The sequence below is a fragment of the Halorubrum sp. Hd13 genome, assembly GCF_002252755.1.
Lineage (GTDB): Archaea > Halobacteriota > Halobacteria > Halobacteriales > Haloferacaceae > Halorubrum.
Genome location: NZ_NHOY01000067.1, coordinates 1 through 57671, shown reverse-complemented (window position 1 = coordinate 57671; position 57671 = coordinate 1). Strand labels below are relative to the sequence as shown.

Here is a 57671-nt window from a genome sequence, read left to right as displayed (position 1 = left end):
CTGGGTGAGGAACGCGGCGTCCGGCTCGATGAGGGTGAACCTGACGCGGCCGCCGCCGGTCTCCGAGAGCACTTCGACGGAGTCTATCGTCCGGGTGAACGCGGCCTGCTGGGGCGCGCTGTTCTCCTGGTAGTACTCGACGCTGAACTTGACGTCGCTCGGGCCGAACGATTCGCCGTCGTGCCACTCGACGCCCTCTCTGAGGTCCATCTCGATCGTCGTGTCGTCGACGACGTCGGCGTTCGTCGCCAGCGCGGGGACGATCTCGAGCTGCGGGGAGGCGTCGAAGAGCCCGTCGTAGACGTTCAGGAGTCGTTTCTCCTCCTGGCCACCGCTGGAGAACGGGAGGTTCGTCCCCTGCATGCCGGATGTGACGCCCTTCACCCAGGTCGTCGAGTCGCCCTGCGGCTGGAGGTTGACCTGCGTCCAGATGAACGAGTCCCGCGTGGTTCCGTTGCCGGGCGTCGGGACGTACCCCTCCCAGTCGGCGGTGTCGGCCACCGTGATGACCTCCGGGAAGTTCGCCGCGATGACGTAGGCGTCCTCGCTGAGCAGGCGCTGGACCTCGTGGCAGATCTCGGCGCGGGCCTGCATGTCGCCGATCGTCGACGCCTGTTCGTCGAGGAGCTCCGTGACCTCGTCGTTCTTGTAGTTGTAGTAGTTCCCGCCCGTCTCAGGGTGCGCCCGCATCAGGAACGGGTTCGGGTCGAGCCCGCGCTGCGGGTCCGGTCCGTGGAGGTTCATCGTTATCGGCACCGGATGGCCCACGTCGGCCCGCCAGAACTCGCCGTAGCGGGTGCTCGGCTGGACGTTGATCAGGTTGACGCCGACGCCGATGTCGTTCAACGACTGCTGGACGAGGAGCGCGAACTCCCGCATCCACGGGGTCTCGGCCTGCGCGAAGTGCGTGTCCACCGCCGGGACGGCCTGCCCCTCGACGGCGGTGTACTCGAACTGGATCGCCTCGTCGTTGACGTCGGACCCCTTCGTGTCGACCGGCCACTCCTCCCAGAACCGCGTCTCGATCGACTGGGCCTCGCCGCCGTCCGTGCCGTCGCCGCCGTCGCCGTCCATGTCGTCGCCGTCGGTTCCGTTCCCGCCGTCGCCGCCGTCGTCTCCGCCGAGACCGCCGCAACCGGCCACCCCCGCCATCCCCGTCGCGCCCGCGATCTGGATGAACCGTCGCCGTGATTTCGTGCCCGTCTCGATCTCGAATGTGGTATCTTGTGACATCCCGGTCACACGTATCGCCGTCGATTGGTTGTACCTACTCCCGATACCGGCCAATAATCATCATTCTTTATGAGGGTTATCGGCGGCGAGACCGAGCGGGGCGCTCCAGTCGGCCGTTCCGACCGGGAGCGCTCAGCTCTCGACGCGGGACCCCTCGCGAGTGCTCCACCGAGACCGGCGCGTGGGCCCTCGGCGGGCCGCGGGCGGCGATCCGCTCTGCTTCGGGGTGGAGAGCGAGAAGGGAAAGGGACCGCGCGTTCATTCGCCGGGGGCGCCGTCGGAGGAGGAGTCGCCGGCGGCCGAGAAGACGAGGTCGAAGAGCCGCTTCTCGGCGAGTCGCAGTCGTTCGCTGAGCGTCGACTGAGCGATGTCGAGCTCGGAGGCGATGTCGTCCGCCGACACACGTCGCGGAACGTCGAAGTACCCCATCCGATGGGCGGTCCGCAGCACGGTCACCTGCTCGGGCGAGAGTTCGTTACGCAGCGCTCGTCCGAGCTGTCCGCTTCCGAGCGGTTCACCCGTCGTCTCGACCTGGTTCACGCTCAAGAGCTCGAACCGACCGAACCGGTCCTGAATCCTGTCCGCGAGCGCTCGGAACGACTCCCACTCGTTGACGGTGACCACCCCTCGGAAGTAGCCGTTTCGGAGCTCCAGCCGGTTCGGAATCGCACTCTCACGCAGTATGACGCCGAGCAGGAACGGATACGGTTCGTGAGCGACGACCGTCAACCGATATGTCGGCTCGTTCGAGTCGCCCACCACCTGCTCGTGGTGGAACAGTTCGACGCGAGAGAGGTCCGTCAACACCGATTCGGGGTCGAACGGCGACTCGGACGTGACGAGTAGCGACTCGATCCAGTCGCCGTCGTCCGCGTAGAACGCGTTCTCGAACGTGATCGAACGCGCCGCTGGAACCCGGTCGGTTATCTCGCCGACGACCCCCGACAGCGACGTCTGGAACTCGATACGAAGGATGCTGATCACCTCACCGCCTACCGGTTAATAGCTACGTAACATATTTAATCTTTTACTTGTCATGCACTGCGGACGCGCCACCGGAAACGTCTCTGCGGTTTCGACGGCCCCCTCTCCGCGGTTTCGACGGCCTCCTCTCTGCGGTTTCGACGGCCTCGTCTCCAAAGCGGTCTGCGTTCGGTATGGCCGGGGGGCTCACGAGTCGACGGCGGAGCGCTCACGACCGGACCGCCCCGGCCTCGTGTTCAGATAAACTGATTCCATGCGAAGCTGAACGATCTGAGCCACTTGTTAGCAGTTTCTGCTTTGGTGTTGCTGAAACAGTTTGAGAGACTGGTAGTTCTGCGTTTTACCTCACGAAAGACACGTTCGACGCTGTTCCGGTTTCCACGTCGTTCGTCTCTGAAATCGAGGCCATGTTTTTCACATGCTCGGTGAAGTGGAACCGCACCATCAACGAGAAATATCGCGTCATCCACGTCGTGTTTTTCGCGAAGCTCCGCGAAAAACTGATCTGCGATCACGTTTGTTCTTGTCGGCTCAAGCCTTGTGTGGAGTAAATCGTTTGAGTCGGGATCGACGGCGGCGTACAGCCAATACTGTTTATCCTCAAGCTGAATCACGGTTTCATCGACCGCAACGTGATTCGGGCTTCGACCAGCCTCCGGCTGTAGATCGGCCTTGTGAACCCAGTTATGAACGGTGGATCGAACCCGATCAACACCGAATACCTCAAGAAACGAAACAGTATTCGAAAGCGATAATCAAGCAAGGTGGCGCTGAATACTAAGCTTCATCAACAACTTCGGTGTTGCCTCTCGCTCCACAAACTCTAAGTTGATCTCGTCTAAACAGCCGCTGAGACGGTCGTTTTCGGGCATAGATCACTTTGAAAACGCCCCGTCTCACCTTTCAATCCGTCTCTGAACACCGTCCGCCCCGGAAGCAACACGATTTATATCAAACGGGCGTAATTGCGAACACGACCGACGCCCCGAAACGCTTCGACTCCGGAACGCGACGTTTCCCGGGCGCACGGACACTGACGTACCAGCATGTCGATCATAGTCACGCTCCACGTGGAGCACGAACGTCTCGCGCTGGTGCCCACGTTACGGCGGCTCGACGGGGCCGACATCGAGGTCGTAACGCAGGGTACCACGGACCCCGGGTCCTCTGAGTTCCCGTTTCTCGTCGAGTACGGGGACCGCGACGGGCTCGAACGAGCACTGGAGTCGGACCCGACCGTCGGGGAGTACGAGCTCATCGAGTGGTCCGACGGGACCGGGGTGTACTACATCGAACACACGTCGGAGACGGAGCTGATCAGCACGGCCGTCTCGGACGCCAACGGGTTCCTCATCCACACCGAGTCCGAGCGGAACGGGTGGCTGGTGCGATTGCTCCTCCCCGACAGAGCCGCGCTGAGCGACGTCTGGGACCACGCCACGGAGAACGGCATGCAACTGGACATCGTCGAGATTCACGACAACGAAACAACTGATTCCGGGCCCTCCTACGGGCTGACCGACGAACAGCGGCAGACGCTGTTGATCGCCTACGAGAACGGGTACTTCGTCGAACCGCGCGAGATGTCGCTCGACGAACTCGCCGACGAACTAGGGCTGTCGTCGACAGCCGTGAGCGGTCGGCTGCGGCGCGGTATGCGGAACCTCGTCGCGGCGACGATCGCCACCGAGGGCCCCGAACAGTGACCGGCAACTCGGCCCTCGGGTGCTGAGCCCCCGAGATCCTCGAGCGGACCGGTCGACGCGATACTACCACGTACTCGAGGCCTCCGAGGGCCGCCGAGACGGGTGCTGTAATAAAAGGGGGGAGTTTTTCATGCTCGGCTTTATTGTTCATTACATTTTCTATCTATAAGAATGTCCCACGAGCAGGACCATCCAAACTATCCGAGTGTTGACCAGTCAGACCGAACGCTACCTCGCAACCTCCGGCAGACCGGAGATCCGGGGATCGAGATGCTCGTCTCGACGCGCGTTCGAAAGTCACCGTTCTTCGATAAATCGTTCAACGAGAACGGCGCTTGGCGGTGTACCGTCTACAACCGTCTCTACCACCCGCGCGGGCTGGTCGAGCCCGAAGACGGGGGCGCTATGGCCGAGTACGAAGCGCTGACCAACAGCGTAACCATCTGGGACGTCGCCGTCGAGCGTCAGATCCGCGTGAAGGGTCCGGACGCCGAGGCGCTCACCAACCACGTTGTCACCCGCGACGTGAGCTCCATGGACGCGATGGACGGCAAGTACGTCATCCTCTGTAACGAGGACGGCGGCGTCCTGAACGACCCGGTGCTGCTCCGGCCGGCCGAGGACGAGTTCTGGTTCTCCATCTCGGACAACACGCTGATGCAGTGGCTGCAAGGCGTAAACGTCGGCATGGACTTCGACGTCGAGATCGACGAGATCGACGTCGCCCCGATGCAGATCCAGGGGCCGCTCTCTGAGGACGTGATGGTTGACGTCGTCGGCGACGAGGTCAGCGAGATCCCCTACTACGGGCTGATGGAGTCGCAGGTCGACGGCGTCGACGTGCTTATCAGTCAGACCGGGTTCTCCGGCGAGAAGGGCTTCGAGATCTACGTCAAGGAGGCCTCGAAGTACGGCGAGCGGGTCTGGGATCAGGTCCACGAGAGCGTCCTCGACCACGGCGGGATGCAGATCGCTCCCGGCCACCACCGACGGATCGCCGCGGGCATCATGTCGTGGGGCCAGGACCTCGACCACGAGACGTCGCCGTTCCAGGTCAACCTCGGCTACCACGTCCCCGACGACAAGGACGTCGACTACATCGGTAAGGAGGCGCTCGAGGAGCAGAAAGAACAGATCGAGAACGGCAACTACCCGTTCAACCACAAGATGATCGGGATGAAGATGGCCGGCGAGCCGATCCACGACTACGCGCCGGACTTCTGGCTCGTCTCCGATCCCGACAGCGGCGACGAGGTCGGCTACCTGACGTCCCCGTGGTACAACCCCGATCTCGAGACCAACATCGGGATGGGCTTCGTGCCAGCCGAGATGATCGAGGCCGAGACCGACGTCCCGCTGAACGACTCGGTGTACGACGAGGACCTCGACCTCGAGTTCGAGGTACATCTGCCCGACGAGTACGCCGAGGAGCCCGGCGAGCCGGTGTTCGCCACCGCGGCGAAGATTCCGTTCAAGGAGTCCGTCAACCCGAGCGCCCGCGAACAGGCCAAGCTCAGCGCGAAGCAGGAGGCCAGCTCGAACGACTGAGCGACACCGTTCGGTTCAGACCCGAGTAGTCGCGGCTCGCCTTGGCCCCTGACCCGCGTTCGGGGAGGGTCCCGAGGCGGGGGTCCCTTCCTCGCCGATCGCGTCGACGTTCGAGAGACCTCAGTCTCACGTTTTCTTTTCTGTCGGCTTCCGAGCGCAGTCGCGGCGTGACGAGTCGCGCTCGACGGGACGCGCCGGCGACGCCGCGAGGGCACCCTCCGCGGCGACCCTGGACGGAAAGTACCGTCGGATACCCGTACGCGGGGACTCGCGGAGACTCGCGGGGACTCGCGGGTCCTTCGAAGGGCGGGGACTCGCGGGTCCCTCGGACAGCGCGGGCCGGTGGGGTCGTGAGCTACCGGTAGAGCGGGAACTCGTCGGTGAGGGCGTCGACGCGGTCCGACACCCGCTCCACCGTCGCCCCGTCCTCCGGGTCGTCGACGATGTCGGCGATCAGGTCGGCGACCTCCCGGCAGGCGGCCTCGTCGAAGCCACGGGTCGTCAGCGCGGCCGTGCCGGCCCGGATCCCCGAGGGGTTGAACGCCGAGCGCGTCTCCCCCGGAACCGTGTTGGCGTTGAGAACGATCCCTGCGGATTCGAGGGCGCCCTCGACCGCCTTGCCGGCGGTATCCGGATGGGATGGGCGGAGGTCGGCCAACACGAGGTGGGTGTCGGTGCCGCCCGACACGAGTTCGAGACCGCGTTCCTGGAGCTGCTCGCCGAGCGCGGCGGCGTTGTCGACGACCTGGCGTGCGTACGCCTCGAACTCGGGTTCGAGCGCCTCCTTGAACCCCACCGCCTTGCCGGCGACGTTGTGCATCAGCGGGCCGCCCTGCGCGCCGGGAAACACCGACGCGTCGATGTCGTCGGCGTGCTCCGCGTCGCACATCACGATCCCGCCGCGGCCGGCCCGGATCGTCTTGTGGGTCGAGCCGGTGACGAAGTCCGCGACGCCGACCGGCGAGGGGTGGACGCCGGCGGCGACGAGCCCGGTGATGTGCGCGATGTCCGCGAGGTGGTAGGCGTCGACCGCGTCGGCCGCCGTTTGGATGCGCTCGAAATCGACCTCGCGGGGGTACGCGGAGTAGCCGGAGACCACGATGTCCGGATCGAACTCCGCCGCGGTCTCCCGGAGCCCCTCGTAGTCGATGTACCCGGTCTCGGGATCGACCTCGTACTGTTCGACCTCGTAGAGCTTCCCGGCGAAGTTGGCGGGATGCCCGTGCGAGAGGTGGCCGCCGTGTTCGAGCTCAAGCGAGAGGATCCTGTCTCCGGGGTCTAGCATCGCGAGGTAGACGCCCATGTTCGCCTGCGTCCCGGCGTGCGGCTGCACGTTGACGTGCTCGGCGCCCCAGAGCTGCTTGGCGCGTTCGATCGCGAGCTCCTCGATCTCGTCGGCGCGCTCGCAGCCGGCGTAGTAGCGCTCACCGGGGTACCCCTCGGCGTACTTGTTTGTCAGCTCGGAGCTCTGGGCCTGCATGACGGCCTCAGACGCGTGGTTCTCCGAGGCGATCATCGCCAAGGTGCCCTCCTGTCGCTCTCGCTCGCCGTCGAGCGCGTCCGCCGCCGCCGGATCGACTACCGCGACCGTATCGTACGTCATGTATCACATAGGGGGCGCTGAGCACGAATGAATCTGTCTTCGGCAGAACGTGACTGTCAGTTGACGACCTGTGTCGTCACGGCGCGCCGTGGGAGTCCTTCGGTCTCAGGTCGGTTTCAGCCGATCGCTCGTCTCCCGCCGGTGAGCGGTGTCAGAACGGCCGCGGTGCTTATCCGACTTGATGTCATAAAATGCATGATGTTGGATCGGCTGAAGGCGGCAGCGATGTTCATCCTCGACCCGCCGTGGACTCGTGACGGTCCCGAGACGTTCACTATGGCGGTTCCCGAGGCGCACACGACGTTCAAGCGGGGCAGCGTCGGCTGGGCGAAGCGCCCGCCCGCGGTCGTTCGATGTTCCTCCTGTCGACACTCGTTCACTCACGAGTTTGCCAACGACTTCCTCGACTGTCCGAACTGTACCATGGAGCGCTCCCCCGAGGAGTTCGACGAGTTCGAACTGATCGCGCTCGTCTGTCCACACTGCCAGCGGCGGTTGGACCACGGCATCCGCCATCCCGAGATGATGGACGTGCCCGAGTTCGCGTCCTGCACCGAGTGTCAGTACCACTGGGAGTACCAACACGACTACGAGCTGTAGCGGGACGTATCCGAGTCGCTTTTTGCCCTGCTCAGCCTAACGAAATCGTGACTTACTCGAACAAACCACCGGGCCCAATCGCGGACCGGACCTTCGACGTCGGTCTCTGGGTCGGCGCCGCCGGGGGAGTCGCCTGCGTCGCGCTCCTCTACTGGGCCAACGTGCTCTCCGTGACGGACCCGCTTCACACGACGGTGACCCTCGTGCTCTTTCCGGTGTACGTCCTCTCGGTCGCGGTGTTTCTTGGTTTATGGTTGGGCTACGATACCGACGAGACCAACCTCACGCGGGTGATGGTCGAAGACGAGTCCGACGAGTCCGATAGGTCCTAACGGAACGCTCGAGTGCGTGACGCGCCGCTGCGGCGCCGTGACGGTCAAAAAGAAGCGAAACGAGGCTGCTTCCGACGCGCTACGAGGTGAACCGCGGACGATCAGTCGCCCGGTTCACCCTCCCCGCTCGTGATGTCGGTAACGACCTCGCCGCCCTCTCTCTCGATGACGACTTCGCCCTCCTCGGCCATCTCCTGGACGCGCTCCTGGAACTCCTTCGATTCGAGGATCTGGTACTCGGTGTCCAGTCCCTTCTTGATCGCGTACATCATGAACACGAGGATGAACGCGAACGGTAAGCCGGTCGAGATGGCCGCGGCTTGGAGCGCGGCTAGCCCCTGCGAGCCGCCGGCGATGAGCAGCGTCGAGGCGACGACGCCCTCGGTGACGGCCCAGAAGACGCGCATCGCGACGGGCGCGTCGTGCTTGCCGCCCGAGGTCAGGTGATCGATGACCAGCGACCCCGAGTCCGACGACGTGATGAAGAACGTCGCCACGAGGAGCACCGAGAGCGAGGACAGGATTATCGTCCCGGGCAGTTGCTGGAGCATCGAGAACAGGGCGACTGCTCTCGGCACCTGCACTCCTTCCGCGAACATCGCGGCGCTCACGGCACCGCTGGACAGCTCGATGCTGAGTGCGCTCCCGCCGAGGGCCGCGAACCAGAGCACCGAGAACAGCACCGGCAGGATGAGCACCCCGCTGATGAACTCACGGACGGTGCGCCCCTTCGAGATCCGGGCGATGAACATCCCCACGAACGGCGACCAGGCGATCCACCACGCCCAGTAGAACACGGTCCAGTCGACGAGGAACAGTCCCGCGCCGTCTCCGCCGGGACCGTAGTAGGCCGACCCCTGGAAGTACGGCTCGGTGACCGCACCCGCGTAGAACGCGAGGTCGAAGAAGTTTCCGAAGTACTGTCCGAGCCCCTGCGGGATCATCTCGAAGATGAACAGGGTGGGACCGAGGACGATGACCGCCGTCAGCAACGTGAACATCAAGAAGAGGTTCAGATTGCTGAGCCGCCGGACGCCGCCGTCGAGTCCCGCCGCGACCGATAACACGGCGACCGCGGTCACGCCGGCGATGATCGCGACCTGGACGGGCGTTCCGAACGGGACCGCGGGCGCCGCACCGACGTTTCCGCCGAGGAAATTGAGTCCGGCGTTTATCTGTTGGGCCCCCAACCCGAGAGAGGTCGTCAGCCCGAACAACGTCGCGAACACGGTCAGGATGTCGATGATGTGGCCGGGCCACCCGTAGATGCGTTCACCCAGAACCGGCCAGAAGATCGACCGGAAGGTCAACGGCAGACCGCGGTTGAACGAGAAGAACGCCAGCGACAGTCCCACGAGCGCGTATATCGCCCACGGGTGGAAACCCCAGTGGTATAACGAGACTGCCATAGCCACCTGCGCCGAAGCCTGCGACGCGCTCTCTGCACCCAAGTGCGGGTCGAAGAAGTGCCAGACCGGCTCCGCGACGCCGAAGAACATGAGGCCGATCCCCATCCCGGCGCTGAACAGCATCGCGACCCATGAGATGTCGCTGAACTCCTTGTCAGCGTTGACTCCCCCGAGCCTGATCTTTCCGTACTTGCTCAGGGCGAGGTACACCATGAACACGATGAACACGTTCGCGACCAGGATGAAGAACCAACCGAAGACCTCCGAGATACCGGTCCGTACGTCGTTGTAGAGCGTACTCGCTTGGTCCGGGAACGCCAGTGATAATCCAATGAACGCGACGATCACCAACGCCGAGATGCTGAACACCTGCGGGTGGACGTCGAGGACCTTCGTGTCCCCGATGCTGAACTGCTTGTTCGTGTCGCCCGGCTCACGGTCGGTATCCGCGTTGAACAGCTCTACCTGGAGGCCTTCACCACCGAATCCTCCGTCATCTTCGCTATCACTCATACGATACCTCCCTCGTAATCGTGGTACGTCGCCGTTTGTTCGTCATGATTTGGATCGTTATCTTCGGTCTGGTTGTGCTGTACACGCATCATACGCGTTATCCATACGCATGAGTGGTGTTGACACGTAAGGTGGCTTGGCCGTACCCGTAAGTATGCTTCGGATAATATAAATAAAAAGGAACTTGTTGTTTCGAACAACAGTATCCGCTCCGAGCAACACATACTGTCGGTTTACGTGCATTTCGTGGTTCGGACTCAGTCCGCACGGATCGGGATCACCCGAGGAGACGCCGCCGCGTGAGCCCTCTCGGACTCGATTTCGACGCGCTCACCGCGGTCATCGGTAGGTATCGAGCAGGCCGTGATGCGTCGCTCCGCGGAGTGGTCCCGCCGTCTCGCCGCGAACGCGCTCCGGCGGAACGGTAACCCGATCGCGTCAGTAGTAGTCCCACTCGTCGTCCGGGTTGCCCTCGGTGACCTCGTCGGAATCGGTCGCTTTCTCCGGAGCGACTTCCTGGGGATCACGCATGCCGTCGCCCTTGACAGATCGGTAGATGAAGACGCCGAAGGAGACGAGCCCGCCGAGAAGCAGGAGTCCCCCCGCGATAACCGCGAGAGTGAACGCCCCGCTGAGGAGGTCGGACGATATCTGTACGACGATCATGTCCATACGACGCCCTAGGGGTTGCAGCCTGAAGAGTATTACAAACGATCGGAGCGGGATCCATGTCCGAATAAAACGGAAGCGTCGCTCTCGGGAGCGTCAGGGCCGGCCCGTGCGATGGCGTGGTCGTCCCGTTCGGATCCCGTCGCGTCGATGACTCACTTGGCACCCTTCCCGACGATCGTCACCGGGACGTCCGACATCCGTGCGACCTTCTCGGCGGTACTCCCGATGTACTTGCTTATCGCGCCCCGTCCCTGCTTGCCCGTTACGATGAGATCGATGTCGTTGTTCTCGGCGTACTCCACGATCTCGGCGGCGACATTACCGGTTCGGACCACGCCGGTCCCGTCGAGGCCGCGATCCGCCGCCCGATCGACGACGCCAGTGACCGTCTCCTCGCCGTACTGCTTGTACTCCTCCATCTCGTCGTCGCCCAGCCCGACGGTCAGAATGTAGGTCGCCTCCGTTTCGACCACGTACACCGAGTGCACGTGTGAGCCGAGCGACTCCGCCAAGTCGAGCCCCTTGCTAACGGATGCCTCCGACTGTTCGCTTCCGTCGGTAGCGATGAGAATGTTCTCGAACATAGGTGCGAACTGATATCACTCAGTACAAATGAAATAGGTTCGGGTATAACACATCCCAGACATGTTGTGCAATACGCGACTCGACTGGGGCCGCTCGGCGTCCGATCGGGGCCGCAGGGCGGGTCGATACGGGGCATCCCCCGATCAGCCCGTTCGGACCCGTCCTGCGCCCCCGAAGTGTTCTTTCACTTATTGGTCTCCCTGATATAGATCGAGAACGCGGTGAACACGAAGAGGGTGCCGGCGACGACCGGGCGCTGCGCGAACAACGTGACGAAGGCACCCACTGCGAGCAGGACCGCGAGAACGGTGGCTCCCTTCGGGACGAGGTCGTCCATCGTCTGCAGTACGTCGTGCGGGTCGTTTATACGTTCCGCAGCCCGGAACGGCCTCCGGCTCCCGGTGAAGAGGCGGGGAAACGCGGTGGCCGCAGGGCGACCCCGGTTCGGACCCCGTCGACGGATCTCGCGACGGTCGCGCCGCCGTCGAGCCCAGCGGCCCGCTCCCGGGAGACGGATCGGGGGACGAGCTACGTCTCGTCCGACGATTCGCGGTGGTCCCACCACAGCCCGAATCCGCCGAGGACCGCGGCGAACACACCGAATACCACCTCGAACAGCGATCCCGTGACCGCGCCCGAGACCGCGAAGACGACCCCACCGACGCACATGAACCCGCGGATCAGCGTTCGGAACTCTACTGACATTCCCTCTGGCCGCCTTGGCGTACCACGACCACGCTCCTAAGCGCTTCGGCCGTGTCGACCTACTCCGCCGAGCGGTCGATTCGGTCGGTCCCCGCGTTCTGCGTCGCCAGTCGGACCGCGTCGTCCGCCGACGCCTCGATGTCGGTCGCGCGGCGCTCCGTCTCCGCGCGGAACGACTCGTCGTCGGCCGACGCGGCGTTGATCCGCGCGGTAAAGAGCGCGCTCCGGAGCGCGGCGTCGACGAAGGACGCGCCGATCCCGGCGTCGACGACGACGGGACGGTCCGCCGCCCCGGTCACGACCGTCGCCGTCTCGAGCACGGCCAGACAGGTCTCGGCGAGCGCGAGCGGCACCTCCGTCGCTCGTTCGTCCATCGTCGGATCCTCGTCGACCCCGTTCGTGCCGAACACCGCCTCGACGACCGCCGCGTCCGCCTCCGCGAGCGTCAACAGGCGCTCTCGATCCGACTCGAGCGTCCGCCGGAGCTCGGCGAGGTCGGCGTCGGTGTTCACCTCCGCCTCCCGCAGGTGGATACAGACCATCTCACAGAGCGCCGTCCCCATCGCCCCGACGACGCCGCCGACGGTGCCGCTGGCCGGCGACACCGACGCCGACGCGACGTCGGAGAGGAGGTCGGCGACCGACTGGGTCTCGTCGTTCATACCCGATCGAGGAGACAGAGACTAATCAAAACCCCCACTCGGCGACGCGGCGTCACGCGTCCGACCGGTGGTTAACCACGTCGACCTCGTACCCCTCCGCGGCGATGCCGTCGACGATGTCGGCCGCGTGCTCCGCGCCGCTCGTCTCGACGTCGAAGACGAGGTACGCCTCCCCGACGTCGAGGTCGTCGACCGATCGGTCGTGTCTAACGTCGTGGATGTTGGCGTCCCAGTCGGCGATGACGCCGGATATCTCCTCCAGCCGTCCGGGTCGGTCGTCGATCCGGACGCGGATACGGAGGATCTGCTTCCGGGCCGCCAGCGCGTAGATGAGCACCGTCCGGAGCTGCGTCATGTCCAGGTTCCCGCCACAGAGCAGCGGCATCACCGTCTCGCCGCTGACGTCGAGGTCGTCGCTCAGGATGGCCGCCACCGAGGCGGCCCCGGACCCCTCGACGACCTGTTTGGCCCGCTCCATCAACAGCAGTATCGCCCGGGCGATCTCGGTGTCGGTGACGGTGACGACCTCGTCGACGTTCTGCTGGATCATCCGGAGCGTCGTCTCGGAGATGCCGCCGGTCGCGATCCCGTCGGCGATGGTGTCGACCTCCTCCAGCGTCACCGGGAACCCCTTGTCCAGGCTCTCGTGGACCGTCTCGGCGCCGGTGGCCTGCACGCCGACGACCCTCGTCTCCGGCGACAGGTGTTTGATCGCCGTCGAGACGCCGCTTATCAACCCGCCGCCGCCGATGGGGACGACGACGGTGTCGACCTCCGGCAGGTCGTCGTACATCTCGATCCCGAGGGTCCCTTGTCCCGCGATGATGTCGACGTCGTCGTACGCGTGGACGAACCCCGCGTCGGTGCCCTCGACGGCCGACTGGGCGTGTGCCATCGTCTCCTGGAAGTCCCGGCCGACGAGTTCGACGGTCGCGCCGTAGCCCCGGGTCGCTTCGACCTTCGCCTGCGGGGCGTTCTCCGGCATGAAGACCGTCGACTCCGCGCCGCACTTCGTGGCCGCGAGCGCGACGCCCTGCGCGTGGTTGCCGGCGCTCGCGGCGACGAACGAGTCGACGCCCGCCTCGACCTCGTTGCGGATCTTGTTGTACGCGCCCCTCGTCTTGAACGAGCCGGTCCACTGGAGGTGTTCCATCTTGAGGTACACCTCCCCACCGACGAACTCGTCGAGCGACGAACTCCGCTCGATCGGCGTCTGCTTGACGACGGTGTCGTCGTCGAGCCGGTCGCGGGCCCGCTCGATGTCCGCGTACGTGACGGGGAGGTCGTCTGAGTTCGTGCTGGTCATCGGGCGAACTGGACGGTCGGGTCCGTGATACTGGCGCTCATCGGAGGATCTTGTCTCGTTCGGCGTCGAAGAGCGGTTCGCCGCGCACCGTCGCGTCGTACGTCTCGCCCTCACAGCGTATCTGCACGGACGTGCCGGCCTCGGCGTACTCGTCGGGGAGGTACGTGTAGGCGACGGACTCGCCGATCGAGTAGCCGTAATCGCCCGCCTGAACGTACCCCTGGGCCTCACCGTCGATCATGACGGGCCGTCCGCTCAGCATGACGTCCGTCGAGTCGTCGAGCGTGAGGGGGACGATCCGGTCGTCGATGCCGTCCTCACGGGCCGCCTGCAGCGCCTCCCTGCCGACGAAGTCGGTGTCCATGTCCACGGCGAACGGGAGCCCGGCCTCGTAGGGGTTCGAGTCGGTGTCGATGTCGGTTCCCCACAGTCGGAAGCCCTTCTCGAGGCGCATCGACTCCAAGGCGCCCCCGCCCATCGGCCGCACGTCGAGGTCCCGGCCGGCCTCGGACAGCGTCTCCCAGAGCCGCTGCCCGTACTCGCTCGGCGCCCACAGCTCCCAGCCGAGCTCACCGACGTAGGAGACCCGCAGCGCGACGACCGGCACCTCGCCGACGTAGATCTGCTTGGCCGTGAAGTAGCCGAAGTCCTCGTCGCTGACGTCGGCGTTCGTACACCGCTGAAGCAGGAGCCTGGACTTCGGGCCCCACAGGCCGATCGTCGACCGGGCGCTCTCCTCGATAGTAACCGACACCGTCTCCGGGGCGTGGTCCTCCAGCCAGCCGCCGTGGATGCCCGGCGAGTTGCCGCCGCCGGTCGTGACCATGTACTCCTCGCTGTCGAGTCGGACGACCGTCACGTCCGCGAGGATGTTGCCGCCCTCGTTCAGCAGCAGCGAGTACCGGACCTGTCCGTCCTCGATGTCGACGTCGTTGCTGCACATCCGCTGGAGGAACTCACCGGCGCCGTCGCCCTCCACCATGATGGAGCTGAACGTCGTCATATCGAACATCGATACCTTCTCGCGGGTGTGAAGGTGTTCCGCGCCCTCTATCGCCGACCGGTTGATCCCCTGCCAGCCGTCCTGCTCGGGGATCCGGTCGGCGTAGCGGTCGACGAGGTCGGCGTTGGACTCGTACCACTGCGGCGTCTCCCAGCCCCCGGACTGGTAGAACTCCGCCCCGAGAGCCTGCTGTTGGGCGTAGAAGGGGCTCGTCCGCAGCCCGCGGTGGTCGTCGGGTTGCCACCGCGGTTCGACGTTCATGTACACCTGCTCGTAGCGGGTGTCTCCCCGGTCGACGAAGTAGTCCGTCTCGCCGGCGTGGGGTTCGAACCGTCGCACGTGGATGCCGCCGGTGTCGACGGGACCCGACGGGAGCCGCGGGACGCCGTTCTCCATCCACTCGGCGATGATGCGGCCGTAGCCGCCCGAGTGGGTCCACCAGATGGCCAGCCCGGACCAGAGGCCGTCGACCTCGGTCGGGCCGACCGCGGGCATCCCGTCCGGCGTGAACACGAAGATGCCGTTCTCCGTGGCGGCGTACTCGGCGTCGGCGGTCGCCGGCAGGAGTTCGTCGAACGCCTGCTTCGCCGACTTGTCGCGGTACCGATGAGTCGGCTTCGTCCAGTGTTCCTCGGTGAAGCCGCGGACCGACGCCTGACTGTCCTCGGTGTTCGTTCCCATCGCCTCCGGGTCGACGGACAGGGTCTCGTGGTTGTACGACCCGAGGCCGATGGCGTCGCCGTGGGTCCGGAAGTACAGCGAGTGGTCTTGATCGCGGCCGACCGGTCGGTGCGGCCCCTCGCTCATCTGCTCCTGGATGTCGCGGTTGCCGGGCACGTCGAGCCCCGACGTGTTCTCGCCGACGTTGCTGTCCGCGTCGGCCAGCTCCTCCATCGGTTCCGTGACCACGTACTGGTGTTCGACGGGCGCGATCGGGAGGTCCAGCCCCGCGAGCTGACCCGTCTGGTACCCCCAGTTGTTCGTCGCGATGACGCACCGATCGCACTCGATGCGGCCGTCGTCGGTGACGACCGCGCCGATCTCGCCGCCGGTGACCTCCATGTCCGTCACCTCGACGTTCCCGTAGAAGTCCGCGGAACTGTGTTCAACGTACCACTGGAGCGCGCTGATGCCGTCGACGCGGCCGTCGGTCGGCGAGTAGTAGCCGCCCAAGATCTCCTCTTCGTTCACCAGCGGGAGGTGTTCGGTCACCTCCTCGGGCGACAGTAGCTCGGGCTCCGGCAGGCCGTAGGCGGTCGCCCACTCGACGCGCCGGCGCAGGAAGTCCATCCGCTCCTCGCTCCGGGCCAGCTCGATGCCCCCGACCTCGTCGTACACGCCCGCGTCGGACAGCAGCCGGCTCGTGTAGTGGGCCGTCTTCGTCTGTATCTTCGACGGCGACGTCTGGAACATGATCCCGGGCGCGTGGACCGACGATCCGCCCGTGACGGGGAGCGGCCCCTGGTCGACGACGACCACGTCCTCGGCCCCGAGTTCGCTCAGGTGGTAGGCGACGCTGCAGCCGACGGCACCCGCGCCGATGACGACGGTCTTGGCCTTCGTGGGAGGCTTCGTGCTAGACATTAGTTCTCTCAAAGAATGGCCGTGTCCGTCTCATAAATACATCGGTAAATACGGGCGAAGAACGGTGAAACCGGTAGCGTGCGGCGGTATCGGGGTGTCCGGCGACGACCGGACCGTCTCACGTCCCCGGTGGCAAACCACAACGTGACAGCGATGGGAAACGATCTGTGACCCGACGGGGCACGACCCGGGAGCCAGCGGTGCTCCGATCCCTCAGTCGACCAGCGGCTCCTCGCGGACGGTCGCGGCGTAGCGGTCGCCCTCGAAGAGCACGTCGACCTCGGTGCCCGGCTCGGCGTACTCCGGCGGCAGGTACGTGTACGCGACGCAGGCGCCGGCCGTGTAGCCGTACTCGGCGCTGTGGACGTAGCCGATCGCCTCGTCGCCATCAAGCACCGGTCGGTCGTCGAGGATCGTCGCGGTCTCGTCGTCGAGCGTCAGGCAGGCGACCTCGTGGCTGATGTTATCCCCGTCCGCGGCGGCGGCGACGGCCGCCTTGCCGATGAAGTCGGTGTCGAGGTCGACGGCCCACCCGAGGCCCGCCTCGTAGGGATTGTGCTCGGTGTGGAGGTCCTCGCCCCAGAGCCGGAACCCTTTCTCGATGCGGAGCGCGTTCAGCGCGCCGTTGCCGTACGGGCGAATGTCGTACTCTTTGCCGGCCTCGAGGACGTGCTCCCAGAGCTGCTCGCCGTACTCGGAGGGGGTGTAGAGCTCCCAGCCGAGCTCGCCCGCGTACGAGAGCCGCATCGCCCGCACCGGAACGTTGTTCACGAACGTCTCCTGGCTCGTGTAGAACGGGAAGGCCTCGTCGGAGAGGTCGGTGTCAATCACCTTCGAGAGGACCTTTCGAGCGTCGGGACCGGTACAGACCATCGCCGCGAGGTCGGACGTGACCTCGTTGACGACCACGTCGTCGGGGGAGTGGTTGCGGACCCATGCGACGTGGTTGTTCCCGACCTCCCTGCCGGTCGTCAACAGGAGATAGCGGTCGTCGTCGGTCCGGGTGACGGTGATGTCGGCCCGGACGCCCCCGCCCTCGTTACACAGCAGCGTGTACGTGATGTCGCCGACGTCGAGGTCGATCGCGTTCGTACAGAGGCGCCCGAGGAACGCCTCGGCGTCGCTGCCGATGACCTCGATCTTGTTGAACGAGGTCATGTCGTGGAGCCCGACGGCGTCGCGGACGTGCAGGGCCTCCGCGCCCTCGATCGGCGACCAGTACTTCCCCTCCCAGCCGTCGCGGTCGGGGATCCGGTCGGCGTACCGGTCGACGAGGTCGGCGTTGGACTCGAACCACTGCGGTTCCTCCCAGCCCGCCTCGGCCCACAGCTCCGCGCCCATCTCCTTGTGGGTGTGGTACATCGGCGTCCGCCGGATGTCCCGCTGTTTGTCCGTCCAGACCCACTTGGGGTGCATGACGTTGTAGACGATGCGGTACTCCTCGGCGCCGATGTCGCGGGCGAAGTCCCACGACCCCTCGTGGGCGTCGAACCGGTTCACGTCGCTGTCCGCGAGGTCGATCGGGCCGTCGTCGAGCCGCGGGACCCCGTTCACCATCCACTCCGCCAGCGCCTTTCCGGCGCCCCCGGCGTGGGTCACCCAGATCGCTGCCGCGGTCCAGAGCCCGTCGCACTCTTGGACCGGACCCATGACCGGCAGGCCGTTCGGCGATTCGGCGAACATCCCGTTGTACTTGAACTCGAGCTCCTTCCCCTCTGTCGCCGGCAGCAGCTCGTCGCTGGCCTGCCGGGGGGACTTGTGCGGTCGGTCCGGGTGGGTCGCGTTGTTCATGTGCTGGTCGGTGAACTCGTGGACCGATCCCTGCTCGCCGTCCGGATCGTTGCCGCCGAGCTCCATCGGATCCGGCACGATCGGTTCGTGGTTGTACGAGCCGATGCCGTAGGAATCGCCGTGGGTCCGGAAGTACATCGCGTTGTCCTGATCGCGCAGGATCGGACGGTCCGGCCCGACGAGCAACCGTTTCGCCTTCTCGCCGGAGACGTTGCGGTAGTTCTCGAACAGCGGGTGGTTCGCGACGTCGACGGCGGCGTCGCCCAGTTCGTCGAGCGACTCCGTCATCGTGTACTGGTGTTCGACCGGCGTCACGGGCAGGTGGACGCCGAGCTTCTCGCCGAGCTGCCGCGCCCAGATGTTCGTCGCGACGACGACGTCGTCGCACTCGATGGTGCCGTTCTCGGTGACGACCGATTGAACCCCGCCGTCGGCCGTTTCGACGTCCTCCGTGCGCGTGTGCGGAACGAACGTCGCCCCCCGGTCTATCGCGGCCCGCGCCAGCGCGTCGCAGGCGATGACGCCGGAGACCTGCCCGTCGGTCGGCGAGTAGTAGCCGCCGAGGATGCGCTCCTCGTCGACCAGCGGGAGGTGCTCGGTCACTTCTTCGGGGGAGAGCAGCTGCGGATCCGGGATCCCCCACGCCTTCGCCGCCTCCACCCGCCGCTGGAGGAACGCCATTCGCTCCTCGCTGCGGGCGACCTCGATGCCGCCCGTCTCGTTGTACGCCTGCTTGCCGTCGGCGCCCTCGAGCTCCGAGTAGAGCTCTCGGCTGTAGTCGGCGAACTGGCTGAGCGTCTTCGGCTCCGCGGTCTGGAACATGATCCCCGGCGCGTGCGTCGAAGACCCGCCGGTGGTCGGCATCGGGCCCTGATCGACGACCACGACGTCCTCCCGACCGAGTTTCGTGAGCTGGTACGCGACGTTGCAGCCGACGATTCCGGCACCGATGACGACGGTGTCGGCCTGCGTCGGCAGGCTTTCTGTGGGCTGCATAAATACGACTGTATCTCGCTATGGCGGCGGAATATAATTGTCGCATAGGCCGTCTTTGGGGCCCGTTTCCCCTCAACCCGTCCGGCTCCTGTCAGAATGTGGTTTCGCGGCCGTCGCCCGCCTCGCTCGAGTCGTCTGGTGTCCCATCTCGGCGTCCGTCGCGTCGGCGTTCGATGTCCGTCGCGTCCCTCCCGGTTCTCGTGGCGATCGGTCGCGACGGTCCGCGAGGGGATCACGGCCCCTCGACGAACGAGGGTGAGCCCGGGGCTTTTGCCCCTGTACCGCCGGGTCAGACCATGGAGTACGAGCCGGTAACTCATACGACGACCGACCGCCGCCTCAGCCGACATCCCTCCGGCGCGACCGTCGACGCAACGGTCCACCGGTACGCGGGGGGCAGCGGGCCGACCGTCTACCTGCAGGCGGCACAACATGGTATCGAACTCAACGGGCCGGTCACGTTGCGGCACCTCCACGAGCGGCTCATCGAGGCTGACCTCGCGGGCACCGTCGTCGCCGTGCCGGTGGCGAACCCGCTGGCCTTCGATCACCGGTCGTACGTCACGCCGACGGCGTACGACGCGCGGAACGCGAACCTGAACCGGGTCTGGCCGGGCGACGAAACCGGCAGCTTCCAGGAACGGGTGGCCGCCCGGCTCTGGGAGCTGGTGACCGACGCCGACGCGGTCGTCGACCTCCACACCGGGACGCCGGACATGCTGGCACACGTCAGGTTCGGAGAGGGCTCCGACGCGCGCGGGCTCGCGAGGGCCTTCGGGACGGAGTACCTGCTCGCCGACCCGGACGAGGGGCCCACCGGGATGCTCCGGGACGCCGCGGAGCGCGTCGGGATCCCGGCGATCACCGCGGAGCTATCGAACAGTCGAACGGTCGATCGGTCGGCCGTCGAAACCGGCGTTAGCGGCGTCATGAACGTACTCCGGGAGATGCGGGTCCTCGAGGGAGAACCGTCCGCACCGGCGGTTCAGACCGTGCTCCGGAACAGTCTCGAACACACCATCGCCGAGGAGTCGGGGTTGTTTGAGCCCCGACGGTCGGTCGGGGTCGGCGACCGTCTCGAGGCGGGCGACACGCTGGGTGCGGTGTACCGTCCGACCTCGTTCGAACGCCTCGGGACCGTCACCGTCTCCGAGGCCGGCGTCGTCTACTCGTTGGCTCGCGGGGTCGTCGTCGAGGGGGAGCGTCTCGCGGCGGTCGCGACCCGCGGGTGAGACTCGGCGAACAGGCGTCGACACCCCGTGCCGCCGGTTTAAAGAGCTTCACGTATTCGATTATTATATTAAACGGGTTCAGTATTCCCCACGCACGCTTATTGTACGTTATGTCATAGAATAGCATTGTCATGGGGCTCCAGACCACCTTCGACGTCCTCTCGACGCTCGTCGGGAACCAGCAGTCGCGCGGCAGGTCGGTCCGGAACGTCGAGGCGACGACGGACGGCTCCACGCTCCGCGTCGATATGGAGGTGCTGGTGCCTCTCCGCTCGACGCCGACTGACGAGACGGACCGGGAGCCGACCGTGGAGGCCACGTCGCTCACCGACGACGGCGGGCTCGCGGTCGAGTTGACGGTGCCGGAGCTGGTTCCGCTCCCGACATCGACGGCGGCGACCGTCGAGGTGAGCGGACGAACGGTCGAGGTCACGCACGGGGCGCTCGAAGTGGCCCTCGACCTGACCATCGATCCTCCAGCCGCCGGGCCTGCGGAATCGGAGGGCCGCGTGACGGGCGACGCCGTCACGGACGGCAACGGCGGATCGATGGTCGAACGCGCCCGCCGTGAGGCCGTCACCGACACCGTCGGCGATGTCGAACCGGCAGAGAGTAACCCGCCCGAGACTGATCCGGTCGGGAGTGATCCGGTCGGGAGTGATCCGGCCGGTGGTGACCCGTCCGAGAGTGACCCGTCCGAGAGTGGCCCGAGTGACGGCGTGGAGGCGGTCCGCGACGAGTCGATGCCGCCGTACGAGGACGTCGAGTACCTCCGGGCGCTCTACGCGGAGTGCGATACGTTCTCCGAGATGCGGGACGCGATCGCGATGGACGTCTCCGCCGAGACGGTCCGGCGGTACATGATCGACGCCGGGGTCCACGAGCCGACCGCCTACGAGACGGCGACCACAGACGGGCGGACCGATCAGGGGACGGCGGACGGACCGTCGGAACGGGATGAGGCGTCCGAACGGGACGGGTCCCCCGTGGAGTCTTCCTCCGTGGAACCGTCCACGGAGGAGGACTCGCGGCGGTCGTTCCCCGACGCCAAACTCGTCGCCGACGGTATCGGCCTGCCGGACGACGTCGAGATCGGAGATGTCATCGAGTCGGTCGTGCGGTCGTCGACCGTCTACGAGGTCAGACGGGACCTCGACCTTGACGACGGCTACGCCCGGGAACTGCTGGACCAACTCGACCTCCTAGACCTCGTGATGTGCCGCCTCTCTAAAGCCCCCGACAGGGAGGTTACATACGAGGAGGCCGCCGCACGCGTTCGGCAGTGTACGACCGCGAGCGGATGACGCTGCGACCCGATTCGAGCCGCGATCGGACGGCGCTACGCGGCGATCCGGGCGTCGAACGAGTAATGGTAACGACTACCATTTAAACTGGTTGACTGGGGAACCCACAGATGGAAATAGGTCTACCACTTACGTATGAACAGTAATGTCGGCTGGAACGCAAGCGATCAAGCGGAGTGACGGCGTCGGAGCGCTTCTCACTGACGCACGATTCGAACTGATGCCGTTCGAGAGCTTCGAGGACGAGATCCGGCACCTGCCGGACGACGCGACGATCGCCGTCACCACGTCTCCGCAGCTCGGGATCGACACCACGGTCGAGCGCACCGAGCAGGCGGCCGCACTCGGATACGACGTCTCGCCGCACATCGCCGCGCGCTACGTCGAGGATCGCGACCACCTCGATGAGATCGCCGAGCGCCTCACCGACGCCGGCGTGACGGACATCTTCGTGCCGGGCGGCGACCGCGAGGAGCCCGCCGGCGAGTTCGAGTCCGCACACGACCTGTTGGTCGCTCTCGACGAGTTGGGCCACTCCTTCGACGAGGTCGGCATCACCGGATATCCCGAGGGACACGACTTCCTCGACGCGGAGGCCCTGTCCGACGCGATGGCGAAGAAAAGCCCGTACGCGACCTACCTCGTCACACAGCTCTGTTACGACCCCGACGCCGTGCTCGAGTGGATCGACGACATCCGCGACGACGGCGTCGACCTCCCCGTCGAGGTCGGCATCCCGGGCGTGATGAACTACCAGCGCCTGATGCAGATCTCACAGAAGGTCGGCGTCGGCGACTCGATCAAGTTCCTTCGGAAGACGACCGGCATACTCGGCTTTGTAAGGCAGCTCGTCGGATCGCGGGGGGTGTACAAGCCCGACGACCTCATCGACGGGCTCGCGCCGTACGCGGACGACGATCACTACAAGATCAGGGGGATCCACATCTACACGTTCAACCAAACGCCGGACACCGAATCGTGGCGCACTGAACGGCTCGGCCGATAGCGGTTCTCGTCCGTGGCCGTCGTTCGTTTGATCCCCGCTACGTCGTTCGTTTGACTCCCGCTAGCGTAATTGCTGTCCGCGTCGAGTGACCTCACCGGACGGACGCGTGACGAGTAGCGTTTCGAACGAGGAGTTCCCGGAGAGCGGTCGACGGGCCGGGGAACGCGAGGACGTGACCGCTCGTCGGCGCTCAAAACCAGAGGAACAGGGATCCGAACCGGTAGGGGGTCGACACGAACGAGATGACGAACACGAGTAGGGCGAGGAGGAATGCGACTCCAGCGAGCCTGACGAACAACAGTGACAGGAACGGGAGCAGTAGCACGGCCGTCATCAGGATGATAACGGCCATCAACAGCGCGAGGGCGACCCGAAGCCCCTTGGACTTCGGGTTGAAATAGCAGCTCGGACAGGTATCGTGCCCGCTCTCTACCTCGTGTCCGCATCGTTTGCAGTTCTGCGCTCCGCCGATGAGTGATGACATGATCTTCCGCTCCGGTTCCCGCCGGATATGAAAATGTGGAGGCAACCGCGCATAAACCTTTGTGCGGACGGGACCGGCGATTCTGTTCTGCGGGCGAGGCGACGGCGGTTCTACTCGTCCCGGTCGCGGAACACGGCGCGAAGCGGGCCACGACGGCGGAACAGACGGGTCACGAACCGTTCGATCCGACCCGGCTCGCTCGACAGCTTCGGCATGCCCGGCATGTAGTTCACGAACTCGTCTTCGGCACCGTTCTTTTGACGTTTGCTTGTTGGCTCCGTCATACTACTATATATGAACCGAGGGGTCTTGAGGATTTTGAAAATATCTTTTCGAAACACGGTAGTATTGTTCTGTTTGTTAATATCAGACACGGGTATGTCACACGTTTACGATGGGTCGTCCGAACGGCACGTCCCACTCGTTGCATGGACAACCTTTTCGCCGCTCTGGGTCTGACCACGACGTAATGGTCGACGTTCCGGGGTCGTCCGACGGATCGGACGCGATGCACGACGACGCACCCGACTCGAACCCACTCGTCTCCTGTGGGTTCCAAGACGGGACGCTACACGTCTACGACGAGCGGATCCACATCGAGCGCCCGGGCCGCTCGAAGTTCGCCGACAAGCAGATCCGGATCGGTGACGTTCGCGACATCACCTACGAGGGGCGACTCGTCATCAGCTACCTCCAGATCGAACAGGCCGGCGTCGAGAACGACGAGGGTGGGTTCCTCTCGACGCCGGTCGACGAGAACACCGTGCACTTCGGGCGCGGCAAGCGGGACTGTGCGAAGCGGGCGCGGGACGCGATCCGTGACGCCGCCGAACTCTGGTGAGCGCCGATTTTCCGGGCAAATCTCATCCCGTCAACGAGGCGTCACTCATTGCGGGACACACCGCGGGGCGTCGCAAACACATCCTATCCGAGTGTTAGCAGATATGCTAACCTTCATACGGCGATGCTGGGATGTACGAAAACGTGACAGATACTAACGAACCGATACCGACGGATTACGACATCGCACAGTCGACCGAGATGGAGCCGATCTGGGAGCTGGTCGAACCGTGGGGCCTCGGCCTCGACGACCTCCAGTACTTCGGCGAGTACACGGCGAAAGTCAAACACCACGCCCTCGATCGGCTTCGGGACGAGGCCGCGGACCGGGAGAACAACCTCGTACTCGTGACCGGGATGACGCCGACCCCCAAGGGAGAGGGGAAGACGGTCACGACCGTCGGACTGGGACAGACGCTGAACCACCTCGGCGAGGAGGCGATGATCGCGATCCGCGAACCGTCGCTCGGGCCAGTGTTCGGTGTCAAGGGCGGCGCCGCCGGCGGGGGCCGCTCGCAGGTGCTTCCGATGGAGGACATCAACCTGCACTTCACCGGCGACCTGCACGCGCTCACCTCGGCGCACAACCTCATCTCGGCGATGTTGGACGCCAAACTGACGGGGGACGAGGACTTCGACGTCGACGTCACCGACGTCCGGTGGCCCCGGGCCATCGACATGAACGATCGGGCGCTCCGGAGCATGGTGATCGGCCTCGGCGGCAAGACCGGCGGAACGCCTCGCGAGGACAGCTTCCTCCTGACCGCCGCCTCGGAGCTCATGGCCGCCCTCTGTATGGCGGACGGGATGGGCGACCTCAAGGAGCGGGTCGGTCGCATCATCCTCGCCTACGACGAGGACGGCGACCCGGTCACGGTCGAGGACATCGAGGCGACCGGTCCGGCCGCGATGCTGCTCCGGGACGCGATCAAACCGAACGTCGTCCAGACCATCGAGGGGACGCCCGCGTTCATCCACGGCGGCCCGTTCGCCAACATCGCGCACGGAACGAACTCGCTCATCGCGGACAAAGCCGCGTACGGGATGGGCGACTACCTCGTCACTGAGGCCGGCTTCGGCTCCGACCTGGGCGCCGAGAAGTTCATGAACATCGTCTGCCGGCTCGGCGACATGACGCCCAACGCGGTCGTCATCGTGTCGTCGGTCCGGGCGCTGAAGTACCACGGCGAGAACATGTGGCCGGCCGACTTCGACGCCATCGACGACGCCGGCACCGAGGCCATCGAGCGCGGGTTCGAAAACCTGGACAAGCACGTCTCGAACCTCCAGCAGTTCGGCGTTCCCGTCGTCGTCGCGGTCAACCGGTTCCCGGACGACACCGACGAGGAGGTCCAGACGGTGGTGGACCACTGCGAGGAGGACCTCGGCGTCCGGGTCGCCGAGTCCGAGGTGTTCGAGAAGGGCAGTGAGGGCGGCGAGGACCTCGGCGAGCACGTCATCGAGGCCGTCGACGAGAGCGACGAGGACGAGTTCGAGTTCCTCTACGACGAGGAAGCGCCGATCAAGGAGAAAATCGACACCGTCGCCACGGAGATCTACGGCGCCGACGGCGTCAAGTTCACCGGCGACGCGCTCGAGGACATCGAGCGCATGGAAGACCTCGGCTTCGGCGACGTGCCGGTCTGTATGTCGAAGACCTTCCACTCGCTCAGCGACGACGCGAGCAGGAAGGGCGCCCCGAGCGGCTGGGAACTCGAGATCAGCGAAGTCTACCCGTCCGCGGGTGCCGGCTTCATCGTCGCGCTCACCGCCGACGCGCTCACGATGCCCGGCCTGCCGGAGCGGCCGGCCGCCGCCGACATGGACATCGACGACGACGGCAACATATCCGGGCTGTTCTAGCACTCTCGGCCGCCCTCCCGCTTCCCGCGTGACCGACCCGGCACACGACCCAGCGGCGACCCTCCGCGAGCGAGCGCGCGGCGACGTCCTCGAGCCGGGTGACGCCGGCTACGAGGACGCCCGCGAGTACGACCTGCAGTTGGGCGTCCGGAGCGGCGGCCACCACGTCTCCGGCTGTGCATTGCCCGACGGGGGGGTACTGCTGGACTGCCGGCCGATGGACGCCGTCCGGGTCGACCCCGGCGAGCGGACCGCGCGAGTCGGCCCCGGCGCGACCTGGGGCGACGTCGACCACGAGACGGAGGCGTTCGGGCCGGCGGTCCTCGGCGGCCAGGACCCGAACATCGGCGTCGCCGGGCTGACGCTCGGCGGCGTCGGCTGGCTCAGCCGCAAGCACGGCCTCACCTGCGACAACCTCCTCGCCGCGGACGTGGTAACCGCCGGCGGCGACCTCGTCCGCGCCAGCGAGGAGGAAAACGAGGACCTCTTCTGGGCGCTCCGGGGCGGCGGCAACGTCGGCGTCGTCACGTCCTTCCAGTTCCGCTGCATGAGCTCGCCCCGGAGATACTCGGCGGGCCGCTCGTCTACCCCGCCGACATCCTCCCGGAGGATGTGCACGGCACGCGCGTGACGATGTGCATCGCGTGCTACGCCGGGCCGCCCACAGAGGGCGAGGACGCGCTGGCGCCGCTCCGGACGGCCGGCGACCCCATCGCCGACAGCATCCGCCCGCGGTCGTACGCGTCGTTCCAGGCCGCCGGCGAGAGCCGGGGCTCGATACGGACGTCCCTGCGGAGCCAGTACCTCGCGTCGCTCTCCGATTCGGCCATCGAGACGATCGGGGAGCACGCGGCCCGGGCGCCGTCGTCGGGCGCGACGGTGTTCGTCTCCCCGCGGAGCGGCGCCGAGACCGCACCGCCGACCGACGCCACCGCCTACCCCCACCGGGACGCGACCCATCACCTGCTCGCGGAGGCCCGCTGGGAGGAGCCGGCCCGCGACGACGACCACGTCGCCTGGGTCCGCGAGTTCCACGACGCCGTCCGGCCGTACACGACCGGCGCGGCGGCGATGAACGTCCTCACCGCCGACGAGGGACGCGACCGCGTCCGTGCGGCCTACGGCGATAACTACGGGCGGCTCGTCGACGTGAAGCGGCGCTGGGACCCACAGAACCGCTTCCGGTCGAACCGGAACGTCCCGCCGGACGGCTGAGTGTCGGAGCGTCCGATCACGCCGCGATTGGCGGCGTCGACGGCGGTCCGAAGACGGTCCGCGTCAGTCGTCGCCGGCGCGACCCCGGCCGGCGCCGGGCGCGCGCAGCACGGTCTCGTCGGTCTCCGGGCCGAGCGGATCGACGCGGACGCTGGAGATCTTGTACTCCGGGATACCGGCCGTCGGGTCGAACGTCTCGCCGGTCAGCTTGTTGACGGCGCCGGCGGCGAAGTGCATCGGGATGAATAGCGTCCCGGGACCGACGCGGGTGGTGACCTGCGTCTCGACGACGATGGAGCCGCGACGGGACTCGACGCGGACGTACTCCGCGTCGCCGATGCCGAGTTGGTCGGCCGTCTCGGGGTTGACCTCGACGAAGCTCTCGCCGACGTGGCTCATCAGCCCCTCGACGCGGCGGGTGATCTGGCCGGTGTGCCAGTGGTAAAGCACGCGGCCCGAGGTGAGCGTGAGCGGGTACTCCTCGTCGGGTATCTCGCCCGGATGGCCGCCGTCGGCGGGCACGAACCGGGCTTTCCCGTCCTCGAAGTTGAAGTTCCCCTCCTCGTGGTCGTAGAGGTACGGCGTGCCGGGGTCGTCGGCGTCGGTGCAGGGCCACTGCAGGCCGTGCACGTCGCCGCCCTCGAGCCGCTCGTAGGAGACGCCGCCGTAGATGGGCGTCAGGTCGCTTATCTCGTCCATCACCTCCCGCGGGTGGTCGTAGTCCCAGTCGTAGCCGAGCCGGCGGGCCAGCGCCTGGGTTATCTCCCAGTCCTGCCGCGCCTCCCCCGGCGGGTCGGCCGTCGGCCGGACCCGCTGGATGCGCCGCTCGGTGTTGGTGAAGGTGCCGTGCTTCTCCGGCGAGGTCGCCGCCGGCAGCACCACGTCGGCGTGGTCGGCCGTCTCGGTCATGAAGATGTCCTGGACGACGAGGAACCCGAGGTCGTCCAGCGCCGCTTCGGCGTGCTGGATGTCCGGCTCCGAGAGGGCCGGGTTCTCGCCGACCACATACATCGCTTTCAGGTTGCCCTCGTGGGCCTCAGCGAGCATCTCGGGCACCTTGAGGCCGGGCTCCTCGGGCGGGCGTTCGCCCCACGCGTCTGCGAACTTCTCGCCGACCTCGTCGTCGACGGGGTCCTGATAGCCCGGCAGGCTGCCCGGTAGCGTCCCCATGTCGCCGCCGCCGCCCTGAACGTTGTTCTGGCCGCGGAAGGGAGAGAGACCGGCACCGGGCTTGCCGAGCTGACCGAGCAGGAGCGCCAGGTCCGCCATCGCCAGCAGGTTCTCGGTGCCGTGGGACTGCTGTGTCATCCCCATCGCCCAGCCGAAAACGACGGTGTCGGCCGCCGCGAGCGTCTCGGCGGCCGAGGCCAGCTCCTCCGGCGGGACGCCCGCCAGCTCCTCGACCTTCTCGGGGGTGAACGCCTGGACCTTCTCTTTCAGCGCATCGAAATTCTTCGTGTTGCGCTCGACGAACGCCTCGTCGTGGAGGCCGTTCTCGACGATGTACCGCATCATCCCGTTGAGCCAAGCGACGTCGTAGCCGGGGTTGGTGCGGGTGTACTGGTCGGCGTGCTCGGCGATGCCGATCCTCCGCGGGTCGAAGACGACCAAGTCGGCGCCGTCCCGGACGTTCTGCTTGATTCGGGTCGCCAGCACCGGGTGGGACTCGGTCGTGTTCGAGCCGCTGATGAGGTAGGCGTCGGCCTCGCCGACGTCCTCGTTGATCCGGTTCGTCATCGCGCCGTAGCCGACGGTCTGCTGGAGCGCCGCCACCGTCGAGGAGTGACAGAGCCGCGCGCAGTTGTCGATGTTCTTCGTCCCGAGCACCTGGCGGGCGAACTTCTGGACGAGGTAGGCCTCCTCGTTGGACCCCTTCGAGGAGGCTAGACAGCCGACCGAGTCGACGCCAGCCTCCGCCTGGATGCTCGACAGCCGGTCGGCGACGTGATCGAGAGCCTCCGCCCAAGAGACGGCCTCGAACTCGCCGTCGTCGTCGCGGACGAGCGGCTCCGTCAGCCGCTTTTCGCTGTTGGCGAACTCGTGGCCGAACTTCCCCTTCACACAGGTCGAGAAGTTGTTCGCCGGCGCGTCGTCGGGGTCGTCCACCGGGACGACGCCCAGCGAGTCGCCGTCCTTGCCCCACATCTCGAACCGGCAGCCGACCGCACAGAAGCCGCAGGTCGTCTCTTGCTTGTCGATTTTGCCGATCCGGTAGTCGCTGACCACGCCGGCGATGTCGAACAACCGGCCCTCCGGGAGGGTGTTTGCGGCGATGCTCTCGGCAGTGTGCTCGCCGGCCAGGAACGCCTTGTGACCGTACTCCGTGGCCACGTCGCCGGCGCGGCGCTTGGCCGCGGACACGAACCCCTCCAGCCCATCGGCCTCGACCTCGGCGGTCCCGCCGAACGTCCGGTTCGGCGCGTCCGTCTCGTCGATTGTCTCGACGTCTTCGTGTTCGATGACCTTGCCGATGGAGTTGCGCTGGGTGAACCCCGGCAGCGGCAGGGTCGCGACGCCGCCGATGCCCTTCTCGGTCAGCGCGCCCGTCGGGCACACCGTCGCACAGTGGCCACAGGAGACGCAGTCGGAGTCGTGCATCGTCTCGGCGTCCGACTGGAAGCCGATGCGGGTGTCCTCACCGTGGCCCTCGATACGGAGGACGCCCTCGACCTGGACGTCGCTACACCCCTCGACGCACCGGTTACAGAGGATGCACTTGTTGCGGTCGATCTGGATGAACGACGAGGTGTCGTCGATGGGCTCGTACGCGTCCCGCTCGTCGAAGACGCCGTACCGGGGGTGGTCGACGCCCTCGCTGATGGCGGCGTCCTGCAGTTCGCAGCGTCCGTTGCCGTTGCAGGTCGTACACCGGAGATTGTGGTTCGACAGCACCAGGTCGAGGTTGACGCTGCGGGCCTCCGCGGCGTCGGGCGTGTCGGTCCGGACCTCGAGGCCGTCCTCGGCCGGGAACGAACACGACGGCACGAGGCCGTGCTCGTCGGTCTCGACCATACAGGTCCGGCACTCGCTACGCGGACCGATCTCCCCGCTGCAGTCCCCGTCGCGGTCGTAGTAGCAGAGTGCGGGCACGTCGGCGTCCTCGGAGACGCCGTCGGCACCGGGGTCGACGCTGACGACGTCGTCGTCCAGCGCCTCCATCGCATCGATGAGCGTCGATCCGCCGGGCAGCGTCACCGGCTCGCCGTCGACGGTCACGGTCGTCGGTCCCTCGTCGGTCCCGACCTCCGGATCGTTGGCGGTGCCGGTGTCGAACTCGGCGGTGACCGGCGTCGAGGGTTGGGGGTCCTCGAAGTCAGGCACGCCGGGGAGCGCGTCGTCGGTGCTCACAGTTCCCCCGTGCAACTCCCGGCCGGACAGCGGCCGTCAGCGTGGGCGCGCACCTCCGGCCCGAAGCTCTCGATGACGGTCGTCACGGGCCGTGGCGCGTGCGCGCCGGTCCGGCAGTTACTCGACCGGCGCATCACCCGCCCCAGCTCGCGTATCTTCTCGTCCTCGAAGTCGCCGTCGTAGACGTCCCGCAGCAGTTCGGCCAGCTGCTTGGTTCCCTCGCGACCGGGGACGCAGCGCCCGCTGTTCTCGCTGGCGGCGAACGTCGCGCGGTCGCCGGCGTCGGCCAGGGCACACCGGCTCTCGTCCAGCAACTCGACGACCCCCCCGGTCCCGAGGTCCGCCGCCCGGAGCGACCCCGCCGTCGCCCTCACATCGAGGTCACGGGTGTAGCCGCCGAGCACGTCGCCGACGCAGGCCATCTTGAACGCCCCCTCGAGGTCGACGGCCTCGCGGACCGCCGCGAGCGAACTCGCGGAGGGCAGTTCGACCGTCGCCGGGGCCGCGACGTCGCCCGTCACGGTGAACAGCCGGGTCCCGGGGTCCGCGGCCCCGGGGTCGAAGGCGTCCGGCTCGGCCATCGCGTGCCGAACCTGCGCGTATGTCCGTGGCGTGTGGACGACCGTCGGCCGGCCGTAGAGGCCGTGCTCGGCGGGTGAGGGCGGCTGGAGCCGTGGCTCGATGCGGTCGGCGCCCTCCATCGCCTCCAGCGCCGCCGTCGGCGCCCCCGCGCGGTGCTCGTCCGGTCCCGCGACCAGTTGCACGTCGAGGTCGAGGTGCTCGCTAGCGGCGTCGACGGCCTCGCGGAGGTGTCGCACGAGGGCGACGTCGGACTCGTTCAGGTAGAGGACGGCGTCGTCGGCGCCGACGCGGTCGGCGACCGCGGCCATCCCGTCGAGGACGCACATCGGCACCCCCCACAGGAGCGTCCGGTCGGCGCGCTGCTCGGCATAAGCCTCGTTCGCGTTTGCGACCACGACCGGGTCGCCGTCCGCCTCCCGGGCCGTCGTCCACTCCGTTGCGACCGGGTCGTCGGCCGCCGCGTCACCGCGTCCGCGGCCGAGCAGTCCGGCGTCGGCGGGCGCCTCGGCGGACCGTTCGGCCGAGAGAAACGGCCGCTCGGTCGGGTCCAGCGGGTCGACCCAGCCGCACGGCCCGAGCACCGCCCGCCGGCCGACGGAGAGCGACCCGGCATCCGGAACCGGGAGCGTCTCCGTTCCGGGCTCGTGTTCGATGACGGTGTCCGCTCCGTCGGTCGGCAGTTCGCCGCCGGCCACCGTCGAGACGACGTCCTCGACGCCCGCGTCCGTGGGACCGGCGAAGAACGCCGTCCTGCCGTCGACGGTCGCCATGACCAGCGGGTCGCTCTCGCCGATTCCAGTCGGTCCCGTCCGGACGACCGCGACCGACTCCGACGCCGCACGAGCCGCGGCCACCGCGTCCTCGCCGTCGCTCGTCGCCATGCGGACGACTGGCGACCGACCGACTGCGCCTGTCTGTCGTGACATGTCTTCGCTCGTGGTCGTGAACGGAAAAAACCCGCAACCGCCGCGGCCCCGACGCCCGATACCACAACCGACCAGTCGGCCGACACGTCCGGGGTGCGGCGCCGGCGCGGCGAAGGGGTTAGGTGCCAGCGCCCGCCCCTTCCATCGTGACGAATCCACGCTTCGAGGAGGTCCGGACGGAGGCGGCCGACGCCATCACCGACGGCGAACTGCGCTCGGTGTACGGCGGCCTCGTCCACGACGACGGCCGCCACGAGTACTACTTCGGCAACGACACCGGCGACGCGACCGAACTCCGCGAGACCGCGGCGATACAGCTCGGCATGCTGCTCCGGGTGCTCGCGGACCGCTCCGAGGACGACCTCGAGGCTGTCGCCGAACTGGCCGTCGAGCGGGCCGAGGAGATGCAGCTCCGGTAGCGCTCCGTCGGTCGTCTCCAGCGTCGACGGGTCGGGCCGGCAGCCGAGCGATCGGCGTGTCGTCGTCGACGACGCCGCCCTGGTCGAGCCGCTCTGCGAGCGCCCGGGTCGGAGGCCCCTGGGGCTCCGGCCCTTGACGGCGTAGTAGCGGTGTAGCGGCCGTCGAACCCCCTGGGATCGATGGCCCGCCCGGCGGCCACCGTCCCCGTCGTCACTCGGTGGTCGCTATCGCCTCTATCTCGACCGCCGCGCCTTTCGGCACGGCGCCGGCGCCGACGGCGCTCCTGGCCGGCGGGTCCTCGTCGAAGAACTCGCCGTAGGCCTCGTTGAAAGCGTCGAAATCGTCGATGTCGTCGAGGAAGACCGTCGTCTTGAGCACGTCGTTGAGCGAGAGCCCCTCCGACTCGAGTATCGCCGCGACGTTCTCGAGACACTGCCGGGTCTGCTCCGCGACCGATTCGTCGTCGAGCAGCTCGCCGTCGACGGTGAGCGGGAGCTGGCCCGCGGTGATGAGGAGACTGCCGTTCGTCGTCGCCTGGCTGTACGCCCCGACCGCCGCCGGCGCATCGTCCGTGCTGATAGTGCGCTTCATGATCGGAGTTACCCGCGGACCCCGTATAAATCCGGCCGTGGCCGCCACCGACGACACGACCTATCGGATTCCGGATCGGTCGTGGAACGGTTCGCTCGACGCGGCGAGGCGGCGGTACCGACTGCGGTCGATCTCCGCCCGCTCAGTTCCGCGGTCCGCCCCTCTGACGGCGAGCGTTTTTTATATGGAGTCTGAGAATTGACCCCCGGTGTCCGACTCATCAGGCGGTCCGGTTCAGCGGGCCATCGAGGAGATCTTCTATCCCGCCGATAGGATACCGCTCGTCGAGTGGCGGGAGTTCTCGGGCGCGCGATCGACCGTGTCACTGACCGCCGCCCTCACGCTGTTGTCGTTTGTGACGGGACTGTCGAACCTCAGTCAGCCGTCGGTGACGCTGGCGGGACCGCTGGCCGGCCTGTTGCCGACGTCGCTCGCGGTGCCGCTGGCGCGGTTCGGGGGCGTCCTGTTCGCGTTCGTCCTCGGCATCCTCGCGGTCGGCCTCCAGCGCCGGAAACGCATCGCCTGGCTCGCCGCCGCCGTCGTCGTCCCGGCGCTGGCCGTGTTACCCTTGACGACGCTCCGGCCGACCGACATCCCGGTGTTGGTGCTCATCGCGATCACCTTCCCGCTCCACGTCCGGAACCGCGACCAGTTCCGCCAGTCGCTCGACCTCTCGTCGCTGCAGATCGCGTCGTTGTCCGCCATCCTCGGCGTGGTTCTCTACGGGACGGTCGGCTCCTACGGGTTACGGGACCAGTTCGGCGGCATCTCCACGTGGGGGGACGCCTTCTACTACGTCATCGTCACGATCGCGACCGTCGGCTACGGCGACATCACCCCGACGACGGGGATCTCGAAGTGGTTCTCGCTGTCCATCATCCTGTTCGGTACCGGCGCCTTCACCGTCGCGGTGGGTGCGCTCATCGGTCCGGCGATCGAATCGCGAATGGCCGCGGCGTTCGGAAACATGACCGCATCTGAACTCACACTCTTAGAGGACCACGTCGTGGTCCTCGGGTACGGCGACGTGACGGAATCGCTCCTGGAGGAACTCGGTGCGGAGACGGAGCTGGTGGTGGTGACGCCCGACCAGGAGACCGCCTCCCAGCTCAACACGGAGGGAGTGAACGTCCTCACCGACGACCCGACCGACGAGTCGGTGTTGCGCGACGCCAGGACCGACGCCGCCCGCGGGGTCGTCGTCGGCAGCGACGACGACGCACGGGACGTGCTCGCGGTGCTCGCGACGCGGAACGTCGACCCGGACGTGCGGATCGTCGCGGCCGCCAACGAGGCGCGGAACGTCGAGAAGCTCGAGTCGGTCGGGGCCGACGACGTCATTAACCCCCTCGAGATCGGCGGGCGGCTCCTCGGCCGATCGGTGCTCGGTGGCGACTCGCGATCGCTGTTGAACGAGATCAGCGGCAACGCTGACGACGAGTAGGCTCCAACCGACGCGCGATCGCTCCCTGCACGGTACACATTTATCAGTGTGATTCGCTAACATGGGTCTGTATGAGTACCGGGAGCCAGCGCGGTGGAGTCGCCGGAAGCGTCCTCGTGCCGCTGTGTGCCGTCTCAGGGGCCATCGTGCTCGCCGGGTTCTTTTTTCCCGGTTTTATCGGTGAAACCGTCTCCGGCGAAGCGTGGCTGACGATCGCCTTGGTGTTCTTCAGCTCCGGCCTCGGCTACCTCGCCGTTCTCCCTCACTCGTCGGACGAGGAGGGGGCGTTGCCGGAGTCGTATCTGTTGCGGGTCCGTCGTCGGGGCGTCCGAGAGATGCTGCGCGGGTTCCTCGCCCGACAGGAGCTGGCGACGCTGGCGCCGGCCGTCGTCCTGTTCGCGCTGTTCTTCCTCCTGCAGGTCGCCCTTCCCGACGCCGTCTCCGGCGTCGTCGGCGGCGTGACCGACGCGATACTCAGCGTCGGCGGTCCGGTGTTCCTCGCCGCCGTCTTCGTGTCCGTGTGTTACTGTCTGTTCCTGCTCCTCGGTCCCTGGGGTGGGATCAAGCTCGGTGGTCCCGACGTCGAGCCGTCGTACACCCTGCCGACGTTCTTTACGCTCGTGTTCACCGCCGGCATCGCGGCGGGAGTGGTGTTCTGGGGACCGGCGGAAGCGCTGTTCCACTACCAGACACCGCCGCCGTACGTCGACGCCGCGCCGGAGTCGAGCGCCGCCATCGGCGGTGCGTTGACGTACGCCCTGTTCCACTGGGGACTGTCGGCGTGGAGCGCCTACGCCGTCATCGGAGTCCCAATCGCGTACTTCGTCTTCAACAGGGGCGCCCCGCTCCGCGTCTCGACGATCCTGGCGCCGTTCCTCGGCGTCGACGGGTTGGATTCCCGGTGGAGCACGCTCGTGGACACGCTCGCAGTGTTCGCGATCATCGGCGGCATCGCGACGTCCGTCGCGCTGGTGAGCGAGCAGTTCCTCACGGGCACGAGCTTCCAGTGGGGCGTCACGGCGGGGCGGCTCGGCCCGGTGCTGTTCGTGGGCGGGCTCACGCTGATATTCTGCCTGTCGGCGGTGAGCGGCGTCCACCGCGGCATCCGGCGCATCTCGGGCGTGACGATGCTGCTCTTCGGTCTCTTTGCCGCGCTCATCGTCGCCGTCGGCCCCCGAACGTTCGTCTTCGAGCGGGGGACGCAGGCGCTGGGGAGCTACGCAGTCAACTTCGTCCCGCTGAGCGTCTACCTCGACGGCCAGTGGGTCGCCGACTGGACCGTCTGGAACTGGTCGTGGTGGTTCTCGTGGGCGCCGTTCGCCGGCCTGTTCATCGCCGCCCTCTCCCGCGGACGCCGCATCAGGACGGTGGTGTTCGTCAGCGTGATCGCCACCTCGGCCGCGACGATGGCCTGGTTCCTGATCTTGGGCGGTACGTCGCTGTTCGTCCAGCATACCGGACGGGCGGACGTGCTCGCGGCCATGTCGTCGTACGGGAGTGCCGAGGCCGTCGCCGGCTTCCCGCTGTTCGAGGCGCTCCCGCTCAGCCAACTGCTGATGTTCCTCTTTCTGGCGCTCATCATCACCTTCATGGCGACGTCGGCGGACACGTCGACGCTCGTCGTCGCGACGCTCGCGGCCAAGCGGGGGTTGGCGCCCTCGAGCGCGAGCATCGTCTTCTGGGGAGTCCTACAGGGAAGCGTCGCCGTCGCCGTGCTGCTCGTCGGCGGCGCCGGGACGCTGCAGGCGCTGGCCGTCCTGACCGGCGGGCCGTTCGCCGTCCTGTCGCTCGTGGCGTTGATCGGGCTCACGGGCACGTTCTATCGGCACGAAAGAGGCCACACCTCAGTCATCGGCCACGTCCGGAACCGGCTCCCCGAGATCCAGACCCACCCGGATCTCGATCCACCGGACAACGACTGACCCCGCGGCGGGCGTCTCACCCGCCCGCGATGCTCGTACAGAAGTTCTCGATGATGCGCTTCCCCGGGCTCGTGAGGATGCTCTCCGGGTGGAACTGCATGCCGATGTGCGGCCGTTCTCGATGGCGAACGCCCATCACGATGCCGTCGTCGCCGTCCGTCCCGTCCGCCTCGTTCGACCCGTCGACGCCGTCTGCCCCGTCCGCCCGCCCCTCCGCGATGGTGTGAGCGGTCTCCTCGAGCTCGCCGGGGATGTCGTCGCGCTCGACGGCCAGCGAGTGGTACCGACCCACCTCGAAGGGGTCATCGACGCCGTCGTAGAGCCCCGCCCCGTCGTGGCGGACCAGCGAGGGCTTCCCGTGCACGACCTCGGGGGCGTGGCCGACCGTGGCCCCGTTGGCCGCACACAGCGCCTGGTGACCCAGACAGACGCCGAGCGTCGGGTAGGAGAGTTCCTCGAAGATCGGGATCGAGACGCCGGCCGCCTCGGGCGTGCCGGGCCCGGGCGAGACGACGATCCCGTCGGGATCGAGGGCACGGACGTCCGCGACGTCGACTGCGTCGTTCCGCCTCACGACGACGTCGTCGAACTCGCCGACGTACTGGACCAGGTTGTACGCGAATGAGTCGTAGTTGTCGATAACGAGTATCATCGGCCGCCCTCCAGCGGGTCGCTCGCGGCGTCCACGGCGAGGGCCCCCTGCTCTCCGAGCGCCTCGTCGACGGCCGTCACCAGCGCGCGGGCCTTGTCGAGCGTCTCCCGGTACTCGAGTTCGGGAACGGAGTCGTGGACGATGCCGGCGCCGACCCGCAACCGGTACTCGTCGTCGTACCGGACGAGAGTGCGGATGACGATGTTGAGCGTCGCGCGGTCATCGAAGCCGAACACGCCGATCGAGCCGGTGTAGGGGCCTCGTCGGGTCGTCTCCATCTCGTCGATGATCTCCATCGTCCGGGGTTTCGGCGCGCCGGTGATGGTGCCGCCGGGGAACACCGCGGCGACCGTGTCGGCGATCGAGCAGTCGTCGCGGCGCCGGCCCTCGACGAGGCTGACGAGGTGCATCACCTCCGAGTACCGGTCCACCCGGCGGTACTCCCGCACGTCGACGGTGCCGTACTCGCTGACCTTGCCGAGGTCGTTGCGTTCGAGGTCGACCAGCATCGCGTGTTCGGCACGCTCCTTCTCGTCGGACAGCAGGTCCGCTTCGAGGTCGGCGTCGGTCGTCGCGGTCTCGCCGCGCGGCCGTGTGCCGGCGATCGGCTCGGTCAGCAGACGGTCACCCTCCACGTCGATCAGGAGTTCGGGGCTCGCGCTCACCAGGTCGACCCCGGGGAACTCGACGAGCGCGGAGTAGGGAGCCGGGTTGACCCGCCGCAGCGCCGCGTACGCGTCGACCGGATCGACCGTCACCGGGGCGACCAGCCGGTGGGAGACGTTCGCCTGGAAGGTGTCGCCGTCCCGGACGTGCTCTTTGATCGCCCGCACCCGGTCGGCGAACGCCTCCTGACCGCACTCGCTCTCGAAGGTCGCCCGCCTCTCAGGCGTCGGAGGCGAGGCGGTCCGGCCGTCGCCGTGGAGCGCCGCCTCGACGAGCGCGAGCGCCCGCTCTCGGCCGGCCTTATATGCGTCAGCCGGCGACCCGTCGACGACCGGGCACGCGGTCACGCGAAGCCGGGTCGCGTCGTCGTCGCGGGGCTCCTCCCAGGCGGCGACCCGGTCGAACACGCCGAGCTGGAGCCGGGGCAGTCCGTCCGACGCCGTCGTCGTCGGCAGGTCCTCGAGCTCCCGGGCGACGTCGTACGAGAGCCAGCCGAACGCGCCGCACGGATACGGCACGTCGCAGTCGCCGCGGACGAGGTGCTGGCGGTCGAGCAGCGCGTCGATGGCCTCGACGCTCGGGCTGGCTCCGTCGGCCGACGGCGCCTCCGCGTCCACCTGCACCCGTTCGACCGGATCGGTCGCGAAGTACCCCCAACCCGGCTGTCCCCCCGTGGTTTCCAGGTAGACGCCGTCGCCGTTCGCGTTCCGCGCCCGCCGATACGACTCGAACGGGTCCGAGACGGTGACGCGGACCTCGACCGGGACCCGCGAACCGTCCGGGGCGGCGGCGGCAATCTCGATGAACGATTCCCTCTCCGTGACGACGAGTGGATCTGTCATTTGATACAGTCATCTCCGAACGACCGTCACAGATCGTTCGGAACTGATACCACGGATAACGGACGTTCGGTCAAAAACGTTCTGCGGAGTGACGATCCATCCGACGCAAACTCGAATTGTCACACGAGCGGAACGAAAATCGGTGGGTATTTTAATACCCGTACTATTCCCCGCCCGCGACTTTACGCCCCGACCGAACAGTAGCATGCGAACTGATAACGCTGCATCGGCCGTCGCGTTCCGTCGGCGCGTTCCGGCCGTCGGCGACGGCGAGGAAACCACCATCACCATGACAACGACATCATCACCATGACAACGACATCATCACCATGACAACGACATCACCACCATGACGACGATAATCGACGGTAACGAGATCGGCGATCGGATCCGAGCCGACGTCGGCGACTGCGTGGGGACGCTCGCGGACGCGGGCGTCACTCCGGGGCTAGCGACGGTACTGATGAGCGACGACGGGGCGAGCGAGACGTACGTCTCGATGAAACGACGGGCCTGCGAGGAGATCGGCATCGAGAGTTACCACCACGAGATCGACGCCGACGCGCCCGCCGATCGGCTCTTCGACCGAGTCGAGGAGCTAAACGAGGACCCCTCGGTGCACGGGATCTTAGTGCAGATGCCGGTTCCCGACCACGTCGACGCCCGGCGGATCCTCCGGAGCATCGACCCGATGAAGGACGTCGACGGCTTCCACCCCGAGAACGTCGGCCGCATGGTCGCCGGAGACGCGCGATACAAGCCGTGTACGCCGCACGGCATCCAGAAGCTCCTCGCGGCCGCCGACGTCGACACAGAGGGGAAAGACGCCGTCGTCGTCGGGCGGTCGGACATCGTCGGGAAGCCGATGGCGAACCTCCTGGTACAGAAGGCGCCGGGCGGCAACGCCACCACGACGGTGTGTCACTCCCGGACCACCGATCTGGCGGCGAAGACCCGCGCCGCCGACATCGTCATCGCGGCCGCGGGCGTCCCGGAGATGATCGACGGATCGATGCTCTCGGAGGGCGTCGTCGTCGTCGACGTCGGCGTGAATCGGGTCGACGCCGACACGGAGAAGGGGTACGAACTCGTCGGCGACGTCGACTTCGAGAGCGCGAAACAGAAGGCGTCGGCCATCACGCCGGTCCCCGGCGGCGTCGGCCCGCTCACGATCGCGATGCTCATGTACAACACGACGAAGGCCGCCGGCCTCCAGTCGGGCGTCGACGTCGAGTTACCGTAGCCCGATCGGCGGCGGCCGATCCGGGCCGTTCGTCACCTTCCGAGATAAGACGAAATACTTGGAGGGAGAGCGTGGCGGTTCGAGCGGGATGGCGTCACGGGGCGGAGCGGCCGTCTCAGATGCGCAGGTGGGCCGGCGGGTCGACGACCTCGAGCTGTTCGAGCAGGCCGAGCCGGTCCTCTTCGATCCAGATCTCGACGATCTCGTCGCCTTCGATGCGGTACATCGCGATGCCGGTCCACTCGACGGTGTGGCCGGTCGGTTCGATGTCGCGGTACTGGCCGGTGTGGGTCCCGGCGACGGTGTATCGAACGGTGACGAGGTCGTCCTCCGCCGTCATCGCCTCCGTGGTTCCGCCGTAGTCGGGGAACGTCTCGAAGTGCGCGTCGAGGAAGCCGAGTATCTCCTCGATCCCGTGCAGCTCCTCGACGATCCCGTGCTCGACGACATCCTCGGCGAGCAGCTCGGTCATCCGGTCCCGGTCCTGTTCGTTGAACGCCTTCAGGTAGTCGCGTACCAGTTCTCGGTTTGGGGATTGCGTCTCTGACATAGGTACACCTCGGTCGATTCCGCTCGGATCAGGGCCGCCCGGTCGCTGTGGGCGCCGTTCGAACGATCGGCCGTATTCGTGTTAGATGTTATCATTAATCGTCGCATTCGACGTTCGGAGCGTTGCGGAGGTGCCTCAGTCGGTCGGGTTCTCGTTTCGGCGACCGGTCGGTTCGTCGCCGTCTCCCGATCCCGATCCGAGCCCGGACCCGGGAACCGACCGCCTTCCGGACGCGGTAAACCCGAACTTCCCAGTGAACTGGGACGTAGAGATTCGGATCCACGACCGACCAGTCGGACGACAGGACTCGGGGCGGAGGCGTATCCGGGTGTCCGTCGCTCCCGACGAACGCAACCGGTCAAGACCCCGGAAACTGCCACGACTCGGTCCCCGGCGCCGTCGCTCGCCGTGAGATCTGCCTTCCACCGGCTACCGGCCGACGATCTCTTTCCCGTCTTCCGGACGGAACGGCCCTGAACGCCCGTAATACGCGTCCGCGAACCTCCTCGCCGAGGCGGCTCCGTGCCGGCGGGGAAAAACGGATAAACCGTTCGCCCTACTCCCTTTGATATGGAATACCACGAGGCGGCGAACTTCCTCTTCGACCTCCGCCGGTACCCACCGGCCGAGGGCGTCGAGTCGACGCGACGCCTGCTCGACCACCTCGACGGCCCCGGCGAGGAATTGCAGGTCGTTCAGGTGGCGGGGTCGAACGGGAAGGGGAGCACCGCTCGCATGGTCGAGAGCGTGCTGCGGCAGGCCGGATACGACGTCGGCATCTACACCTCGCCCCACTTGAACGACGTCAGAGAGCGGATACGCCTCGACGGGCGAACGGTCTCGAAGCAGGCCGTCACCGAATTCGTCGAGCGGGTGGAACCCTACGTGAACGATCGGACGGCCGAGGGCGACCCGCCGACGTTCTTCGAGGCGCTCACGGCGCTGGCCGTCTGGTCGTTCGCCCGCGCGAACGTGGACGTCGCCGTATTAGAGGTCGGCATCGGCGGCCGGTACGACGCGACGAGTGCGCTGGATACCGATGCGGCGGCAGTCACGAGCGTCTCGCTCGAGCACACGGACATGCTCGGTGACACCGTCGAGGAGATCGCCCGGGACTTGGCCGCCGTCGCCCCCGCCGACGCGCCCCTCGTGACCGCCGCGACCGGCGCGGCGCTGTCGGCCGTCGAGTCGGTCGCCGACGTCTACCTTGTCGGAACCGCCGCCGACGCCGACCTCCGGGTGACCGACGGCGGCCGCGAGGGCTTAGAACAGGCCGTCGGGATCGAAACCGACGACTGGTCGGCGAGGACGTCCCTCCCGTTGCTGGGCGCGTACCAGGTCCGCAACGCCGGCGTCGCCGCGGCGCTGGCCCGGCAGTTCGACGGCGTCTCCCCGGCCGCCGTCGAGCGCGGGCTCCGGAACGCGCACTGGGCTGGCCGCTTCGAGGTGATGGAACGGAATCCGCTCGTCGTGCTGGACGGCGCGCACAACCCGGCCAGCTGCGAGGGGGTGGCCGAGACGCTCTCGACGTTCGAGTGCGACTCGCTCCACATCGTCTTCGGCGCGATGTGCGATAAGGACATTGCGGAGATGGCGGCGGCGCTGCCGGACGCCGACCGCGTCTACGCCTGCCGGCCGGACCTCGAACGAGCGGAGACGCCAGCGATACTCGCGTCGGCGTTCGACGACGCCGTCGACGCGGGCACACGGGGTTCCGTCGCCGACGCCGTCGACGCCGCGCTGTCGGCCGCCGACGCGGGCGACGCCGTGCTGATCTGCGGATCGTTACGGGTCGTCGCGGAGGCCCGCCGGCGCTGGACGCGGCTGCACGTGCCTCGGCGGGTCGACGACCTCGAAACCGCCGCCGCGGTCATGGAGGCCGCCGACGTGAGCGCCGGCGACGTCCAGCGGGCGCGTGCGGACGGCGTGCACCGAGTCGTTACCACCCGACTCTCCCCCCGCCAGGCCGATCACGTGAGGCGGGAGTTGCTGTCGATCGGCGGCCGGTGCGTCGTCTCCGGGCTCTCGACGCGCGGCCGCGAACCCGTCGACATCGCATTGATGGGGACGGTCGCGCAGTTCCGACGGCTCCTCGACGCGCTCGACGGCGAGCCTCACGGCCTCGAGGTCGTGGGCGACGACCTCCGGGAGACGCTGGACCTCGAAGCGGCGTCCGAAACGGACACGGACGCTGCGGTCTATCCGTGGGACTCCGGGACCGCGGTCATGGGCGTGTTGAACGTCACGCCGGACTCGTTCCACGACGGCGGGCGCTTCGAGGCCCGGGACGACGCCGTCGCCCGCGCCGAGGCGATGGTCGAAGCCGGCGCCGATATCGTCGACGTCGGCGGGGAGTCGACCCGACCGGGCGCCGATCCCGTGCCGGTCGACGAGGAGATCGACCGCGTGCGCCCGGTCGTCGAGGCGCTGGCCGATCTCGACGTGTTCGTCTCGATCGACACCCGGAAGGCCGCGGTGGCGAGGGCGGCGCTCGCGGCAGGCGCGGACGTTCTCAACGACGTCTCGGGGCTCGAAGACCCGGAGATGCGGCTGGTCGCCGCCGAACACCAAGTGCCGGTGGTCGTGATGCACTCGATAGAGACGCCGGTCGATCCCGACGTCGACGTCGAGTACGACGACGTGGTCGACGACACGCTGGCTGCGCTCTCCGAGCGGGTGCTCTTGGCGGAGAAGGCCGGGCTTGACCGGTCGCAGATCATCGTCGATCCGGGACTCGGATTCGGCAAGTCGGCCGTCGAGAGCTTCGAGCTCTTGGGCCGCCTCGACGAGTTCCGGGCGCTCGGCTGCCCGGTGCTCGTCGGCCACTCGCGGAAGTCGATGTTCGGGCTCGTCGGACGCGAGGCGTCCGGAGACCGCCTTCCCGCGACCCTCGCGGCGACGTCGCTGGCGGCCGACCGCGGCGCCGACATCGTCCGGGTCCACGACGTGGCGGAGAACGTCGCGGCGGTGCGGACCGCCGAGATGGCCGCGGACCCGGGCGTCGACGACCGGTGACCGCGGTCGACGCGGTCGCCGTGTCGCCGACGCTCTTCATGAGTATCCGCCGATCATTGTGTTTGAGTGTCAGAACCACTTCGGCTAGATTCTGATTCAAATGATAAGTGGTAGGTCCTGAGAGAATTACATTTATTGAACAATGTTCAAATAAGACTTTTTAGCTAGTACACAGACTCCCTGAAATAGATATTATTGCACAATCACTAATTATATACATCCTCGCGCAAATTCCTGTCACATGGTAGCAAGCCCACCGATCGACGAGCTCCACTTCTCGATGGAGCCTGACGTGGAGCCGGTACCCGGGCCGCAAACGGAGCGGCTGCTGGAACGGCAACGGGAGGTCGACAGCAACGCGGTCGCGTACCCGCGCCGCATACCGGTGGCGCTCGAGGAGGCCAAGGGCGCGACCATCAGGGACGTCGACGGAAACACGTTCCTCGACTTCTTCGCCGGCATCGGCGTGTTGAACGTCGGCCATTCCAACCCGTACGTGCTGGAGGGGGTCCACGAGCAGCTCGATAAGCTCACCCATACGGTGGACTTCCCCACCGAGGCGCGGATCGAGTTCATCGAACGGCTCAACGACATCGCGCCCGACGGTCTCTCCGGAAACAGCAAGGTCATCTTCGGCGGACCGAGCGGCAGCGACGCGATCGAGGGGTCGATCAAGCTCGCCAAACACAACACCGGCCGCCACGGAACCCTCGCCTTCGAGGGGTCGTACCACGGGACGACCGCCGGGGCGCTCAGCCTCACCGCCGGCAAGGCGTACAAGGAGGGATACGGCCCGCTGTTGGCCGACGCCGTCCACGTCCCGTTCCCCAACCCCAGCGAGCCGGGGCCGAGCGGTGACGTCGAGTCGTTCTGTCCCGCCGAGAACTGCTGTCAGGCGGGTACCTGTGCCCGTGCGCTGGACGCGGTTCAACGGAAGTTCGAGGGCCCGTACGGGGGCCACGAGTCGCCCGCGGGGATCTGGGTCGAGCCGATCCAGGGCGAGGGCGGCGTCGTCGTCCCGCCGGAGGGGTTCCTCGAGGGGCTCCGCGACATCGCGGACGACAACGACGCGATGCTGATCTTCGACGAGATCCAGACCGGGTTCGGGCGTACCGGCGAGTGGTTCGCGGCCGAGCACTGGGACGTGACGCCGGACGCGATGACGATGGCGAAGGGGATCGGCGGCTCGGGGCTCCCCATCGGCGCGATGATGTATCACGAGGAGTACGACACGTGGGGGCCGGGCGGTCACGTCGGCACGTTCCGCGGGAACGTCCCCGCGTTCGTCGGCGGGACGCGCGCGATCGAGTACGTCGAAGAGCACGACCTCCTCGACCACGCGACGGAGGTCGGGGGGTACATCCGGTCGCGGTTCCGCGAGCTCGCCGAGGACGTCCCCGAGATCGTCGATATCCGCGGAAAGGGGCAGTTCACGGGCGTCGAGTTCGAGGTGGACGGCGGACCCTCGAAGTCGCTCGTCGAATCGATCCAGCGCGAGTGCTACCACAGGGGCGTGCTCGTGTGGTACGCCGGACGCCACAAGAGCGTCCTTCGCCTGCTCCCGCCGCTCGTGTTGACGCAGCGCCAGGCGGAGGTCGGCATGGACATCATCACCGATTCGGTCCGCGACGTCCTCGCGGACCACGGCGAGTGAACGCGGACGGTTACGCACCGTCGAGCGCCGCCGGATATCGGTCCGTTCCGGGCCCGACCGTCGGTCGATCCGTCTGATCGCCCGCGATCGAAGAGCCGTCCCGGCGGTCGCGGTGACTCACGCGTCGGTCCCGGGAGACGACGGCGGCGCGTGACGGTACCGAGTCGTCTCCTACCAGCCGTCAATAATATATAAATACCGTCATAAACGTTATTTCACCGAGAAAAGTATGTTTAGCGGAGTGCGGATCCCCACGGCGAGCGATTCGAGTTCGGAGCGAATTCGCTGAGAAAGACCGCTAAGTGACTTCGGCGAAAACCGCCTTTTTGGGACTCGAGAGCCTCATAAAACGGAGACCGACTGTACCGGGATCTCAAAGGACGGCGTCCGATCAATCTCCGTCAGAAACGGTGTGAAACGTTTTCTCGTGCGTGGAAACGTGTTTTTCGCCTGCACCGCCTGTCGGCGGCAGATCGGCCCTTCGGATCCGATCGCGAATCGTGTCTTGGCCCGAGTGGCGACGTATCATAAGTATGCTGTCTTATAATTCAAACAGATATATCTGGATCGATGACGGACGCACGGGGCAACGACCTCGCGGGGCGTCCGCGTGTGCCCTCGACGGCGAGGCCGGCGACAGCGTCGGAGGAGAACGCTCGTGTGCGAATGTCGCCAGACGCCTCCGAATATGTTCGGGGCAAGAGACGCGGGGGTCGGACGCGGACTGGCCGTATGGATCCGCCGCGGCTCACGAGGCTGTTGATCTGGTCGGTCGTGGGGACGTATCTGCTCGTCGCGCTGGGTGCGACCGCCGCCGCGGACGTCGGTGCGGCGGTCGCCGCGATCCATCACGCCACGGCGGTGGCCGTCGGCGTCCTGCTCGGCGTCACGGCGCTCGTCGCCCACCGAACGGCGGCCTCTCGCGGCGTCCGCGTCGGAACGATCGCGGTCCTGCTCGCGTACGCGGGACAGGCGGCCGTCGGGCTCGCGGGGCGAACCGGCGTCCTCCCGTTCGAGGGCGGACTCCACCTGTTGGGCGGGATCGGGGTGTTCGCCGTCCTCCTCGCGACGCTCGTGACCCGGGTGGAGGCGACGGCGAGGGACCCGGCCACCGCCGGCTCTCGGGGGAACTCGGGCGACCGACAGCCACCGGGCGTCTCCGAGGGCGGCGCGCCCACAGAACCGCCCGAGCTCGACGCGCCCCCCGCGACGGCAGAGCGCGACGCGCCCTCCGTCGGCGACCGACTTCGGGCGTATCTCGAGTTGACCAAGCCGCGGCTGATGTGGCTGCTGTGCCTGCTCGCGCTGGCGGGGATGGGACTGGCCGTCGCGGCCGGCGCCGAGCTCGACGGCGTTACCGTCGTCGCGACGCTCGCGGGCGGCGTCCTCGCGACCGGGGCGTCGGGAACGTTCAACCACGTGTACGAGCGCGACCGCGATCGCAAGATGCGCCGGACCGCCGACCGGCCGATCGCGACCGATCGGGTCGGCGTCCGACGGGCGATCGCATTCGCCGCCGCGCTCGTCGTCGCCTCGATGGCGATCCTGTTCGCGTTCGTCAACGCGCTCGCGGCCGCGCTCACGGCCGCGGCGGTCGTCTACTACGCGTACGTCTACACGGTCCTGTTGAAGCCGACCACGCGGTGGAACACCGTTATCGGCGGGGGATCCGGCGCCCTGCCGGCCCTGATCGGGTACGCCGCGGTGACGGGGACCGTCGGCCTCCCTGCGGTCCTGCTCGCGGTCGTCGTCTGCTGTTGGACCCCCGCGCACTTCTACAACCTCGCGATCGCCCACCGCGAGGACTACGCGCGGGCAGACTACCCGATGTTACCGGTCGTCGCGGGGATCGAGACCGCGCGGCGACGCATACTCGCGTGGCTCGGCGTCACGCTGATCGCCGCGGTCCTGTTGGGAGCCGTCAGCGACTTCGGCGTCCTCTACGCGGTCACGACGACGGCGCTCGGAGCCCTCTTCGTGCGGAGCGTCGTCCGACAGTACGACGCCGGCCGAGGGGATTCCGACGACGCGGCGGCCGCCGCCTACAGGAGCTTCCACGCCTCGAACGCCTACCTCGGGGCCGTCCTCGCGGCCATCCTCGCGGAAACGCTCGCGATGTGAAACCGCCGCGGGCGAACATGTGCGCGACAACGCTCACCATGAGTATCCGTGTATCTAACCTGTGAGCGATCGATGAGCAACCGGACAACACGCGATGACGGAGAAGTTCCAGCGATGCAACGTCTCTATAACCGTATCTGGCTGTTGGCCGCGGCGGCGATACTGTTCTTTCTCGTGGCCTACGTCGGATGGGGCTTGCTCGACATCCTGTCGCTGCCGGTGAGGTGATCCCCGTGAGCAACCCGCTCGAAGACCCCGAAGACGACTGGTGGAACTCACCGGTGAATCGCCGCGAGAGCATCTGGCTCGGGCTTGCGGGCGCGTGGTCGCTCGGCATCTTCACCTGGATGGCCGGGTTCACGCAGTTCGGTGACCAGAACCCCATCGGGACGACGTACGACGTCGATCCCGACCAGTACCAGGAGCGCGTCGGCGAGTACAAGGAGTCCGCCGAGGAGACCGAGGACGGACTGGTTCCGCCCGACGACGACGTGTACGTCGGCGCGATGCGGTTCAACTGGGACGGCCTCCCGGTCGTGCTCGAAGCGGGCCGCGAGTACGACATCCACCTCGGCGCCTACGACGTCCAGCACGGCTTCTCGGTCAGGCCCGAGGAGAACCTGAACAAACAGATCAACCTCCAGGTGTTCCCGGGCTCCGAGTGGGTGATCCCGATGACGTTCGACGAGCCGGGCACCTACCACGTCGTCTGTAACGAGTTCTGCGGACAGGGCCACCGGACGATGCACGGCCGCTTCACGGTGGTGGAGGGGTAACATGTCGGCGATCGCCTCGCTGTTTCGGAACGACTACGGCGCGGACGGGTTCCGCGCGTGTTCGGTGACCGGACTCGACGTCCACCGGAGCGTGGAGAACTACGTGAAGCTGTTCGGACTGACCGCGGTGATCGCGCTCGCGGTCGGCGGGAGCTTCGCCTTCTCCGTCGCGATGACTCGGTGGGAGTTCGTCGGCCTGCTCGACGCGAGCAGCTACTACACCCACCTGAGCATGCACGCGTGGAACCTGCTCATCTTCTGGATGGTGTTCATGGAGATCGCCGTCCTCTACGTCGGCGGTCCGATGGTGCTCGGCCGGAAGCTCCCGCTGCGCCCGCTCGCGACCCTCGGCTGGGTCACGATGGTGGTCGGCGCGATCGGTGTGAACGCGTCCATCTGGCTGTCCGAGGCGCCGAACGAGGCGCCGCTGCTGACGGCGTACGTCCCGCTTCCCGTCTCGCCGTGGTTCTACGGCACGGCGATCCTCTTCCTGCTCGGGGCGACGATCGCGGCGCTCCCGTTCTTCGCGACGATCTGGACGGAGACCCGCGACAGCAGCCGGACGCTCCCGCTGGTCGCCTTCGGCGCGTTCATCACCGGGATCATCGCCGTGGAGGCGATCCTCGGCGGCATCGCCGCGTTCGCGTACGCACTCGCCTGGCGGGTCGATCTCATCGCCACCGTGGACCCGGCGATCTACCGCCAGCTCTACTGGATCGTCGGCCACGGGACCCAGCAGATCAACCTGCTCGCGATGATCACGGTGTGGTACTTCCTCACTCACGTCGTGGGGGGCGCCGTCGTGATCTCCGAGAAGGTCTCGCGGACCGCGTTCATCCTCTACCTCTTCTTCATCAATCTCGGGGCGGCTCACCACCTCCTCGTCGACCCCGGCATGTCCGCCGGCTGGCGCATCTGGAACACCTCCTACGCCTTCTACGGCGCGGCCTTCGCGAGCATGATCCACGCGTTCGCGATCCCGGCCGGGATCGAGGCCGGGCGCCGGCGGCGAGGACAGGGCGGCGGGCTCTTCGGGTGGCTCACGTCCGCGCCGTGGCGGAACCCCGTCTTCGCCTCGACGATCTTCAGCATCATCCTCTTCGGCTTCCTCGGCGGGATCACCGGCGTCGTGATGGGCCAGATTCAGGTGAACATGACCTGGCACAACACCCTCGCGACGGTGGGGCACTTCCACGCCACCGTCGCTCTCGGGACGACGCTCGCGTTCTTCGGACTCGTCCTCTTCGTCATCAAGACGATGTTCCGCCGGGACTTCGTCTCGGACACCCTCGCGAGCGCGATCCCGTACGCCTACGGGGCCGCGATGAGCGTCGCCACGCTGATGCTGATGTACGCGGGGATCCTCTACGGCGTCCCGCGCCGGACCGCAGAGGTGGTCCGGAACATCCCCGGCTCGGAGTTCAGCTTCTCGGCGGCGATCCCGATATTCATGATCTTCGGGCTGTTCGCGCTGTTGGCGATCCTCTCCGGCGTCCTGTTCGTCGGCGTCTCGGTCGGCTCGCTGCTGTTCGGCGACCGGCTCGCCGCCGGCGACGACGGCGGCATGCTCCCCGAGGGGGGACTCCACGCCGACGGCGGTGAGGCGATCCACGCGGTCGAGCTCCGCGGGACGTTCACGCTCTGTCTGATCTTCCTCGGCGTCTTCGCCGCGGTCTACGTGCTGAACTGGTACCTGCTGACCCAGCTGTGGGCGATCGGCGCGTAGGCGCCGGCCGACGTCCAACCGGCCCGCGGAGCGCTCATCGCTCCGGTTTTCCGACCCGCGGCGGGCGACTACCCGAACCGACGACCGACGACCGACCACTGATACGAAACTAAACGAATGACTGACGCTTCGAAGACAAATTCACGAATGCGGCTCGGCGGTATCGTTCGTCAAGCATGGCGTGACCTCCTGAGCGTCTACTACGCGAACACGCCCGTCTGGCGCTGGCTCAAGAGCGGCGCGCTCGTCTTCCTCGGGCTCTTCCTGTGGATGGGTGGGAACGTCCTGACGGCGTACTGGATAGACGCGACCGCGCTTCGGTACGCGATCGCCTACGGCTTCGTCCTGATCGCGTGGGGACCGCTCACCCACGTGCTCGTCGTTCCGGCCGTGATCCGCCTGCGGCGCACCGCCGAGAACCCGACCGTGCGACGGATCGTCCGCCACGGGTCGAAGATCAACTTCGCGACGTTCCTCGTGATCGTCGCGGTCGTGGGAACCCTCGGGCCGGGCGTGATGCTGCTCGACTTCTCGTCCGGCTTCGGAGCCGACGGCGGTGACGTGACCGCGGAGCTGGTCTGTGAGACCGACGGCGACCCGATCACCTGCGAGCTCGAGGCGTCCGATGGCGTCGACCACGTCGTGCTCCTCGCCGGCGGCGAAGAGATCGACCGCAGCGACGAGCCGCCGTACGCGGTTTCGGCGCCCCGCGCCGCGCTTTCCGACGGGCCCTCAGGGGCGCAGTTCGTGATCGAACTCCGCGACTCGAACGGCGAGACCCTCCGCCGGTTCATCCGGACGGTCTGACGGGGGCGTCGTCACTCCCGCAGCACCGACCGCGTCGAGTTCGTCACGACGATCCCGCTGCTGGCGGCCATCGCGAGGGCGGCGAAGAAGGGGTTGAGCACCCCCGCGATCGCGAGCGGGACGGCCACCGCGTTGTAACACAGCGCCCACGCCACGTTCTCCCGGATCCGTCGGCGGGTCCCGGCCGCGAGGGCGAAGACGGTCTCGACCGCGCGCAGGTCCTCGCCGGTTATCACGGCGTCCGCGGCCTCGACGGCGCGGGCCGTCCCGTCGCCCATCGCGATACCGAGATCGGCCGCCGCGAGCGCCGGCGCGTCGTTCGTCCCGTCGCCGACCATCACGGTAGTGCCGGCGGCGGTGAATCCGCGGACGGCCTCGAGTTTCCCGTCCGGCGGGACGCCGGCGAAGACCTCGTCCACCGCATGGTGGTTTCGGAACCGGTCGGCCCGCGGACCGTCGTCGCCGGTCAGGACGACCACCTCCCTGTCTGCGAACGCCGCGAGCGCCTCGTCCCAGCCCTCCCGGTCGCGGTCCTCGACGGCGATCACCCCGCGAGCCGCGCCGTTCCATCCCACGGCGACCGGCAGCGCGCCCCGATCCGCGACGACATCGACGCGGTCCCGCAGGTCGTCGGAGGCGGGACCGCACTCGCGCTCGACCAGATCGAGGGTCCCGGCGACGACTCGCGTGCCGGTCGTTCGGCGGTCGGACGCGCGGCCGTCGCCGGCGACGACTTCGCCCGAGATCCCCGCACCGGGGTGGCGGGCGAACGACTCGACCGTCGTCCCCTCGAGGCCGCCGTCGGTCAGCGGTCCGTCCTCGATCGGGAGCCGATCATCGGTCGCCGCATCGCGGATCGCGTCCGCGACGGGATGGTCGGCGCGGCGCTCGAGCGCGGCGGCGAGCCGAAGCGTCCGGTCGTCGCCGTACGTGGCGGCGACGCGCATCTCCCCCGCGGTGAGGGTCCCGGTCTTGTCGAACACGATCGTCTCGGCCTCTCGGGCGACTTCGAACACCGACGAATCGGTGACGACCACGCCGCGAGCGAGCGCGTCGCGGAGCCCGCCGGAGACCGCGAGCGGGGTCGCGAGCCCCATGGCGCACGGACAGGAGACGACGAGGACGGTCAGGCCGGCGAGCATCGCGGCCGCGACCGTCTCGCCGGTCGCGAGCCCCCAGCCGGCGACGAGCAGCCCGAGCGTTAACACGGTCGGAACGAATATCGTCGCGAGCGCGTCGACGAACCGCTGGACACCCGGCGCGTCGGTCTGAACCTCCCAGAGGGCGGCGGCGAGGCGGTCCGCGGTGCTCTCCGCGTCCTCGCCGACTCGCATCACGACCGCGCCGTCGGGACCGCGCCCGTCGCCGACGTCACCGAGGAGAGTCGCGCCGCCGATCACGGGATCCCCGGGCTCCTTCCGCACCGGGAGCGACTCCCCGGTGATCACGGACTCGTCGACGTCGACGGTCCCCTCGGTCACGGTGCCGTCGATCGGCACGCGCTCGCCTGGCGCGACCCGGACTCGGTCGCCCGGTTCCAGGTCTGCGATCGGGACGGTCTCCGATCCCGCGTCGGTCAGCCGCGTCGCCGACTCGACGCGGGCGGCCGTGACGGTCTCGAGCAGGTCGTTCGCCCGCGATCGGACCCGCCGCTCGTAGTACCGGCCGACCGAGACGACCATCACGACGGCGACCGTGACGTCGTAGTAGAGGTGCGTGCCGCCGGTCGCGAGCGTCAGCGTGCTGTACGCGTACGCGGACAGCGCGGCGACCGCGACGAGGAGGTCCATGTTGGGTCGCCGCGCCCGGACGCTCACGTACGCGCCCCGCAGGAGCGGCGCGCCCGTGGACGCCAACAGGACGGTCGTCAGGACCGCGATGAACGCCAGCGGGAGGTACCGGCCCACCGACGTGGTCGTGTCGATGGCGAGGACGTTCGTCTCCACGCCGAGGTAGCTCGGGTACAGCGACAGGACGTACCACGGCATGATCAGCATCGTGAGGAACCCGCCGACCGCGAGCCGCTCGACCGTCCGGTCGTCCGGACGGCCCCCCGCCGGACCGTCGGCGGCGTGCGTCTCGGCCCCTCCCTCCGTCGGCGTCCCCTCGCGGAACCGGAGCGCGTACCCGTACCCCGAGAGCGCCGCCGGGAGCTCTTCCCGGTCGATCGCCTCCGGATCGTAGACGACCCGGGCGGTCTCGGTGCCGTAGTTGGCCTCCACCGCGTGGACCCCCCGGCGGTCGTCGCCGCGGAGTCCGAGGAACGTCTCGCAGGTCGTACAGTGCATCCCGTCGACCGCCAGATACGCCTCGCTCGCCCCCGACGGGTACGTCCCCTCGGTCGTCGCTCGGTCTCGCTCCGTCGGTGCGTCCCCGATCCCGTCCGTCTCCGTCTCGGCGTCGTCGACGTCGTCGAGCCGGCGGGCCACCTCCAGACAGCCGCGGCAGCAGAACTCGCCGTCGACGCCGGCCGCGCTGACGGGCGGGTCCGAGGTCGGGAGGTCACAGAGCCGACAGCGTCCCATCACCGGAACTCGCTCGCCGACGCGGGAGTCAGTGTCCGCGAACGTGTTCGGGTCGAAGCCGGCGAAGCGGACGAACGCGATACCGTTCCGATCGTCGTCCGGTCCGACGAGGGGGCCGCGGGGACGAGGTCGGGCCGCGCCGATGCGGGGGATAAAGAGACGGCCGAACAATTCGGTCGACGGTACCACGCCTCAAGAACGCCCGATATCCCCTTTTCACCCGAGTCGTACGTACAGTCGTCCGACGACGGCCGATGCGGGATCGACTGACGACGCGTCACACTCGCGTCGCGGCGGTCGGAGGGGAACCGGTCGCTTCCGCGTCCGTGACGCGATCCGACCCCCCGGAAGTCGCGTCCGGTTGTCTTCGGCCGGACCGCCTCACCACCGACCCGGAATCACCCACCGAGAAGACCAATGGCACAAGCACGCCTCGTCGTCGAACTGCCCGATGGACCGTGGGCCGCAGACGTCTCCCGCGCGTTCCCGGAAGCGACGCTGCGGGTGATCGCCGCGCTCCCGGGCGAGGGTCCGGGGTTCGCGCTCGTGTGGATAACCGCCCCTGACGTCGAGGCAGTCCTCGACGCCATGGAGTCGCACCCGTCGATCACCGAAGCGACGGTGATGAACCAAGCCGACAACGAGGCGACGGTGCAGTTCGAGACCTCGGCGCCGTTGCTGCTTCTCGCGGCGAAGCGGTCCGGAATCCCCATCGAGATGCCGGTCGAGATCAGCGACGGCGACGCGGTCGTCGACATCACCGGAGCCACCGACCGGATCTCGGAGCTGGGCCGGCAGTTCGGCGAACTCGGGCTCGACTTCCGCGTCAAGCACGTCAGGGAGCGGCCACAGGCGAGTCGGCTGCTGACCGAGACCCAGCAGGAGCTGCTCCTCCGCGCGATAGAGGAGGGGTACTACGACACGCCGCGGACCTGCTCGCTCACCGAGCTGGCCGACCGCGTCGGGCTCGCGACGTCCACCTGCAGCGAGGCGCTCCACCGCGCCGAGGAGGTCGCGGTCAGGCGGCTCATCGAGGACCTACCCCCGCAGATCGACGACGACGAAGCGGCGACGCGGTGAGTGCGACTGCCGTTTCGCCGCGGTCCGGTTCGCGTCGCGGTCCGCTTCGCGCCGCGGTCCGCTTCGCGTCGGGGTCGCGACGCGTCGTCCGCTCGCCGTCACACGCGGATCCGGCGGCGTCGGATACTCGTCGGGAGTCGCGAACGTCCTTTAAGTAAAAATCAGCGATGATGTTCAGTTATTCGCCCGCGAGGTGAGAACATCTCTGCACTTATACGGTCGTTCTTCACCAAACACCAACCGGAGAGACCCAATGTCCCGACATTCCCACACCGACCGGCGTGCGTTTCTGAAGACGGCGGGTATCGGCGCCGCGGCCGTGTTCGCGGGCTGCCTCGGTGGCGGCGATACCGACGCCATCGCGCCGCCCACGAACGACGCGGCCGATGCGGACCCGGCGGGCGAGTCGGCCTCGCTCGATCCGGCCGCAGAGGTCGACGCGGACCGCATCGCCGCGGATCCGACCGACGTGCCCGACCCCGTCGACTGGGACGAGCCGCGCACGCACGAGGTGACGATGGAGACGCAGGAGGTGACCGCCGAGATCGAGCCCGGCGTCACCTTCGACTACATGACCTTCGACGGGCGGGTGCCCGGCCCGATGGTCCGCGTCCGCCGCGGCGACACGGTGAATTTCACCCTGAAGAACCCCGAGGACAGCGGGCTGCCGCACAACATGGACTTCCACGCGGTGTACGGGCCCGGCGGCGGCGCGGACCACACCACCATCGCGCCCGGCGAGGAGGCCAGCATCCGGTACAAAGCCACCTACCCCGGCGTCCACATCTACCACTGTGCGGTCCCGAACATGGACCACCACATCAGCGCCGGCATGTTCGGCGCCATCCTCGTCGAGCCGAAAGACGGGCTTCCGGAAGTCGACCGCGAGCTCTACTTCGGCCAGCACGAGCTGTACACGAACGGGGAGACCGGTCAAGAAGGCCACCACGAGTGGAGCGTAGACGCCGCCAAGGAGGAGGACCCGACCTACATGGCGTTCAACGGCGAGGCGTACGCGTTCACGAAGGACGGATACGGCCGGGTCCAGGTCGAGCAGGACGAGCGCGTCCGGCTCTTCCTGTCCAACGGCGGGCCGAACCTGAGCAGCTCGTGGCACGCCATCGGCAACGTCTGGGACAAGCTCTACCGCGACGGAGACCTCGTCTCGGACCCCGCGCGCTACGTCGAGACGACGCCGGTCGCGCCCGGCACCGTCACCGCCGCGGAGATCAGGACCCCCGTCCCCGGTCCGATCAAGATCGTCGACCACTCGCTGACCCGCGTGGCCCGCAAGGGACTCCTCGGCGTGCTCGAGGTGCAGGGCGAGCAGGACCCCGATATCTACGACCCCGACGGGGGGTGACGGGCGCGGGTCGCTCCCGTCATCGGCTCGCGGCGGGCGGCCGGGGACGCGCGTAGAACGACCACCGTTACTATGTGCGGGCGGGTCCGACACGACGTATGCCGCCGTCTCACGTCCTCGTCCCGCTGGACGGGTCGCCGCTGGCCGACGAGGCGCTCACGCGGGCGCTCGACCTCTTCGACTGCCGGGTGACCGTCCTGAACGTGGTGACCCCGATCGACGCGGCGATGAGCGAGGGCGGCGTCCTCGAGCCCGGCGAGGAGCGTCATGAGGCCGCGCGCGAACGGGCCGATCGCATCGTCGAACGGGCGAGAGCCCGGGCCGCGGAGGTCGATCGAGAGATCGACTCGGCGGTAGAGAGCGGCGACCCGGCCGGGGTCATTCTCGAATACGTCGACGCTCACGACGTCGACCACGTGGTGATGGGCGGGCACGCCGACGAGCGGGGAAGTATCGCACGCCGGGTGCTCGGAACCGTGGCCACCAGCGTCGTCGCCGAGGCCCCCGTCACCGTGACCGTCGTTCGCTGATCCGGGCCCTCACCCGCCGAGCACCGCGGCGAAGGCCTTGTAGAGCCCGAACCCGATCGCGATGGAGGCGACGAGCGTGATGAGCCAAAACGCGAGGGTCACGCCGATCTTCCGACGGGAGACGCCCGCCGAGCCGCCGGCGAGCCCCCCGCCGATGACCCCGGAGATGATGATGTTGTTGAACGAGATCGGTATTCCCAGCGCGATGGCCAGCTGCGCGATGATGAAACCCGGAACCAGCGCGGCGATCGAGCGCCTGACCCCCAGCTGGGCGTACTCGCGGGAGGTCGCTTGGAGGAGCTTCGGCGCCCCCATCCAGGCGCCGGCGAGGATGCCGGTCGCGCCGAGCGCGAGCAGGACGACGCCGGGAAGCCCGAGTTCGACCCCGTAGAGGTTCTCGAGCGGGCCGGTCGCCAGCCCGACCTGACTGCCGCCGCTGGAGAAGGCGACGACGCTCCCGAGGACGATGAGGAACGTCCGAATGCCGCCCTCGACCGACGCCTGGGTCCGGCGCCGAATGAGCAGGAACCACGCCGCGGCGGCCGTCAGCGTGACGAGCACCACCACGGGATCGACATCGGCGACCATCGGCGTCTCGACCTGCCGCGCGATGAATCCCGCGACGGAGCTCTGGCTCGCGTCGGGCGGCGACGGGATGACGCCCAACTGCACGTTGGCGACGATGCCGCCGACGACCGCCGCGAGTAGCGGGACGCCGACCGTCTCCGGGATGTCGTCGCGCCGGAGAATGGTGGCGGTGAGATAGGCGAGCCCGCCCGAAACGGGGGGGACGAGCAACCAGAAGAGCCCGATGCGGCGGTAGGTGTCTATGGCGGGGTCGCCGCCGAGCGAGAGGCCGACGCCGACCATCGCTCCCGTCGTCGCGAACGCCGCCGGCACCGGGTAGCCGGTGTAGACGCCGAAGGCCATGAAGCCGGTCGCGGTCAGCAGTCCCGCCGTCGCCGCCAGCGACGTTATCTGGACGCCGTTGATGAGCCCCGCCCCGACCGTCTCGGAGATCGCTCCGCCCTGCGTGAGCGCGCCGAGCGCGGCGAGGATGCCGATGAGGAAGGCCGCCCGCATCGTTGAGATGGCGTTGGCGCCGATCGCCGGGGCGAACGGCGGCGAGTTGCTGTTGGCGCCGAGCGCCCACGCCGTGGCGAGGCTGGTGAGCGTCGCCAGCACAACGAGCGCCCAGAAGACGGTTCCCGCCACGGTCAACGGCCTCCGCTGACGGGGATTCGGACCATACCACCCACTTCGACAGAGCCCGTGGTTAAACGTTCCCCCGACGGGGCGAGGATCACGGCGAACAGCCGACCGATCTCCGGTCCCGCTGTTCGCTCGCAACCGTCGTCGAGACGTGGTACGCCGGGAGGTCCGCGAGGAGGGACACTTCGAGGCGTGCGAGCCCTTCGATTCCGGGATTCAGACCGGCCTGTGAGCCAAGTCGATGCCACCGAATGAACCCCTTTCTTTCGTGTGCATCATGGAGACTGTCTCTACTTCGTGAACGTAGCTCGCGGCCGCGACGGTGACGCGGTAGGCGTTGGTGCGGTGGATTCCCCCCGTCTCTATCGGGTCATCGACTTCGAGGTCGATCAGAGTGGGTACGGGCGCCCGTGAGCGACCGGGCCGGAGTACCGATCTTGGAGGAGGTGCAATAGTTGCTACTAGAGGTGATACGGTAGCGTGAAGACCGTTATGGGGCC

Annotated in this window: 47 protein-coding genes and 1 pseudogene (1 of these 48 running past the window's edge); 24 read left to right on the top strand and 24 right to left on the bottom strand. The window is 67.5% G+C overall.

Going from position 1 to position 57671, the window contains the following annotated elements:
* The 3 genes and pseudogenes from DJ81_RS09085 to DJ81_RS09075 all read right to left on the bottom strand — a co-directional run.
* On the bottom strand, positions 1 to 1233 hold the 5' portion of the coding sequence (locus tag DJ81_RS09085) for an ABC transporter substrate-binding protein (protein WP_094589383.1). It extends 738 nt beyond the left edge of the window; 1233 of the gene's 1971 nt are visible here — the first part of the coding sequence; its start codon is at positions 1231 to 1233; its stop codon lies beyond the left edge, outside the window.
* A 258-nt stretch (positions 1234 to 1491) separates the two neighbouring features.
* Positions 1492 to 2217 carry a helix-turn-helix domain-containing protein gene (locus DJ81_RS09080; protein ID WP_241881355.1) on the bottom strand — a complete coding sequence of 242 codons (726 nt, stop codon included), beginning with the start codon at positions 2215 to 2217 and terminating at the stop codon, positions 1492 to 1494.
* 236 nt (positions 2218 to 2453) lie between these two features.
* Positions 2454 to 3089: pseudogene (locus tag DJ81_RS09075) on the bottom strand (IS6 family transposase).
* Positions 3090 to 3263: 174 nt separating this feature from the next.
* Here DJ81_RS09075 and DJ81_RS09070 point away from each other — a divergent pair.
* Positions 3264 to 3923 (top strand): helix-turn-helix domain-containing protein, encoded by a 660-nt coding sequence (locus DJ81_RS09070; protein ID WP_094523161.1) that lies wholly within the window; start codon positions 3264 to 3266, stop codon positions 3921 to 3923.
* Between the two features lie 171 nt (positions 3924 to 4094).
* Entirely contained in the window at positions 4095 to 5471 is a 1377-nt protein-coding gene (locus DJ81_RS09065; protein ID WP_094523159.1) for a glycine cleavage system protein T, read from the top strand.
* Between the two features lie 355 nt (positions 5472 to 5826).
* Here DJ81_RS09065 and glyA read toward each other — a convergent pair whose 3' ends face one another.
* Positions 5827 to 7074: a serine hydroxymethyltransferase gene (gene glyA, locus DJ81_RS09060; RefSeq protein ID WP_094528009.1), complete on the bottom strand. Its 1248-nt coding sequence runs from the start codon at positions 7072 to 7074 to the stop codon at positions 5827 to 5829.
* 195 nt (positions 7075 to 7269) lie between these two features.
* Here glyA and DJ81_RS09055 point away from each other — a divergent pair, with 195 nt between their 5' ends.
* Positions 7270 to 7674 (top strand): hypothetical protein, encoded by a 405-nt coding sequence (locus DJ81_RS09055; protein WP_094589381.1) that lies wholly within the window; start codon positions 7270 to 7272, stop codon positions 7672 to 7674.
* Positions 7675 to 7721: 47 nt separating this feature from the next.
* Positions 7722 to 8006, top strand: a complete 285-nt coding sequence (locus DJ81_RS09050) for a hypothetical protein (protein ID WP_094523153.1) — start codon at positions 7722 to 7724, stop codon at positions 8004 to 8006.
* Between the two features lie 101 nt (positions 8007 to 8107).
* Here the strand turns inward: DJ81_RS09050 and DJ81_RS09045 are convergent, their stop codons facing one another.
* From DJ81_RS09045 to DJ81_RS09015, 9 genes are all read right to left on the bottom strand, one after another.
* Positions 8108 to 9928, bottom strand: a complete 1821-nt coding sequence (locus tag DJ81_RS09045) for a BCCT family transporter (RefSeq protein WP_094528008.1) — start codon at positions 9926 to 9928, stop codon at positions 8108 to 8110.
* A gap of 438 nt (positions 9929 to 10366) precedes the next feature.
* The gene (locus DJ81_RS09040) at positions 10367 to 10600 is read right to left on the bottom strand and encodes a hypothetical protein (RefSeq protein WP_094523149.1); all 234 of its coding nucleotides are present in this window, start codon (positions 10598 to 10600) and stop codon (positions 10367 to 10369) included.
* 152 nt (positions 10601 to 10752) lie between these two features.
* The gene (locus DJ81_RS09035) at positions 10753 to 11184 is read right to left on the bottom strand and encodes a universal stress protein (protein WP_094523147.1); all 432 of its coding nucleotides are present in this window, start codon (positions 11182 to 11184) and stop codon (positions 10753 to 10755) included.
* 185 nt (positions 11185 to 11369) lie between these two features.
* Positions 11370 to 11522, bottom strand: a complete 153-nt coding sequence (locus tag DJ81_RS19180; protein WP_170938284.1) for a hypothetical protein — start codon at positions 11520 to 11522, stop codon at positions 11370 to 11372.
* Positions 11523 to 11713: 191 nt separating this feature from the next.
* A complete protein-coding gene (locus DJ81_RS19175) occupies positions 11714 to 11890 on the bottom strand; it encodes a hypothetical protein (RefSeq protein ID WP_158217267.1) in 177 nt (58 codons plus the stop codon).
* Between the two features lie 59 nt (positions 11891 to 11949).
* A complete protein-coding gene (locus DJ81_RS09030; RefSeq protein WP_094589379.1) occupies positions 11950 to 12552 on the bottom strand; it encodes a cyclodeaminase/cyclohydrolase family protein in 603 nt (200 codons plus the stop codon).
* Positions 12553 to 12604: 52 nt separating this feature from the next.
* Positions 12605 to 13858 carry a threonine ammonia-lyase gene (gene ilvA, locus DJ81_RS09025; RefSeq protein WP_094589377.1) on the bottom strand — a complete coding sequence of 418 codons (1254 nt, stop codon included), beginning with the start codon at positions 13856 to 13858 and terminating at the stop codon, positions 12605 to 12607.
* Between the two features lie 37 nt (positions 13859 to 13895).
* A complete protein-coding gene (locus DJ81_RS09020; RefSeq protein ID WP_094589375.1) occupies positions 13896 to 16445 on the bottom strand; it encodes an FAD-dependent oxidoreductase in 2550 nt (849 codons plus the stop codon).
* A gap of 213 nt (positions 16446 to 16658) precedes the next feature.
* Positions 16659 to 19232, bottom strand: a complete 2574-nt coding sequence (locus DJ81_RS09015; protein WP_094528004.1) for an FAD-dependent oxidoreductase — start codon at positions 19230 to 19232, stop codon at positions 16659 to 16661.
* 296 nt (positions 19233 to 19528) lie between these two features.
* Here DJ81_RS09015 and DJ81_RS09010 point away from each other — a divergent pair, with 296 nt between their 5' ends.
* The 3 genes from DJ81_RS09010 (at position 19529) to DJ81_RS09000 (ending at position 22774) form a co-directional block, all read left to right on the top strand.
* Positions 19529 to 20464, top strand: a complete 936-nt coding sequence (locus DJ81_RS09010; protein WP_094589373.1) for a succinylglutamate desuccinylase/aspartoacylase family protein — start codon at positions 19529 to 19531, stop codon at positions 20462 to 20464.
* A 131-nt stretch (positions 20465 to 20595) separates the two neighbouring features.
* Positions 20596 to 21768, top strand: coding sequence for a hypothetical protein (locus DJ81_RS09005; RefSeq protein WP_094589371.1), 1173 nt, complete (start codon positions 20596 to 20598; stop codon positions 21766 to 21768).
* 145 nt (positions 21769 to 21913) lie between these two features.
* Positions 21914 to 22774, top strand: coding sequence for a methylenetetrahydrofolate reductase (locus DJ81_RS09000; protein WP_094523133.1), 861 nt, complete (start codon positions 21914 to 21916; stop codon positions 22772 to 22774).
* Between the two features lie 190 nt (positions 22775 to 22964).
* Here the strand turns inward: DJ81_RS09000 and DJ81_RS08995 are convergent, their stop codons facing one another.
* Both DJ81_RS08995 and DJ81_RS19170 read right to left on the bottom strand, forming a co-directional pair.
* On the bottom strand, positions 22965 to 23258 hold the full coding sequence (locus tag DJ81_RS08995; protein WP_094523131.1) for a hypothetical protein: 294 nt from the start codon (positions 23256 to 23258) through the stop codon (positions 22965 to 22967).
* A 110-nt stretch (positions 23259 to 23368) separates the two neighbouring features.
* Positions 23369 to 23542 (bottom strand): hypothetical protein, encoded by a 174-nt coding sequence (locus DJ81_RS19170; RefSeq protein WP_170938283.1) that lies wholly within the window; start codon positions 23540 to 23542, stop codon positions 23369 to 23371.
* A gap of 185 nt (positions 23543 to 23727) precedes the next feature.
* Between DJ81_RS19170 and DJ81_RS08990 the strand changes: the two genes are divergently transcribed.
* The 4 genes from DJ81_RS08990 to DJ81_RS19450 all read left to right on the top strand — a co-directional run bounded on the left by DJ81_RS08990 (position 23728) and on the right by DJ81_RS19450 (position 27176).
* Positions 23728 to 24099, top strand: coding sequence for a hypothetical protein (locus DJ81_RS08990; protein WP_094527690.1), 372 nt, complete (start codon positions 23728 to 23730; stop codon positions 24097 to 24099).
* A 200-nt stretch (positions 24100 to 24299) separates the two neighbouring features.
* A complete protein-coding gene (locus DJ81_RS08985; RefSeq protein ID WP_394338269.1) occupies positions 24300 to 25961 on the top strand; it encodes a formate--tetrahydrofolate ligase in 1662 nt (553 codons plus the stop codon).
* Between the two features lie 28 nt (positions 25962 to 25989).
* On the top strand, positions 25990 to 26592 hold the full coding sequence (locus tag DJ81_RS19455; RefSeq protein ID WP_212589837.1) for an FAD-binding oxidoreductase: 603 nt from the start codon (positions 25990 to 25992) through the stop codon (positions 26590 to 26592).
* On the top strand, positions 26574 to 27176 hold the full coding sequence (locus tag DJ81_RS19450) for a BBE domain-containing protein (RefSeq protein ID WP_212589836.1): 603 nt from the start codon (positions 26574 to 26576) through the stop codon (positions 27174 to 27176). Before DJ81_RS19455 ends, DJ81_RS19450 begins: the two co-directional genes overlap by 19 nt.
* Before the next feature lie 63 nt (positions 27177 to 27239).
* On the opposite strand, the gene fdhF is transcribed toward DJ81_RS19450, so the two are convergent.
* Together fdhF and DJ81_RS08970 are read right to left on the bottom strand one after the other, a co-directional pair.
* Positions 27240 to 30524 carry a formate dehydrogenase subunit alpha gene (gene fdhF / locus DJ81_RS08975; RefSeq protein WP_094523121.1) on the bottom strand — a complete coding sequence of 1095 codons (3285 nt, stop codon included), beginning with the start codon at positions 30522 to 30524 and terminating at the stop codon, positions 27240 to 27242.
* Entirely contained in the window at positions 30521 to 32032 is a 1512-nt protein-coding gene (locus DJ81_RS08970; protein WP_094589369.1) for an NADH-ubiquinone oxidoreductase-F iron-sulfur binding region domain-containing protein, read from the bottom strand. The genes fdhF and DJ81_RS08970 overlap by 4 nt, the downstream gene beginning before the upstream one ends.
* 143 nt (positions 32033 to 32175) lie before the next feature.
* On the opposite strand from DJ81_RS08970, the gene DJ81_RS08965 reads away from it, so the two are divergent.
* Positions 32176 to 32451, top strand: a complete 276-nt coding sequence (locus DJ81_RS08965; protein WP_170938286.1) for a hypothetical protein — start codon at positions 32176 to 32178, stop codon at positions 32449 to 32451.
* Between the two features lie 211 nt (positions 32452 to 32662).
* Here the strand turns inward: DJ81_RS08965 and DJ81_RS08960 are convergent, their stop codons facing one another.
* The gene (locus DJ81_RS08960) at positions 32663 to 33043 is read right to left on the bottom strand and encodes a Rid family detoxifying hydrolase (RefSeq protein ID WP_094523115.1); all 381 of its coding nucleotides are present in this window, start codon (positions 33041 to 33043) and stop codon (positions 32663 to 32665) included.
* A 208-nt stretch (positions 33044 to 33251) separates the two neighbouring features.
* Here DJ81_RS08960 and DJ81_RS08955 point away from each other — a divergent pair, with 208 nt between their 5' ends.
* Positions 33252 to 34487: an NAD-binding protein gene (locus DJ81_RS08955; protein WP_094589367.1), complete on the top strand. Its 1236-nt coding sequence runs from the start codon at positions 33252 to 33254 to the stop codon at positions 34485 to 34487.
* 71 nt (positions 34488 to 34558) lie between these two features.
* Positions 34559 to 36409: a BCCT family transporter gene (locus DJ81_RS08950; protein WP_094589365.1), complete on the top strand. Its 1851-nt coding sequence runs from the start codon at positions 34559 to 34561 to the stop codon at positions 36407 to 36409.
* Between the two features lie 16 nt (positions 36410 to 36425).
* Here the strand turns inward: DJ81_RS08950 and DJ81_RS08945 are convergent, their stop codons facing one another.
* Both DJ81_RS08945 and DJ81_RS08940 read right to left on the bottom strand, forming a co-directional pair.
* On the bottom strand, positions 36426 to 37061 hold the full coding sequence (locus DJ81_RS08945) for an aminodeoxychorismate/anthranilate synthase component II (protein WP_094523109.1): 636 nt from the start codon (positions 37059 to 37061) through the stop codon (positions 36426 to 36428).
* On the bottom strand, positions 37058 to 38569 hold the full coding sequence (locus DJ81_RS08940) for an anthranilate synthase component I family protein (protein WP_094523107.1): 1512 nt from the start codon (positions 38567 to 38569) through the stop codon (positions 37058 to 37060). Before DJ81_RS08940 ends, DJ81_RS08945 begins: the two co-directional genes overlap by 4 nt.
* A 349-nt stretch (positions 38570 to 38918) precedes the next feature.
* On the opposite strand from DJ81_RS08940, the gene DJ81_RS08935 reads away from it, so the two are divergent.
* Complete coding sequence (locus tag DJ81_RS08935; protein WP_094523105.1) at positions 38919 to 39812, top strand: bifunctional methylenetetrahydrofolate dehydrogenase/methenyltetrahydrofolate cyclohydrolase; 894 nt, start codon at positions 38919 to 38921, stop codon at positions 39810 to 39812.
* 115 nt (positions 39813 to 39927) lie between these two features.
* Here the strand turns inward: DJ81_RS08935 and DJ81_RS08930 are convergent, their stop codons facing one another.
* Complete coding sequence (locus DJ81_RS08930; RefSeq protein ID WP_094523103.1) at positions 39928 to 40362, bottom strand: ester cyclase; 435 nt, start codon at positions 40360 to 40362, stop codon at positions 39928 to 39930.
* Between the two features lie 570 nt (positions 40363 to 40932).
* Here DJ81_RS08930 and folP point away from each other — a divergent pair.
* From folP to DJ81_RS08900, 6 genes are all read left to right on the top strand, one after another.
* Positions 40933 to 43377 carry a dihydropteroate synthase gene (gene folP, locus DJ81_RS08925; protein ID WP_094589363.1) on the top strand — a complete coding sequence of 815 codons (2445 nt, stop codon included), beginning with the start codon at positions 40933 to 40935 and terminating at the stop codon, positions 43375 to 43377.
* Between the two features lie 241 nt (positions 43378 to 43618).
* Positions 43619 to 45031, top strand: coding sequence for an aspartate aminotransferase family protein (locus DJ81_RS08920; RefSeq protein ID WP_094589361.1), 1413 nt, complete (start codon positions 43619 to 43621; stop codon positions 45029 to 45031).
* A 732-nt stretch (positions 45032 to 45763) separates the two neighbouring features.
* Positions 45764 to 47152: a heme o synthase gene (locus tag DJ81_RS08915; RefSeq protein WP_094589359.1), complete on the top strand. Its 1389-nt coding sequence runs from the start codon at positions 45764 to 45766 to the stop codon at positions 47150 to 47152.
* A gap of 233 nt (positions 47153 to 47385) precedes the next feature.
* Positions 47386 to 47928: a cytochrome C oxidase subunit II gene (locus DJ81_RS08910; RefSeq protein ID WP_094527763.1), complete on the top strand. Its 543-nt coding sequence runs from the start codon at positions 47386 to 47388 to the stop codon at positions 47926 to 47928.
* Position 47929: 1 nt separating this feature from the next.
* Complete coding sequence (locus tag DJ81_RS08905; protein ID WP_094527696.1) at positions 47930 to 49654, top strand: cbb3-type cytochrome c oxidase subunit I; 1725 nt, start codon at positions 47930 to 47932, stop codon at positions 49652 to 49654.
* 147 nt (positions 49655 to 49801) lie between these two features.
* Entirely contained in the window at positions 49802 to 50461 is a 660-nt protein-coding gene (locus DJ81_RS08900) for a hypothetical protein (protein ID WP_212589835.1), read from the top strand.
* Positions 50462 to 50472: 11 nt separating this feature from the next.
* Here the strand turns inward: DJ81_RS08900 and DJ81_RS08895 are convergent, their stop codons facing one another.
* Complete coding sequence (locus tag DJ81_RS08895; RefSeq protein WP_094589387.1) at positions 50473 to 52986, bottom strand: cation-translocating P-type ATPase; 2514 nt, start codon at positions 52984 to 52986, stop codon at positions 50473 to 50475.
* 417 nt (positions 52987 to 53403) lie between these two features.
* Between DJ81_RS08895 and DJ81_RS08890 the strand changes: the two genes are divergently transcribed.
* The 3 genes from DJ81_RS08890 to DJ81_RS08880 all read left to right on the top strand — a co-directional run bounded on the left by DJ81_RS08890 (position 53404) and on the right by DJ81_RS08880 (position 55959).
* Positions 53404 to 54066: a helix-turn-helix domain-containing protein gene (locus DJ81_RS08890; RefSeq protein ID WP_094589357.1), complete on the top strand. Its 663-nt coding sequence runs from the start codon at positions 53404 to 53406 to the stop codon at positions 54064 to 54066.
* Positions 54067 to 54319: 253 nt separating this feature from the next.
* Positions 54320 to 55429, top strand: a complete 1110-nt coding sequence (nirK, locus tag DJ81_RS08885) for a copper-containing nitrite reductase (protein WP_094589355.1) — start codon at positions 54320 to 54322, stop codon at positions 55427 to 55429.
* 98 nt (positions 55430 to 55527) lie between these two features.
* Complete coding sequence (locus DJ81_RS08880) at positions 55528 to 55959, top strand: universal stress protein (protein WP_094527700.1); 432 nt, start codon at positions 55528 to 55530, stop codon at positions 55957 to 55959.
* Positions 55960 to 55968: 9 nt separating this feature from the next.
* Here the strand turns inward: DJ81_RS08880 and DJ81_RS08875 are convergent, their stop codons facing one another.
* Entirely contained in the window at positions 55969 to 57174 is a 1206-nt protein-coding gene (locus DJ81_RS08875; protein WP_094523095.1) for an inorganic phosphate transporter, read from the bottom strand.
* Between the two features lie 213 nt (positions 57175 to 57387).
* The coding region (locus DJ81_RS19445; protein WP_212589834.1) for a hypothetical protein at positions 57388 to 57671 on the bottom strand (284 nt) is incomplete at its 5' end.

Bases quoted from the DNA above. Each gene is read 5' to 3' on its own strand.
- DJ81_RS08945 (WP_094523109.1), bottom strand. From the start codon at position 37,061: ATGATACTCGTTATCGACAACTACGACTCATTCGCGTACAACCTGGTC.
- DJ81_RS09040 (WP_094523149.1), bottom strand. From the start codon at position 10,600: ATGGACATGATCGTCGTACAGATATCGTCCGACCTCCTCAGCGGGGCG.
- DJ81_RS08985 (WP_394338269.1), top strand. From the start codon at position 24,300: ATGGAGCCGATCTGGGAGCTGGTCGAACCGTGGGGCCTCGGCCTCGAC.
- DJ81_RS08940 (WP_094523107.1), bottom strand. From the start codon at position 38,569: ATGACAGATCCACTCGTCGTCACGGAGAGGGAATCGTTCATCGAGATT.
- DJ81_RS08990 (WP_094527690.1), top strand. From the start codon at position 23,728: ATGGTCGACGTTCCGGGGTCGTCCGACGGATCGGACGCGATGCACGAC.
- DJ81_RS09070 (WP_094523161.1), top strand. From the start codon at position 3,264: ATGTCGATCATAGTCACGCTCCACGTGGAGCACGAACGTCTCGCGCTG.
- DJ81_RS08950 (WP_094589365.1), top strand. From the start codon at position 34,559: ATGAGTACCGGGAGCCAGCGCGGTGGAGTCGCCGGAAGCGTCCTCGTG.
- DJ81_RS08915 (WP_094589359.1), top strand. From the start codon at position 45,764: ATGGATCCGCCGCGGCTCACGAGGCTGTTGATCTGGTCGGTCGTGGGG.
- DJ81_RS08995 (WP_094523131.1), bottom strand. From the start codon at position 23,258: ATGTCATCACTCATCGGCGGAGCGCAGAACTGCAAACGATGCGGACAC.
- DJ81_RS09010 (WP_094589373.1), top strand. From the start codon at position 19,529: ATGGAGTACGAGCCGGTAACTCATACGACGACCGACCGCCGCCTCAGC.
- DJ81_RS08895 (WP_094589387.1), bottom strand. From the start codon at position 52,986: ATGGGACGCTGTCGGCTCTGTGACCTCCCGACCTCGGACCCGCCCGTC.
- DJ81_RS08920 (WP_094589361.1), top strand. From the start codon at position 43,619: ATGGTAGCAAGCCCACCGATCGACGAGCTCCACTTCTCGATGGAGCCT.
- DJ81_RS09065 (WP_094523159.1), top strand. From the start codon at position 4,095: ATGTCCCACGAGCAGGACCATCCAAACTATCCGAGTGTTGACCAGTCA.
- nirK (WP_094589355.1), top strand. From the start codon at position 54,320: ATGTCCCGACATTCCCACACCGACCGGCGTGCGTTTCTGAAGACGGCG.
- DJ81_RS09045 (WP_094528008.1), bottom strand. From the start codon at position 9,928: ATGAGTGATAGCGAAGATGACGGAGGATTCGGTGGTGAAGGCCTCCAG.
- DJ81_RS08960 (WP_094523115.1), bottom strand. From the start codon at position 33,043: ATGAAGCGCACTATCAGCACGGACGATGCGCCGGCGGCGGTCGGGGCG.
- DJ81_RS08930 (WP_094523103.1), bottom strand. From the start codon at position 40,362: ATGTCAGAGACGCAATCCCCAAACCGAGAACTGGTACGCGACTACCTG.
- DJ81_RS09005 (WP_094589371.1), top strand. From the start codon at position 20,596: ATGGGGCTCCAGACCACCTTCGACGTCCTCTCGACGCTCGTCGGGAAC.
- ilvA (WP_094589377.1), bottom strand. From the start codon at position 13,858: ATGACCAGCACGAACTCAGACGACCTCCCCGTCACGTACGCGGACATC.
- DJ81_RS08880 (WP_094527700.1), top strand. From the start codon at position 55,528: ATGCCGCCGTCTCACGTCCTCGTCCCGCTGGACGGGTCGCCGCTGGCC.
- DJ81_RS08935 (WP_094523105.1), top strand. From the start codon at position 38,919: ATGACGACGATAATCGACGGTAACGAGATCGGCGATCGGATCCGAGCC.
- DJ81_RS09030 (WP_094589379.1), bottom strand. From the start codon at position 12,552: ATGAACGACGAGACCCAGTCGGTCGCCGACCTCCTCTCCGACGTCGCG.
- DJ81_RS19170 (WP_170938283.1), bottom strand. From the start codon at position 23,542: ATGACGGAGCCAACAAGCAAACGTCAAAAGAACGGTGCCGAAGACGAG.
- DJ81_RS09020 (WP_094589375.1), bottom strand. From the start codon at position 16,445: ATGTCTAGCACGAAGCCTCCCACGAAGGCCAAGACCGTCGTCATCGGC.
- DJ81_RS08900 (WP_212589835.1), top strand. From the start codon at position 49,802: ATGCGGCTCGGCGGTATCGTTCGTCAAGCATGGCGTGACCTCCTGAGC.
- DJ81_RS09000 (WP_094523133.1), top strand. From the start codon at position 21,914: ATGTCGGCTGGAACGCAAGCGATCAAGCGGAGTGACGGCGTCGGAGCG.
- DJ81_RS09035 (WP_094523147.1), bottom strand. From the start codon at position 11,184: ATGTTCGAGAACATTCTCATCGCTACCGACGGAAGCGAACAGTCGGAG.
- DJ81_RS19175 (WP_158217267.1), bottom strand. From the start codon at position 11,890: ATGTCAGTAGAGTTCCGAACGCTGATCCGCGGGTTCATGTGCGTCGGT.
- glyA (WP_094528009.1), bottom strand. From the start codon at position 7,074: ATGACGTACGATACGGTCGCGGTAGTCGATCCGGCGGCGGCGGACGCG.
- DJ81_RS08905 (WP_094527696.1), top strand. From the start codon at position 47,930: ATGTCGGCGATCGCCTCGCTGTTTCGGAACGACTACGGCGCGGACGGG.
- DJ81_RS08890 (WP_094589357.1), top strand. From the start codon at position 53,404: ATGGCACAAGCACGCCTCGTCGTCGAACTGCCCGATGGACCGTGGGCC.
- DJ81_RS09055 (WP_094589381.1), top strand. From the start codon at position 7,270: ATGATGTTGGATCGGCTGAAGGCGGCAGCGATGTTCATCCTCGACCCG.
- DJ81_RS19180 (WP_170938284.1), bottom strand. From the start codon at position 11,522: ATGGACGACCTCGTCCCGAAGGGAGCCACCGTTCTCGCGGTCCTGCTC.
- DJ81_RS08970 (WP_094589369.1), bottom strand. From the start codon at position 32,032: ATGTCACGACAGACAGGCGCAGTCGGTCGGTCGCCAGTCGTCCGCATG.
- DJ81_RS09015 (WP_094528004.1), bottom strand. From the start codon at position 19,232: ATGCAGCCCACAGAAAGCCTGCCGACGCAGGCCGACACCGTCGTCATC.
- folP (WP_094589363.1), top strand. From the start codon at position 40,933: ATGGAATACCACGAGGCGGCGAACTTCCTCTTCGACCTCCGCCGGTAC.